This window comes from Lysobacter sp. N42, from assembly GCF_004344885.1.
On record NZ_SKFB01000023.1, the window covers coordinates 1 to 54,183 of the forward strand.

Consider the following 54,183-nt stretch of genomic DNA (forward strand, 5'->3'; position numbering starts at 1 on the left):
TGAAGCCCAGCGCCGCCAGGCGGGCGATGTCCTCGGGCTCGACGAAGCGCGGGTCCAGCTCGATGGAGATGTCGCGGCCCTCGTCCTCGGAGAACAGGAAATGCCGGCGCAGCGTGCGCACGCATTCGCCGAGCTGGCCGGGCGAGAGGAAATTCGGCGTGCCGCCGCCGAAATGCAGCTGGATGACCTCGCGATCGCGATCGAACAGCTCCGACACCAGCGCGATCTCGCGGTAGAGCCGCGCCAGGTACAGCTCGCCGCGCGTGGCATCGCGGGTGATGATGCGGTTGCAGCCACAGTAGAAGCAGGGGCTGGCACAGAACGGCACGTGCACGTACAGCGAGAGCCGCCGCGGGATCGGGTCCCCGTTGCTCGCCGCGACCGACGCGCGCAGCTGCGCCTGGCCGAAGTCGCTGCGGAACTGCGGCGCGGTGGGATAGGACGTGTAGCGCGGCCCGGGGCGGTCGTAACGCTCCAGGAGGCTGCGGTCGGGCAGGAGAGGGGTTGTCGCCATGACGACACCCTAGGCCCCGTGCGGTGCCGGTGCCTTGACCCGCGTCAACCGCGCCGGCACGCACCGCCTGCGTTCAGCCGCAGGCGGCGGCAGGCAGACCCGCGCGAAGCGGCGCTAGCGGCTGCCGTCGCAGTAGAGGTCGTGCAGCAGGTGGATGACGCGTCCGGCCGGACCTTCGGCCAACGAGTAGTAGATGGTCTGCGCGTCGCGCCGCGTGCAGACCAGGCCTTCGTTGCGCAGCACCGCCAGATGCTGCGACAGCGCCGACTGGCTGAGGTCGACTTCTCCGTTGAGCTGGCCGACCGAGCGCTCCCCGTCGGCCAGCAGGCACAGGATCATCAGCCGGTTCTCGTTGGCGAGTGCGCGCAACAGGCGGCTCGCGTCGCCGGCGTGCCGGCGCATGGCGTCCGGGTCCATCGCGGCCTTTCGGGATGTCGTTCGCGGCATGTCCACCTCGTCCTCGCCCCTGCATGACGGGCCGGGCACGGGCCGGATTCTAGAGGCCGCCCGTCGCCGGCTCGAATATGAGTTGACGCTAATATTCGGAGCGTCTAATGTAAAGCCCCGTGCACGGATCCGTCCGTGCGGTGGACTCCCTTGGAACGCGAGGTGACGACGATGCGTATCGACCGTGCGGTACTGGCCTTCGCCGGCGTGATGGTGCTCGCCAGCGTGGCGCTCACGCAGCTGGTTTCGCCGTGGTGGTGGCTGCTCACGGCCTTCGTGGGCCTGAACCTGCTGCAGTCGGCCTTCACCGGCTTCTGCCCGGCGGCCATGCTGATGCGGCGGCTGGGCGTGGGCCGCGGCCAGCCCGACGGCTGCGGCTTCCGCTGACGGCCGCCCGCATGAAGCCGATCCGGACCGCCCTGCAGCTGGCCCTGCTGCTGCTTGCCGGCTGCGCCGCCGATGCCCCCGCGCCCCCCGCGACCACGCCGCCACGCCTGGACACGCTGCAGGTGCAGGCCGGGGTGGAGGCCGGCGGCCGCAGCTGGGATGGCGTGGTGGAGGCGGTCCGGCAGGCGGACCTCGCCGCGCAGACCGCCGGCCGCGTCACCGCGGTGGACGTGGACATCGACGATCGCGTGCGCAGCGGCCAGGTGCTGCTGCGGCTGACCGCGGTCGAGCAGCAGGCCGGTGCCGACACGGCACGTGCCCAGCTGCGCGCCGCGCAGGCCGCGGCCACGGAGGCCGAGGCCAGCTACCGGCGCATCGCCGCGCTGGCCGGCGGGCAGTACGTCTCGCGCGCGCAGCTCGACCAGGCCCGCGCCGCGCGCGACGCCGCGGTGGCCGCGCGCGAGGCCGCGCGTGCGCAGCTGGCGCAGGCGGCACAGCAGTCGGCCTATACCGTCGTGCGCGCGCCTTTCGATGGCGTGGTGAGCCGGCGCGTGGTCCACCCGGGCGAGTCGGTCGCACCGGGGCAGCCGTTGCTGTCCCTGCATGCGCCGGGCGCGCTGCGCGTGGAGGTGCAGGTGCCGCAGTCCGACGCCGAGGCGATCCGACGCGCGGGCCCGCCCACCCTGTTGCTGGCCGACGGCCGCCGCGTGGCGGCCGCGCAGGCGGTGGTATTCCCCGCTGCCGACCCGGCCACCCACAGCGTCGGCGTGCGCGTGCAGCTGCCCACGCTGGCCGATCCGCCGCGACCGGGCAGCACGGCCAAGGTGGTGTTTCCGATCGCAGGCACCGCGGGCAGGGCGCCGGTCGTCACCGTTCCGCGCGATGTGCTCGTGCAGCGCGGCGAGGTCAGTGGCGTGTACGTGGTCGACGATGCGCGCGTGGTCCTGCGCCAGGTCCGCCTCGGCCGCACGGCCGGGGATCGCGTCGAGGTGCTCTCGGGCCTGAAGCCGGGCGAGCGCGTGGCCCGCGACCCGGTCGCCGCCACCCGCGCACTGGCCGAGCGCCGCGAAGCCGCGGAGGCCGCGCATGACTGACCCCGGCCGCACGCCTGCGCGGCTCGGCCTGTCCGGGCGCCTTGCCGCCGCCTTCCAGGCCAATCCGCTCACGCCCATTCTCGCGCTCATGGGCCTGCTGCTGGGCCTGGTCGCGGTGCTGATCACCCCGCGCGAGGAAGAGCCGCAGATCGACGTCACCATGGCGAACGTGTTCGTGCCGTTCCCCGGCGCGGGCGCGCGCGACGTCGAGCAGCTGGTGAGCACGCCACTGGAGCAGAAGCTCGCCGAGATCGAGGGCGTCAAGCACGTCTACTCGGTGAGCCGCCCGGGCATGGCGGTGCTCACCGTCGAATACACCGTGGGCGTGGAACGCCAGCCGGCGATCGTGCGCCTGTACAACCAGGTCTATTCCAACCAGGACTGGATGCCGCCCGGCGTCGGCGTCGGCCAGCCGCTGATCAAGCCCAAGGGCATCGACGACGTGCCGGTGATGGCGGTGACGCTGTGGACCGACGATGCCGCGCGCGGCCCGGTGGACCTGGCGGCCGTCGCGCACACGCTGGAAACCGAGTTCAAGCGCATTCCCGGCACGCGCGACGTCTACACCGTCGGCGCGCCGGACCGCGTGGTGGCGGTCACCCTCGATCCGGCCCGCCTCGCCGGCTATGGCCTCACGGTGGACGAGCTGGCGCAGGCGCTGCGCGCGGCCAATGCCGTGCGCCACGTGGGCGAACGCGTCGGACCGCAGGGCGCCACGCCGGTCAGCGCCGGCACCTTCCTGGCGGACGAATCGGCCGTGCGCGACCTGGTCATCGGCCTCGCGCAGGGCCGCCCGCTGCGCCTGTCGGACGTGGCCGACGTGCGCGCCGGCGGCGACGTGCCCGCGCGTTACGCCTGGCACGGCGTGCCCGCCGGGCGCGAAGGCCCCGCCACCGGCATCGCGCCGGCGGTCACGCTCGCCATCGCCAAGAAGCCCGGCAGCAATGCCGCCGACATCACCACCGCCGTGCGCGAGCGCCTGGCGCAGCTCGACGGCGTGCTGATTCCCGAGGGCGTGCGGGCCGAGGTCACCCGCGACTACGGCGCCACCGCCACCGACAAGGCGCAGAAGCTGATCCAGAAGCTGGTGTTCGCCACCGGCTCGGTGGTGCTGCTGGTGCTGTTCGCGCTGGGCTGGCGCGAGGCCGTCGTGGTCGGCACCGCGGTGATCCTGACGCTCGCGCTCACCCTGTTCGCATCGTGGGCGATGGGCTTCACGCTCAACCGCGTCTCGCTGTTCGCGCTGATCTTCTCGATCGGCATCCTGGTCGACGACGCGATCGTGGTGGTCGAGAACATCCACCGCCACATGGCCCGCGGCGGCCGCAGCCTGCGCGAGGCCATCCCGCCGGCGGTGGACGAGGTCGGCGGGCCGACCATCCTGGCCACGTTCACCGTCATCGCGGCGCTGATGCCGATGGCGTTCGTGTCCGGGCTGATGGGCCCGTACATGCGGCCGATCCCGATCAACGCCTCGGCCGGCATGCTGATTTCGCTGGCGATCGCGCTCATCGTCACGCCCTGGCTGTCGCTCAAGCTGCTCTCGCGCCACGTCGTGCACGCGCCGGACGCGCATGCGCAGGCCGGCACGCCCGACCGCCTGCATCGGCTGTTCGAGCGTGTGATGCGGCCCTTCCTCGACGCCGCGCGCGGCGCCCGCCGTCGTCGCCTGCTCTTTGCCGGCATGGCCGGCGCGGTGGTCCTGGCGGCCTCGTTCGCCGCCTTCGGCTGGGTGGTGCTGAAGATGCTGCCCTTCGACAACAAGTCCGAACTGCAGGTAGTCGTCGACCTGCCCGAGGGCCGCACGCTGGAGGACACCGACGCGCTGCTGCGCGAGCTGGCCACCGCGGTGGACGCGGTGCCGGAGGTGCTCGACTACCAGGGCTATGCCGGTACCGCCGCGCCGATCAACTTCAACGGGCTGGTGCGGCAGTACTTCCTGCGCAGCGGGCCGAACGTCGGCGACCTGCAGGTCAACCTGGTCGACAAGCACGAGCGCGACCGCCAGAGCCACGAGATCGCACGCGCGCTGCGGCCTGCGCTCACGGAGATCGGCCGCCGCCACGGCGCGTCGGTCAAGGTCGTGGAAGTGCCGCCCGGCCCGCCGGTGCTGGCGCCGCTGGTGGCCGAGGTGTACGGGCCCGACTACGCACGCAGCCGGCAGGTGGCGAAGGCGCTGGAGCAGCGCTTCCTCGCCACCGCGGGCATCGTCGACGTCGACAGCAGCGTCGAGGGCGACGCCCCGCGCGAGGTGCTGGTGGTCGACCGCGTGCGCGCCGCGCGCCTGGGCGTGCCGCAGGCGGCGATCGCCGACGCCCTCGCCGCCGCGGTGTCCGGCCTGGACGCCACCTACCTGCAGGACGCCGCGTCGAAGTATCCGCGCGCGGTGCGCCTGCGCCTGCCCGCGTCCGAACAGGCCACGCTGGACCGCCTGCTCGCGCTGCGCGTCCGCGGCGGCCAGGGCCAGCTGGTGCCGTTGTCGGAGCTGGTGGAAGTGCGCCGCGCCGCCTGGGATGGCGCCATCCACCACAAGGACCTGCTGCCGGTGGTGTACGTGACCGGCGACGAGGCCGGCGAGCACGACAGCCCGCTGTACGGCATGTTCGACCTGGTCGGCCAGTTGCGCGGGCAGGCCGTCGGCGGCCAGCCGATCGCGCAGGCCTTCATCGCCCAGCCGGAGGACACCAGCGGCTTCGCGGTGAAGTGGGACGGCGAGTGGCAGATCACCTACGAGACGTTCCGCGACATGGGCATCGCCTACGCGGCCGGCATGGTGCTGATCTACCTGCTGGTGGTGGCGCAGTTCCGCAGCTATCGGGTGCCGCTGGTGATCATGGCGCCGATTCCGCTCACCGTGATCGGCGTCATGCCCGGCCACGCGCTGCTGGGCGCGCAGTTCACCGCCACCTCGATGATCGGCATGATCGCGCTGGCCGGCATCATCGTGCGCAACTCGATCCTGCTGGTGGACTTCATCAACCAGGCGGTGGCCGAAGGGCGCGATCCGGGCGACGCGGTGATCGAGGCCTGCGCCGTGCGCGCCAAGCCGATCGCGCTGACCGCGCTGGCGGCGATGATGGGCGCGTTCTTCATCCTCGACGACCCGATCTTCAACGGCCTGGCGGTCTCGCTGATCTTCGGCATCTTCGTCAGCACGGTGCTCACGCTCGTGGTCATCCCGCTGCTGTACTTCGGGCTGCTGCAGCGCGGCCGGGGCAGGGAGGCCGCGGCCTGACCGGCGTCGTGGCCCGGCTGGTGGTCGCCCGTCGTCATCGCACCGATTGACAGCCGGCAGCCGACCCGGAAGAATTCGCGGTTCACCGCGTGGCTATGTAGCTCAGCCGGTTAGAGCACAGCACTCATAATGCTGGGGTCGGTGGTTCGAGTCCACCCATAGCCACCATGCGGTTCTTCGTAAACCCCGCGAAATCGCGGGGTTTTTTCGTATCCGCCACGCGTGCGGCGGAGTGGCGCCGGCGGTCGGCGCCCGCGCCCGGCATGGGTCCGGCATGGGTCCGGCGGGCGCCGTATGGCCATGGGCCTTCACACCGTGCTCGCTTGTTGTGCACGGGACCCCGTGGCACAGTCGGTCGCAGTGGCCTTGGGCCAAAGTGATCGGGGTCGGCGACGTGATCGATCCGGATGGTTACCGCCCCAACGTGGGCATCGTGATCATGAACACCGCGGGCCAGGTGTTCTGGGCGCGGCGCGTGCATCGCGACGGCTGGCAGTTCCCGCAGGGCGGGATGAACACCGACGAGACGCCGCTGGAGGCCATGTACCGCGAGCTGCGGGAGGAAACCGGCCTGCTGCCCCAGCACGTCGACGTGCTCGACGCCACGCCCGGCTGGCTGCGTTACCGGCTGCCCCAGCGCGCCATCCGCCGGCACGACCGGCTGGTCTGCATCGGCCAGAAGCAGGTGTGGTTCCTGCTGCAGCTCAAGGGTAGCGAGGCGGACGTGCGCCTGGACCTGTGCGACAAGCCCGAGTTCGACCACTGGCGCTGGGTGGACTTCTGGTATCCGCTGGAGCACGTGGTCACGTTCAAGCGCGGCGTGTACTCGCGGGCACTCAGGCACCTGGCGCCGGCCGCCCGGCGGGTCGCCGGGGTCCATGCCGTGCCGCTGCCGGCGCCGGATCCGCGCCAGGCCCGCGACCCCGGGCGCACCCGCCTCAGGCCGCGCTCGGCTGGCCCGCTGCTGAACCCGCGCCTGGGCGAGTCGCCGGCTAATTGACAATCATTCGCATCCGTGGCGCAATGGCTCCGCGGCCACCCGGCCGCATGAGCCGACCCCGCCATGTACGTCTGCATCTGCAACGGAGTGACCGACCGCCAGATCCGCCAGGCCGCGGAGGCCGGCTGCCGGTCGGTGGCCGAGCTGACCATGCGCACCGGCGCCGGCGCCAACTGCGGCAGCTGCATCGACATGGCCATGGCGCTGCTGGACGAAGTCCACGCCGGCGCGATGCCGCTTCCGCTGCCGGTGTTCCAGCGCGCCGCCTGACCGCCGCCGCGCGGCGTCAGATGCACTCGATTCGCGTTACGTCACGCAGCGCGCGCCATCGCTAGAGTGGGCCTCCCCGCGTCATCGGAAGCCGGCTCATGAAGGGCGATCCCAAGGTCATCGAATTCCTCAACCGCGCGCTCTACAACGAGCTCACGGCGATCAACCAGTACTTCCTGCACGCCAAGATGCTGAAGAACTGGGGCCTGAAGGAGCTGGCCGAGCACGAGTACCACGAGTCCATCGACGAGATGAAGCACGCGGACAAGCTGTCCGAGCGCATCCTGTTCCTCGACGGCCTGCCGAACTTCCAGGCGCTGGGCAAGCTGCGCATCGGCGAGGACCCGCGCGAGGTGCTCAATGCCGACCTCGCGCTCGAGTACGAAGCGCTGCCGCTGCTGCGCGAGGCGATCGCCTACTGCGAGCAGGTCAACGACTACGTCAGCCGCAAGCTGTTCGCCGACATCCTCGAGTCCGAGGAAGAGCACATCGACTGGATCGAGACCCAGCTCGCGCTGATGGACCGGCTGGGCGATCCGCTGTACCTGCAGAGCAAGATCGGCGACAGCGGGGACTGATCGCATCGGCCGGTTCGCGTCGCCCGGGCGAGCGGCGCGCACCCGCACGCCATCGCCCGACTCCCTTGGGCGCACAGAGGCGCCGCGGCTGCAGCACCGGGACCACGCCAACGGCCGTGCCGGACGCGACGCCGCGAGGCCGCGTGTCGTTCGCCGTGCCTGGCCCGGGTGCGCTCCGCTGCCGGGCTAGGGGCCTAGCGCGCCTGGCTGCCGCGCCGCGCGCGATTCGCGCCAGCCGCGCCGCAGCCGCCGCCAGATCCACCACACCGGCAGCGCGATCGCCAGGCTCAGGGCGACCACCAGCGCGAGCGCCAGCCAGGGATGGTTGAAGACCAGCGCCAGCCCGCCCACCACGGCCACGTCCTCCGTTGCGGAAGCCGCCCAGTTGCTCACCGGTTCGGGCGAGGTGTTCACCAGCACGCGGGTGCCCGCCTTCAGTGCGTGGCTGGCCAGCGCCACGCCCGCGCCGGTGGCGAGCGCGCCGGCGCCGAGTTCCCCGTCGGGCGACAGCGCCGCCGCGGCCAGGAACGCGCCCGCGGGAATGCGCAGCAGCGTGTGCAGCAGGTCCCAGCCCGAGTCGACGCCCGGGATCTTGTCGGCGAAGAATTCCGCCAGCGCCAGCACCGCGGCCACGCCCAGGACCCAGGGCGACTGGGTGACCTGCAATGCCGACGGCAGCTCCATCCAGCCCATCGCGCCGGCCAGGCCGACGCCGAAGACCGTGAGGTAGACGCGTACGCCGGCGAGCCAGGCGAGCACGAGGCCGAGCGCGAACACGTGGGCTTCGGACATGGCGGTTCTCCGGGCGATGCCGCCCGAGTATAGGGACGCCTCCGGCATGGTCCCGTCGCGGGCCGGGCGGTAGGCTCGCGGGACCATCGCGCCGGAACCGGTATGTCTCCCACCCCGTCGTCTCCCCATGCCGCGCGTGCCGGCCTCGGGCTGGTCGTCGCCCTGCTGGTCTTCCTCGCCGCCCTGCTCTTCGGTGCCTGGGGCGTCTGGCAGGTCTCGCGCGGCGTGGCCCCGCCGCCCTGCGATCCGGCCACCACCGAGGAACTCGCCCGCCAGGTGGCCATGCTCACGCGCTCGGACCAGGTCAGCCGCGAGGCCAACACCCGCCTGCAGTCGACGCTCGCCGAACGCGAGGAGGAGATCGCGGGTCTGAAGGCCGACGTCGACTTCTACGAACGCCTCGTCGGCGCCACCAGCCAGCGCCGCGGCCTGTCGGTGCATGCCCTGCGGATGCGGGCGCAGACCGGCGGCGCCTGGCATTTCAATGCCGTGCTGACCCAGAACCTCAGCCGCGGCAGCGTCAGCGCCGGGCGGCTGACGCTGTCCATCGAGGGCAGCCAGGACGGCCGGCTGCGCCGGCTGGACTGGGCCGCGCTGCGCCAGTCCCCGAACGCGCCCGGCGTGGACTACTCCTTCCGCTACTTCCAGGAAGTGGAAGGCGACGTCTTCCTGCCGCCGGGCTTCACGCCCGTACGCGTGACCGCCCGCCTGCAACCGCAACGCGGCGCCGCGGTGGAGCACTCGGTGACGTGGGCGGAGGCGACCGCGGCCCCGCCCGGTGCGTGAAAGCCGCAACGCAGCGCGCCGCGCGCGGCGCTTGATGGGCCGCGCCGCGGCCCTATGCTGACGGGATGGAAACGATCGACCTGCCCACCGCCCCGGGCTACCAGTCGCTGGGCAACGCGCTCACCTTCACCGCCTCCGCCGCCGCCAAGGTGCGCGAGCTGATCGCGGAGGAGGGCAACGACGCGCTCAAGCTGCGCGTATACATCCAGGGCGGCGGCTGCTCGGGCTTCCAGTACGGCTTCGAGTTCGACGAGACCCAGGCCGAGGACGATCTCGCGGTGGTCACCGACGGCGTCACCCTCGTGGTCGACCCGCTGAGCCTGCAGTACCTCATGGGGGCTACGGTGGACTACACCGAGAGCCTGCACGGCGCGCAGTTCGTGATCCGCAATCCGAACGCCAAGACCACCTGCGGCTGCGGTTCCTCGTTCTCGGCATGAGCCCCGCGCGCGGCGAGGGACCCTTCGCGTACGTGGAGGCCGATCCCGTCGCCGCCGCGCTCGATCGTGCCGACCACCTGCGCGGCGACATGCGCGCGCTGGCCGACGCCTGGGCCGGCGCGCGGCTGATCGCGGTGGATGCGGAGGGCCTGGCGCTGGCCGGCGCGGACGGCCGCCTGTTCGATCTCGATCCCGGGCGGGTGGACTTCGACCCCGAGCGTGCGCTCTTCCTCGGCCTGGACGCTGCCGGGCGTGCCTGGTTCGCGCTCGATGCGGGCGTGGCCGACGTCGACGCCCCGCAGCGCCGTGACCTGCGCGCGGCCGCCGCCAACTGGCCCGCGCCCGAGGCCGCCGCCTTCGCCCAGGCGCGCGCGCTGCTGCACTGGCGCCGCCGCCATCGCCACTGCGGCGCCTGCGGCGGCGCGCTCGCGTTCTCGCGCGGCGGCTGGCTGGGTCGCTGCGCGGCCTGCGCGCTGGACCATTACCCGCGCACCGACCCGGCGGTGATCGTGGCGGTGGGCGACGGCGACCGCCTGCTGCTCGGCCGGCAGGCCGCCTGGCCGGCGCGTCGCTGGTCGGTGATCGCCGGGTTCGTCGAGCCGGGCGAATCCCTGGAGCAGACGGTCGCGCGCGAGGTGCACGAGGAAACCGGCGTGCGCGTGCGGGCCTGCCGCTACCTCGCGTCGCAGCCGTGGCCGTTCCCGTCGGCGCTGATGCTGGGCTTCATCGCCGAAGCCGAGCCCGGCTGCCAGGCGCGCGCCTCCGACGAGCTCGAGGACGCGCGCTGGTTCGAACGCACGGAGATCGAGGCCGCGCTGGCGGCGGAAGCGCGTGGCACGCCGGACGAAGGGCCGTTCCTGCTGCCTTCGCGCATTTCCATCGCGCACTGGCTGGTGCGGCAGTGGCTGGCCGCGCGCGTCGACTGAGCGTGGATCAGGCCGGCGCGAGCGAGGTGAACGGCGCCCAGGGCAGGTTGCGCAGCACGCCGAAGGCCACCGTGACCACGAGCCAGCCCCACGGGTTGTAGAGCCATCGCGCGGCCGCGCCGCGCAGAAACCGGCGCGGGCCGAATTCGTTCGCCGCCATCAGGGCCAGCGCCGGCAGCATCGCCATCAGCATCGCGTTCATGCGCACCGCGCGCTGCAGGTCGCCGTGGGCGAGCGCGTGCAGCATGCGGGTCAGGCCGCAGCCGGGGCAGAGCAGGCCGGTGATCGAACGGAAGATGCAGGGCGGGAACAGGCTGCCCGGTGCATTGGGGTCGAACAGGCGCAGCAGCACGAAGCCGGCGACCGCCGCGAGGGCGGTCGCCGTGATCACGACCGGGCGGGCGGCCGCGGTGATCACACGCCCTGCATGGCCTGCATGGCCTCGAACTGCTCCATCATGTCGCCCCACTGGCCGGTGGCGACGACGTAGCTGACCCACAGCAGGCCGAGGATGTTCAGGGCGGTCGTGATCCAGCACCAGAGCCTGGCGTTGGACGAGGCGCGCTGGGCGGCCACGTAGTCGCCGCGGTTGAGCGCCGAGTTGACCTGCGTGGAGAACACGATCGCGACGATGCCGGGGATGGTGCCGATGATGCAGCACAGGCACAGCGAGAGCACGGTGCCGATGATCGACCATGCGAGGTACGTCGGTACCGGGCGGCGCGGCTCCTCGACGGGTGCGTTCGGGGCGCTGTAGATGGGCGGCGGCGTGCTCATGGCGATCCTCGGGCAGTGGAAGGGAGCGGGCCGCGCGGCGCGTGCCCTGTCGCGATGCTAGCGCAGCGATCGAGCCGCCTGTCGCCCGGCCGCCTCACGCCGCATCCCCGCGCAGCGCCCGCACCTGCGCCTCCAGCGACGCCGCGCTGGCCGTCGCCCCGTCGACCGGCGCATCGGCCACCACCTCCACGTGCGCGCGAAAGCGCCGCGGCACGCGCATGCGGCCCAGGCGGGTGTCGCGCCGGCTCCACATGCTGGCCCACATGCCGCGAAGCGCCATCGGCACCACCGGCACGGGGCGGCGGGCGAGGATCTTCTCCACCCCCGACTTGAACGGCGCGATCGCCCCGTCCTTCGTCAGCGCGCCCTCGGGGAAGATGCCCACGAGCTCGCCGGCCGCCAGCGCGGCATCGATCTCGTCGAACGCGCGCTGTATCAGCGCCGGGTCCTCCTTCGCGCCGGCGATGGGAATGGCGCGCGCCGTGCGGAAGATCCAGCGCATCACCGGGATGTTGAAGATGCGGTAGTACATGACGAAGCGCACCGGGCGCGGAATGCTGCCGGCCAGGATCAGCGCGTCCATGTAGCTCACGTGGTTGCAGACGATCAGCGCCGCGCCCTCGTCGGGCACGTGCCGCTCGACGCCGTGCACGCGCAGGCGGTACAGGCTGCGCACCAGCAGCCAGCTGACGAAGCGCATCGCGAACTCGGGCACGATGCCGAAGATCCACAGCGACACCAGCGTGTTGACCACCGCGAGCGCGAGGAACAGTTGCGGCAGCGTCCAGCCCAGCAGCTGCTGCGCGCCGATGCTCAGGCCGGTGGCGAGCACGATCAGCAGCGCGTTCTGGATGTTCATGCCGGCGATCACGCGCGCCAGCTCGTCCTTCGGCGTGCGCGACTGGATCAGCGCGAAAAGCGGCACCACGAACACGCCGGCCGAGAGGCCGATGCCGACGAGGTCGATGCACAGGCGCGTGCTGCCCGGCTGCGCGAGGAAGCCCGCCACCGTCAGGTTCGATGCCGTCGCCGCGGCCTGCCGCGCGAAGGCGAGGTCGAACAGGAAGACGCTCATGCCCAGCGCGCCCAGCGGCACCAGGCCGATCTCGACCGTGCGCGCCGACAGCTTCTCGCAGCCCAGCGACCCGATGCCCACGCCGACCGAGAACAGCGCCAGCGCGAACACGTATAGCGTGGCGGTGCCGCCCATGAATTCCTCGGCGTACACCGGCAGGTTGCCGGTGAGCACCGTGCCCACGAACCAGAACCAGGACACGCCCAGCACGCTGTTGCGCACCGCCGGCTGCCTGCGCGTGAGCCTCCAGATGCGGACCGACTCGGGGATCGGGTTCCACTGGATGCGAAGGTCCGGGGCGCCGGCGCCGGCTTCCGGGATCGCACGGCTCGCCAGGTGCCCCGCCACGGCCAGCGCGATCACCGCCGTACCCGCCACCCACGGCCCGTCCGCGCCCGCGAGCGCGAACACCAGGCCGCCCGCGATCATGCCCAGGAGGATGGACAGCGAAGTGCCCATCTCCACCAGCCCGTTGCCGCCGGTGAGCTCCTCCGGCTTGAGCACCGAAGGCAGGATTGAATACTTCACCGGCCCGAACAGCGTGGACTGCACGCCGGTGAGGAACAGCGCGGCCAGCAGCACCGGCATCGACTGCAGCACGAAGCCCATGGCCGCCACCGACATGATCGCGATCTCCATCAGCGTCACGATGCGGATCAGCCGCGCCTTCTCCAGCTTCTCCGCGATCTGCCCGGCGGTGGCGGAGAACAGGAAGTAGGGCAGGATGAAGATCGCCGGCGCCAGCTGCGTGTAGGTGGCGCGCTCGTCGCCCGTCATCGCGCCGGCCAGCACCATCACCCCGATCAGGCCGATGATGGCCTGGCGGAACACGTTGTCGTTGAAGGCGCCGAGCAGCTGGACGACGAAGTACGGCAGGAATCGACGCTGCGCGAGCAGCTCGAACTGGTTGTGCGCCATGCGCGGCCTCCCCGGGACGCGGCGAGCCTAGCAGAGCAGGGCGACCGAACCGCGGCGAACCCCGCAACCGGATGCGCCCGCGGTTGCGATGCGCAGGCGCCGGTTGATCCGCATCAAGCCCGCACCGCGCGCCTGCTGCACAGTAGGCCGCACCCGCACGAGGAAGGCCACCGATGCCCGTCGATGCCACGCCGTCGCCCCTGCCGTCCGCGCCCGGTGCCATGCCGGGCCTGACCGGCGACGAGGCCCGGCGCCGCCTCGCGCAGTACGGCCCCAACCAGCTGCCACGGGCGCGCCGCGGCGGCCTGCCACGCCTGCTGCTGCGCACGCTGCGCGAGCCGATGCTGCTGCTCCTGCTCTCGGCGGTCGCGCTGTACGCGGCCATGGGCGAGCCGGCCGACGCCGCCGTGCTGGCCGTGTCGGTCGTGCTGGTCGTCGCGCTCACGCTGTACCAGGAGCGGCGCTCGCAGCGGGCCATCGATGCGCTGCGCGACCTCGCCGCCCCGCGCGGGCGCGTGTGGCGCGACGGTCGCCTGGTCTCGCTGCCGGCGCCGCAGATCGTGCCCGGCGACGTGCTGTTGCTGGAGGAGGGCGACCGCGTGCCCGCCGACGCGCGCCTGCTCGAAGGCGCCGGGCTGGCGGTGGACGAATCCATGCTCACCGGCGAATCGCAGGCGGTGGACAAGACGCCGGGCGGCACGGGCGAGCCCGGCCTGCTGCGCTCGGCCTCGCTGGTGGTGCGCGGGCGCGGCGTGGCGGAGGTGCTGGCCACCGGCGCGTCCACCGAGATCGGCCGGCTGGGCCATGCCATCCGCGACATCGAACCCGCGCCCAGCCCGCTGCGCCGGCAGGTGCGCCGGCTGGTGGTCGTGTTCGCCTGGCTGGCGGCCATCGCCTCGTCCACGCTGGCGTTGCTGCACTACGCGCGCACGGGCCAGACGGTGGAGTCGCTGCTGGCGGGGCTGACCCTGGCCATCGCCAACATCCCCGAGGAATTTCCCGTGGTGCTCAGCGTGTTCCTCGCGCTGGGCGGCTGGCGCATGGCGCGGCATCGCGCGCTGGTGCGCAAGCCCGACGCGATCGAGACGCTGGGCACCATCTCCGTGCTCTGCACCGACAAGACCGGCACGCTCACGCTCAACCGCATGCGCGTGGCCGAGTGCGTGCCCGCCGCGGGCGTGGACGCCGGCGCGCTGCTCGACACCGCCGCGCTCGCGCGCCCGGTGCACGTCACCGATCCCATGGACGCCGCCCTGGGCGAGGCCGTGGCCGCGCATCCCACACTCGCGCGCGAGCGCCTGGCCGAGTACCCCTTCGGGCAGGGTGCGCTGGCCACCACGCACGTCTGGACCGGCGACGACGCGCGCCATGCCCGCGTGGCCTGCAAGGGCGCGCCCGAGGCGGTGATGGCGCTCTGCGGGCTCGACGCCTCCGCCCATGCGCAGGTGGCCGACGCGACCGCCGCGCTGGCCGCGCGTGGCCTGCGCGTACTCGGCATCGCCGCCGCCGACTGGCCGCGCGACCGCCCCCTGCCCGACGCGCAGACCGGCTTCCGCCTGCGCTGGCAGGGCCTGGTCGCCTTCGTCGACCCGCTGCGCGACGGCGCGCGCGAGGCGGTGGAGGAAGCGCGCGGCGCCGGCGTGCGCGTGCTCATGCTCACCGGCGACCACGCGGCCACGGCGCTCGCCATCGCGCGCGAGGCGGGCATCGACGCCGATGGCGGCGCGCTCACCGGCGCCGAGCTCGAAACGCTCGACGACGCCACCCTGGCCGGACGCCTGGCCGACACCCGCGTGTTCGCACGCGTGCGCCCCGAGCACAAGCTGCGCATCATCCGCGCGCTGCAGGCCCGCGGCGACGTGGTGGCCATGACCGGCGACGGCGTCAACGACGCGCCCGCGCTCGCCGCCGCCGACGTCGGCGTGGCCATGGGCGGGCGCGGCACCGACGTGGCGCGCGAGGCCGCCGCGGTGGTGCTCACCGACGACCACTTCGCCACCATCGTGCGCGCCATCCGCGCCGGCCGCGCCATCTACGACAACCTGCGCCGCGCCTCGCGCTACATCGTCGCGGTGCACGTGCCCATCACCGGGCTGGCGCTGCTGCCCGTGCTGCTGGGCATGCCGCTGCTGGTGCTGCCGCTGCACGTGGTGCTGCTCGAACTCATCATCGACCCCGCCTCGTCGCTGGTGCTCGAGCGCATCGCGCCGGCGCCGGACGTGATGCGCCGCCGCCCGCGCCCCCCGGCCCAGCCGCTGATCGCACTGCGCGACGCCGGCGTCTGCGTGCTGCTGGGCGGCGCGGCCTTCGCGGGCGTGGCGATGGCCTGGGCCTGGGCCTACCGGGCCGGCCTCGCGCTGCCGCAGCAGGCCGCCGCGGCCTTCATCGCGCTGGTCGCGGGCAACGTCGCGGTGCTGGCCGCGAGCGGGCGCGACGCGGCCGGCTCGCGCGCAGTGCTCGCCTCGCCGGCCTTCCGCGTGCTGCTGCTGGCGGTGTCGGCTGCGCTGGCGGCGCTGCTGCTGTTGCCGCCGGTGGCGCAGGCGCTGCGCTTCGACGCCCCGCCCTGGCCGGTGGTGGCGCTGGCGCTGGCGCTGCCCGCGCTCTGCGTACCGCCCGCCGCGCTTCTGGGCTGGCGCGTGCTCGCCGCGCGGCGGGGCTGAGCCCGGCTTCCATGCCCGCGACCCGTGCGCGGGGAAGGGCCGGGGCGGGCGACATGCCGCGCCCGGCACGCCGACGTTGCCGCATCGCCCCGGTGCGCCTGCACCCGCGCGCACGCAGCGCGCGTTCCGCGATGCCGGCCGCGCCTGCCGGGCTGTCAAGCGGCAATAACGGCCACTGCCCTAGACTGCACGCATGAGCGAATACTTCTCCGCGGCCCTGGCCGGCATCGTCCAGCGCGTCGAGCAGGTCGCCGCGTCCGTCATCGGGCCGGAAGCCGAACAGGTCGACCGCGACGGCACCTGGCCCGAGCGCGGCCTGCGCGCGCTCGCCGCCGAGGGCCTCGGGGGGCTCACGGTGCCCGTGCACCTGGGCGGGCTGGGGCAGGGCCTGCTGGGCATGGCGGCGGTGACCGAGGCACTGGGCCGCGCCTGCGCCTCCACCGCCATGTGCTACGGCATGCACTGCGTGGGCAGCGCGGTGATCGCCGCCAAGGCCACGCCCGAGCAGGAGGAACGCTACCTGCGGCCCATCGCGCGTGGCGAGCACCTCACCACGCTCGCGCTGTCGGAAACCGGCACCGGCGCGCATTTCTTCCTGCCGCGCGTGCGCATGCAGCGCGAGGAAGGCGGCTTCGTGGTCAGCGGCCGCAAGCAGTTCGTCACCAACGGCGGCCATGCCGACTCCTACGTCGTCTCCACCTCCGTCGAGGACCGGCCCGACGAGGACGCCGCCTATGGCGAGTTCAGCTGCCTGGTCGTGGAAGCGGGCGACGCCGGCATCGAATGGGGCGCGCCCTGGCGCGGCTTCGGCATGCGCGGCAATTCCTCGCGGCCCATGCAGCTCGACGACGTGCGCGTGCCCGCCATGCGCCTGCTCGGCCGCGAGGGCGACCAGACCTGGTACGTCTTCGAGGTGGTCGCGCCGTACTTCCTCACCGCGATGGCCGGCACCTACCTCGGCGTGGCGCAGGCCGCGCTGGAGCTCACCCTGCAGCACCTTCGCGAGCGCCGCTACGAGCACAGCGGGCAGTCGCTGGCCAACGTCGAGGTGCTGCAGCACCGCGTCGGCCAGATGTGGACGCAGGTGGAGAAGAGCCGGCTGCTGCTGTTCCACGCCGCGCGCACGGGTGACCTCGGCCAGTCCGATGCGCTCACCGCCATCCTCGCGTCCAAGGCCGATGCGGCCACCACCGCGGTCAACGTGGTCAACGAGGCGATGACCCTCGGCGGCGGCATGGCCTACCGCGAGAACGGCCTGCTCACGCGCCTTCTGCGCGACGCCCGGGCCTCGCACGTCATGTCCCCCACCACGGACATGCTCACCCTCTGGACCGGGCGCAGCGCGCTGGGTCTGCCCCTTCTCTGAGCCGATGCCCGCGCGCCTGCTGACGCTCGACCCGCCGGGCGGGATCGACGGGGCCGACGGCCCCGCGCTCGAGGCCGCGCTGGCCGCCGCGGGGCCGCCGCCCTCGCGCCATGCCAATACCGCCGAACTGCTGCGCGCGGCCACCGACGGCCCGGCCGTGCCCACCCTGGTGGTGATCGCCCCCGGCGTGGACGACCCGCTGCTGCAGGCGCGCCGCATCGCCCGCGATCTGCCGGAGGCGCGCTTCGTCTGCGTCGTGCATCCCGGCGAGGAATCGGCCCTGCGGCGCCGCGGGGCCTATGCCGCCCCCGCCGGCGGGCGCTGGTCGCTGGCCCGCATCGACGACCCCGCGCTCGGCGGCCACATCCGCGGCGAGCTCGACATCGCCCGCCAGCAGCGCCGCCTGCACACCACGCTCGACCGCATGCGCCTGCAGGTGCGCCCCGCGCCGCTGGCCGACCCCGGCGAGTACCGGCGCCTGGTCGCCTCCGACCGCTACCTGGCCAGCGTGCTGCGCCACGCACACGACGCGATCGTCTCGCTCGATCCCGAAGGCCGCGTGGTCTCCTGGAACACCGGCGCCGAACTCCGGTTCGGCCTCTCCGCCGAGCAGGCCCGGCGCCGGCCCTTCGCCACGCTCTTCCGCGACGCCGATGCCGCGGGCGATGCGATCGCCTCGGCGCTGGCCGGCTCGCACCGCATGATCGGGCTGGAAGTCGAGCGCGGCGGGCAGGTACGCCACGTCGACGCCAACTTCGGCGAGCTGCGCGACGACGCCGCCACCGTGGTGGGCGTGGTCGCCATCCTGCGCGACATCACCGAGCGCCACCGCGCCGAGGAGGAGCTGCGCGCCAGCTCGCGGCAGAAGGACGAGTTCCTGGCCATGCTCGCGCACGAGCTGCGCAACCCGCTGGCGCCGATCCGCGCCGCCACGCAGGTGCTGGGCATGATCGGGCATTCCGACCCGCGCGCGGCCGGCGCGGTGGCGGTACTGGAGCGCCAGACCGCGCACATGGCCGGGCTGATCGACGACCTGCTGGACGTCGCACGCGTCACGCGCGGCGCCGTGGCCCTGGAGCTGGAAAGCCTCGCGCTCGCCGACGTGCTGCGCGATGCCGTGGAGCAGGCGCGCGCGCTCATCGACTCGCGCGGCCACCGCCTGCACGCCGACGCCGCCGATCCCGGCCTGCGCGTGCGCGGCGACCGCAAGCGCCTGACGCAGGTCTTCGCCAACCTGCTCGTCAACGCCGCCAAGTACACCCCGCGTGGCGGCGACATCCACCTGCGCCTGTCGGGCGATGCGCGCAACGTGCGCGTCTGCGTGGCCGACACCGGCATCGGCATGGACGCGGACCTGCAGGCGCGCGTGTTCGACCTGTTCGTGCAGGGCGCGCGCACCCCCGACCGCTCCGCAGGCGGCCTTGGCGTGGGCCTGGCGCTGGTGCGCTCGCTGGTGGCCATGCATGGTGGCCATGTCAGCGCGCACAGCGAGGGCCCGGGCCGTGGCAGCCGCTTCGACGTGCTGCTGCCGCGCCTGCAGGAGGCCCCCGCCGAAAACGCCCCCGGTGTGCCCGACACCCGCCCGGCGCGTGCCGGCCAGCGCCTGCGCCTGATGGTGGTGGACGACAACGAGGACGCCGCGCGCACCCTGGGCGTGCTGCTGCAGGCGCTGGGCCACCGCGTGGACGTCGAGATCGACCCGCGCGCCGCCCTGGCCCGCGCCAGCCGCGAGATGCCCGACGCGCTGATCCTCGACATCGGCATGCCGCACCTGGACGGCTACGAGCTCGCCCGCCGCATCCGCGGCCTGCACGCCCCGCACCGCCCCGTGCTGATCGCCCTCACCGGCTACGGCCACCAGGCCGACCGCGACCGCGCCGCGCAGGCCGGCTTCGACCACCACCTGGTCAAGCCGCTGGATCCGCCCCAGCTGGTGCGAGTGCTGGACGGGGTGCAGCCGGGGGAGCCGGCCTGAGGCTCAGCCCACCACGTTGAAATCGATCACGATCGCCCCTGGCTCGCGCTGGCGGTAGACGATCTCCACGCGATCACCGAAGCGATCGCGCAGCTGGTCGAGCAGCGGCAGCGGGTCGTGGTCGTTGACGAAGCGCATCGCCTCGCCCGGCTGCAGCGCCGAGAGCGCGCCGAAGATCGCCGAATGGCGGAAGCGCCGCGCGATGCCGCGGGCGTCGAACGGGTGGGCGGTGAAGGCGGGCGCCTGGCGGGCTGGGGTGTCCATGGAAGCTCCGGGTCGGGGAGCGCAGGGTGCCGCGGCCGGGCTGCGGCGCCCTTGACCCAGGTCAGCCATCGGTCCGATCCATCCGGCGTGGCGTCAGGTCCGCATGCAACGAAAAGCCCCGGCCGGAGCCGGGGCTGTGAACGCCCTCCGTGGGCGCGGCCTCAGGCCGGAGCGGCCGCCTCGCGCGGTGCCTGCTCGAAGCGCCGTCCCAGCTGCCGGCGCAGCGCCTGCACGCCTTCGCCCTTGCCCACCGCCTTGAGCACGGCATAGCCCTCCAGCGCGGCCACCATGGCATCGCTGCCGATCGCGATCTCGGTGTCGCGCACCTGCTCGACCAGCTTCACGAGCTTCACCAGCCGCGTGTTGAGCGCATCGTGCATGTCCAGGTCGCGGCGCATCTCGGCGATGTCGAGGCTGCGCGGCATGAGCTCGAGGTTCTCTTCCATCACGTCCGCCGCCTGCCGGCAGAACGCCGTCGACCCGTCGCCCATCTTCACCAGCGCGCGCTTCTCGGCGGGCGTCACCGCCACCACCACCGGCGCCAGCAGCGCCTGCACCCGCGCGATGGCCTCGTCGATCTCCTTCCACTGCTCGGCCGTCAGGTGCCGTGCCACGAGGTTCTGACCCATATCCCTTCTCCTTCGGTCTTCCAGTCCTTGGCCGGCCACCATGGCCGGCGGGGCGAGGGTAGTGGATCGGGGCGGTGGGTGCAGCGGGCGCGGTGCGGCACCCGGCGGCCACGCCCGTCGAGCTCCGGGAACCGTGGCCCGGTCGGTCGAATGCGCGCAAGGGTTCGCGGAGGTGCGCCGCCGGGCTCCGGGAACCCGTCACCGGGTCTCCGGCATACGCGCGCGGGTGTCCGGAATGCGTGGCCGGGTCTTGGACGCATCGTTGCCGGATGTCCTGGCTGCGTGCGCGGGTGTCCGCAGCGCGTTCGCGGGTAGTGGAGATGCGCTCGCGGGCTTCCGCATCGCGTTGCCGGGTCTTGCGGACCCGCCCACGCGTGTCTGCAACCCGGCCCCGGCGTGGCCCCGGACGGTGCCGTGCGGGGCCACGCCCGGGAGGCGCCCGCGCCCGTCCGGGGCCGGTCGCCACGCCTATCATTCCCGTGGGGATCCCGTGCCGACCGGTCCGACCGGCCGCCTTCGCAAGCGCGTTCGGCGGCGCGTACCGGCCGCGCCCCCCCGAACCGTCCATGACAAGGCGAACACCGGCATGCCCCTCACCCGACCGCTCTTTTCCGTCGCCGCGCTGGCGACCCTCGTCGCGTGCAGCCCCGCGGCCGCGCCTCCGGCGCCTAGCGTGGCCGCGCCCTTGCTGCAGTGCGCGAAGGACACCGATTGCAAAGGCGATCGCATCTGCGAAGACGGCCGCTGCACCGATCCGGGCACCCCGGCCCTGGCCCGGGCGGCGACCGCGAGCGCCGCGGATGCCACCGCCGCCGACACCCGCGGGGCTGCCCATGCCGCGCTCGAGCACGTGCTGCTGAAGGCCCTGCGGATGAAGCCCGGCACGCAGGAACGCGGTATCGAGCCCGGTGAGGCGGTGAAGGCCTTCATCGATGCCGGCCTCGTCGCCCGTGCGCCCGACTACCGCGCCGACTACAGCGACTACCGCCGGCTGCGGTCCCCCATCCCGTTCCTCGGCCATGAACTGCTCGCGCTCGACGAGGAGTACATGGCCGAGTACGTGGGCTGCTGCGTGTCCCCGGGCATGGCGGTCGCGCTGCGGCTGCGGCCCGGTGGCGCCGATCTCGATGCCTTCGCCCGCGAGGCCGGCTGCTCGGTGGACCGCGACACCGACGGGCTCAGCCTGATCGACGCATTCGACCTGCCGGCGGCGCCGAAGGGCACCTATGCCGCGATCAAGTGCAAGGAGCGCGACCTGCCCGTGGAGGAATAGCCTCCCGCTCAGACGCGCGGCCTGCCCTCCGTGAACTATCCGGGCCGCAGCGGTCCACCCGAGAACGACGAGAGCCCCACCCCTGTGTTCGAACAGACCTTCAAGAACATCGACGACATCCTGCACAAGGATGCCGGCTGCACCAGCGAGCTCGACTACACCGAGCAGTCGTCCTGGCTGCTCTTCCTCAAGTACCTCGACGCGCTGGAGCGCGAGAAGGCGATGGAAGCCGAGCTGGAGGGGCGGAAGTACGAGTTCCTTCTCGACGCGCCCTACCGCTGGGAAGCCTGGGCCGCGCCGAAGGATGCCAATGGCCGCATCGACCACAACCGCGCGCTCACCGGGGACGACCTGCGCGACTTCGTCAACGGAAAACTCTTCCCCTACCTCCACGGCTTCAAGCAGAAGGCCAGCAGCCCGCGGACGCTGGAGTACAAGATCGGCGAGATCTTCGGCGAGCTGAAGAACCGCATCCAGTCCGGCTACAACCTGCGCGACGTGATCGACCGTGTGGACGAGCTGAGCTTTGGCAGCAGCCGCGACCGCCACGAGCTCTCGCACCTGTACGAGGCCAAGATCCGCAACATGGGCAATGCCGGGCGCAACGGCGGCGAGTACTACACGCCGCGCCCGCTGATCCGCGCCATGATCCAGGTGGTTGACCCGAAGATCGGCGAGCGCATCTACGACGGCGCCTGCGGCAGCGCGGGCTTTCTCTGCGAGGCCTTCGACCACCTGAATGCGAAGGCGAAGTCCACCGGCGACGCGCGCGTGCTGCAGGAGCGCACCTTCTACGGCAAGGAGAAGAAGAGCCTGGCCTACGTGATCGGGATCATGAACATGATCCTGCACGGCATCGAAGCGCCGAACATCGTCCACACCAACACGCTGGCCGAGGACCAGTCCAACATCCAGGAGAAGGATCGCTACGACATCGTGCTCGCCAATCCGCCCTTCGGCGGCAAGGAGCGCAAGGAAGTCCAGCAGAACTTCAACATCCGCACCGGCGAAACGGCCTTCCTGTTCCTGCAGCACTTCATCAAGAGCCTGCGTGCCGGCGGCCGCGCGGCCATCGTCATCAAGAACACGTTCCTGTCCAACACCGACAACGCCTCGGTGGCGCTGCGCAAGCTACTGCTGGAGAGCTGCAACCTGCACACCGTACTGGACTGCCCCAGCGGCACCTTCCTCGGCGCGGGCGTCAAGACTGTGGTGCTGTTCTTCGAGAAGGGCGCGCCCACACGGAACATCTGGTACTACCGGCTCGACCCCGGCCGCAGCCTGGGCAAGACCAACCCGCTCAACGACGCGGACCTGGCCGAGTTCGTGGAACTGCAGAAGACGTTCGCCGATTCGGCCAAGAGCTGGAGCGTGGATGCGGCGGGCATCGACCCGGTCAGCTTTGATCTGTCGGTGAAGAATCCGAACGGCGGCGGCGAGGTGGTGCATCGCAGTCCGCTGGAAATTCTTGATGAGATCGCGGCGCTGGATGCGAAAAGTGCTGACGTCCTGTCGCAGATACGAGGCCTCATTGCGTGAGCAGCTGGACCTTCGTCCCGATGGGACAACTTTGTTCAATTCAGAGCGGTAAGTCGGACACGAAGGACGCAGTGCCAGATGGCCCGTACGCGTTCTTCGATAGGTCGAAGACAATCAAGCGCAGCAGCCGCTTCATCCATGATTGCGAGGCGCTCATCATCCCCGGAGAAGGAGCCGAATTTCTTCCGCGTCACTTTATAGGCAAATTCGATCTCCACCAGCGCGCCTACGCATTGTTCAATTTCGCTCCGGAGATCGACGTCAAATTTCTGTTCCACTATCTCCATTACGTCGCCGACTACTTTCCTCGCGTTGCCGTAGGTGCGACGGTGAAGTCGCTACGCCTTCGGCACTTTCAGGAGTTGCCGGTTGCAGTTACGGAACGCGAGGAACAGCAGCGCATCGTCGCTATCCTCGACGAAGCGTTTGCGGGTATCGCCACCGCCAAGGCCAACGCGGAAGCGAATCTTCAGGACGCGGAAGCCACCCGCGTCGCATTTCTCCGCTCGGTTTTCGATCATCGCGGCAGCGCGCTCGCGACCGGCGCGTCGGCCAGCATGTCTTCCGGTGTTGCGGCAGCGGAGCGCGACAGCGACTTGGCCGCGGGCGTCACGCGAACCGGCGGCCGCGCGGCCGCGCTTCGCCACATTCCCGGCGATTTCTCGTTGTCGGTCGGAATGCCGGCGCGAGGCGCGCGCCCCGGTTGGCGCTGGGTGGAACTGGCGCAGCTCGCGCGGCTGGAATCCGGGCACACGCCAAGCCGCCGCCACCCCGAGTACTGGGGTGGCGACATTCCGTGGCTGAGCATCCGCGATGCCCGCGAGCACCACGGCGGCTACGTGGCGGACACGGAGGAGAAGACGAACGCGCTGGGTATCGCCAATTCGTCGGCGCGCGTGTTGCCGGCGGGCACCGTCTGCCTGTCGCGCACCGCGTCGATCGGCTACGTGACGGTCACCCGCAACGCGATGGCGACGAGCCAGGACTTCGTGAACTGGGTCTGCTCGCCGGACCTGAGTCCCGAGTTCCTCAAGTACGTGTTCCTCGCGGAAGGCCGCGATGGGCTTCTGCGATTCGCCAGCGGCGCGGTCCACCAGACCATCTACTTCCCCGAGGCCAAGGCGTTCCACATCTGCTGTCCCGACCGGTCGGAACAGGACAGGGTCGTCGCCCGATGCGACGCCGTAACTGCCGAGGCCAGGCGCCTTGCGGGTGTATACCAGCGCAAGCTCGCCGCCCTCGACGAACTCAAGCAGTCCCTCCTGCACCGCGCCTTCTCCGGTCAACTCTGACCCGCCATCATGTCCAAGTCTTCCACCCGTGGTCCGACATCAGCGCTGGTCCCCGATGCCGACGGTCAGTACCCGTTGTTCGGTGAAGTGCCCCAGCACGCGCAAGGCGCGGTGGCACCTCAAACGGAAGCCGGTAGCCAGTTCAGCAGCTATGTCGTGTACGTCGACGAGAGCGGTGACCACGGGCTGGAAACGGTAGACCCCAATTACCCGGTATTCGTGCTGGCGTTCTGCGTATTCCATAAGCGGCACTACGCGCAGGCGGTCGTGCCGGCGGTCGAAGCATTCAAGTTCCGGCATTTCGGCCATGACGTGGTGGTGCTCCACGAGACGGACATCCGCAAGGAGAAGGGTGCGTTCCGGTTCGGCAACCGGGAACACAAGGAAGCGTTTCTCGACGAGCTCACCGGCATCATCGAGGCCAGCAACTTCATCCTGATTGCGTGCGTCATCGACAAGCGCCGGCTGCGCGAACGCGGTTCCAATCCGTATCACCTGGCGCTCGGCTTCTGTCTGGAGACGCTCTACGAATTCATGCAGGAGAAGCGCCAGGACACGCTGGTCACGCACGTGGTCGTCGAGTGCCGCGGCAACAAGGAAGACCGGGATCTCGAACTGGAGTTCAGGCGGATCTGCGATGGTGTCAACCGGCTCGACAAGCCGCTGCCGTTCGAGGCGGTGTTTGCGGACAAGAAGACGAATTCGTCGGGACTGCAGCTGGCCGATCTGGTGGCTCGGCCAATCGGTCGTGCCACCTTGCTCCCGGAGCAACCGAATCGGGCATTCGAGGTGCTTAAGCGGAAGTTCTTCTGCAGCGGTGGACGCAAGAACGTCGGCGATGGCTACGAAGGCTGGGGCCTGAGGATTTACCCGGCCCCAGAAAGCGAAAAGCCCCGGTGAACTCACCGAGGCTAGACGCCGACCGGGAACCCCCAGTCCACTTGGCCGAATCTTACGGGCCGCTTCCGGCGGGGCGCAAGCAGGAAAATGTGAAATTGCAGGTGGCGTGACCCATGAACGAAGCCGAGACAGGTCCCTGCTGGAGCGCGGAAGAACTCAGCCGCAGCAGCAGGTGCCGAAAATGCGACAACTGCCGAGGAACCCCCGGTAGTTCCGGAAGGGACGGTGCGGCCGTTGCGAGCGGCGAAACAGTGACGGCCTGTCGGCAGCCGGCCAAGAGGGTCCGTGACCTGATCCCATCGGAGGTCGCTCTGGCGCACCTGGAGGCGCGGCTGGCCGCCGCGAGGGCCGGGAGCACGCTCGAATGATCCGGGACGAGTGGCACAGGGAGGCATGACATGAACGAAGCCGAGACCCGTGCCGAGCACATCGACCCGGCCCTGAAGGCCGCCGGCTGGGGAGTGGTGGAGGGCAGCCGGGTGCTGCGCGAGGCGCAGTGCGTGATCGCGCCGGGGCGGCTGCAGGGTGGCGGCCAGCGGGCCAAGGCCGAGATCGCCGACTATGTGCTGGTGCACCGCGGCCGCAAGCTGGCGGTGGTGGAGGCCAAGGCCTGGGACAAGCCGTACAACGAGGGCGTGGGGCAGGCCAAGCAGTACGCCGCCAAGCTCGACGTGCGCTTCGCCTATGCCACCAACGGGCAGGCGATCTACGGCATCGACATGGCCACGGGCGCCGAGGGCGACGTGGTCGCCTTCCCGGCGCCGGACGAGCTCTGGGCGCGCACCTTCGGGGTGGAGAACGCCTGGCGCGATCGTTTCGCCGCCGTGCCCTTCGAGGACCGGGGCGGCAGTTGGCAGGGCCGCTACTACCAGGACATCGCGATCCAACGAGTGCTCGATGCGATCAGCGACGGGCGCGAGCGCATCCTGCTGACGCTGGCCACCGGGACCGGCAAGACCTTCATCGCCTTCCAGCTGGCCTGGAAGCTGTTCCAGAGCCGCTGGAACCTGCAGGACTGGAAGAGCGGGGCCGAGCCGACGCGCCGGCCCGCATCCTGTTCCTGGCCGACCGCAACATCCTGGCCGACCAGGCCCACAACGCGTTCTCGGCGTTCCCGGAAGACGCGCTGGTGCGCATCGAGCCGGACGAGATCCGCAAGAAGGGGCGCGTGCCGAAGAACGGCAGCATCTTCTTCACCATCTTCCAGACCTTCATGAGCGGGCCGGGCGAAGCGCCGTACTTCGGTGATTATCCGCCGGACTTCTTCGACTTCATCGTCATCGACGAATGCCACCGCGGCGGCGCGAACGACGAAGGCAGCTGGCGCGCGATCCTCGAGTACTTCAGTCCGGCCGTGCAGCTGGGCCTGACCGCGACGCCCAAGCGGAAAGCGAACGCGGATACCTATGCCTACTTCGGGGAGCCGGTCTACAGCTACTCGCTGAAGGAAGGCATCAACGACGGCTTCCTGACCCCGTTCAAAGTCAAGCAGATCGCCACCACTATCGACGACTACCTGTACACGCCGGACGACGCGGTGGTGGAAGGCGAGGTGGTGGCAGGGAAGCGCTACACCGAGGCCGAGTTCAATCGGGTGATCGTCATCCCCGAGCGCGAGGCCTACCGCGTGCGCCTCTTCATGGAGATGATCGACCCGCGCGAGAAGACGCTGGTGTTCTGCGCCACGCAGGAGCACGCGGCGATGGTGCGCGACCTCGTGAACCAGTCGAAGACGAACTCCGACCCGTTCTACTGCGTCCGCGTGACTGCCGAGGACGGCGCGCGGGGTGACCAGTGGCTGCGCGACTTCCAGGACAACGAGAAGACGATCCCGACCATCCTCACGACCTCGCAGAAGCTCTCGACCGGTGTGGACGCGCGCAACGTCCGCAACATCGTGCTGATGCGGCCTGTGGGCTCGATGATCGAGTTCAAGCAGATCGTGGGCCGTGGTACCCGCCTGTTCGATGGGAAGGATTACTTCACGATCTACGACTTCGTGCGGGCGCACGAGCATTTCAGCGACCCCGAATGGGATGGCGAGCCGATCGAGCCGGAAGGCGGCGCGACGAAGGCGAAGGTCGAGCGCGAACCCGGCGAGGACGTGGGCAGGGAAGCCGTCAGCGAGCCACCGCGGGGGCGCATCAAGGTGAAGCTCGCCGACGGCAAGGCGCGGCAGATCCGCAGCATGGTGGCCACGTCGTTCTGGAGCGCCGACGGGCGTCCGATGTCGGCGGCGCAGTTTCTCGAAAGCCTGTTCGGCGTGCTGCCGGAATTCTTCGCGGACGAAAGCCAATTGCGCGAGCTCTGGAGTGATCCCGCCACGCGCAAGGCGCTACTGGCCGGGCTGGCGGACCGCGGCTTCAGCCGCGACGCACTGACGGAGATGCAGAAGGCGATCGAGGCGGAGAACAGCGACCTGTACGACGTACTGGCCTACGTTGCCTACGCCCGCGCGCCCATGACGCGAGAGGCGCGTGCGGTGCAGGCGAAGGCGGGCATTCATTCGTCGTATCCCGACAACCGACAGCTCGATTTCCTGGAGTTCGTGCTGGGCCACTACGTAGAGCAGGGCGTCGACGAGCTCGACCTCGAGAAACTGCCGCCGTTGGTCAAGCTGCGCTATCGCGCCGTGTCGGACGCCGCCGCGGACCTGGGCGGGCCCGAGCAGATGCGCGCGCTGTTCGTCGGCTTCCAGAAACACCTTTACGCCTGATCGCCATGACCAGCCACCCCCAGACCATCCAGATCTTCCTGCCCGCCGGCGATCCGCAGGGTCTTCGCGTCGCGGAGATCACCACGCGCATCGTGCGGATGATCGAGGTGCCGAGGACGCTCCTGCGCGACTTTTTCGCCATGCCGGAGTCCGAGCAGGTCGGCATCTATTTCCTGTTCGGCGAGGACGAAAGCGGCCGGGACATGGCCTACATCGGGCAGACCGGCTCGCTCAGGCAGCGCCTGGAGAGCCACGACCGAAACAAGGAATTCTGGGGGCGCGTGGTCGTGGCCGTCTCGCTCACCAAGAGCCTGACCGCTACCCACGCCAGCTACCTGGAATGGCAGTCCATCCAGACCGCGCAGCGGGCGGGACGCTATCTCCTTCAGAACGGAAACGGTGGGGCATGCCCGCATGCGCCCGCGCCGATGGAAGCCGATTGCCGCGAGATACACGAGACCATCGCAACGCTCCTGGCGACGCTGGGCTTCAAGATATTCGAGCCGGTGCGGCGCCAGCCTGCGAGCCCGGCGACGAGCACCGCGACGTACTTCTGCCGTGCATCGGGCGCCGATGCGCGCGCCGTCGAAACGGAAGAGGGATTCGTGGTACTCGAAGGCTCCACCGGGCGCGTGGAGGTGGTGCCGTCGTTCGAACTGCACGGCTACTACTCGCTCAGGCGCCGCCTCATCGACCAGGGCGTTCTTGCCGAGGAAGGCGAGCGCATCCGGTTCACGCGCGACTATCCCTTCAAGTCGCCCAGCGCCGCGGCGGCCTGCGTGATGGGGCGCACGGCGAATGGCCTGGTCGATTGGCGCGACGCTACGGGTCGCTCGCTGTGGGATCTCAAGCAGGCCACGAGCGACAGCTCCGCCGAGCCCCCGCCCGTGGGGCCGGAATGAGGCCGACACGCGGCCATGACGGAGGAGAAGGCACGAAGCAGGTTGGCGAGACCGGTGCCTGGCCTTCTGCAGCCGCGTGGTTTTCATGACGAGTCCGGGTAAGGTCTGCTGCATGTGCGGCGTCTGGCATAGCCAGGCGGAGTTCAGCTACGGCGGACGGGACGGCCGGTCCTACTGCCGGGCCTGCGACCGCGAGGACAGGCGGCTGCGACGCGAGGGAGGTCGCGACGCGGTCGCACGCTGGCGTGAAACCATGCGTCGGCGCTGGGCGCCCGGCACGCGACGGGCGACGCCGTGAACTGGCTGGAGCAACTCGTCGCCGAGTGGTACGAGTACCAGGGCTACTTCGTGCGCCGCAACGTGCTGGTCGGCCGCAGGGCCAATGGCGGTTGGGAATGCGAGCTCGACGTGGTGGCCTTCCATCCTGGCCTGCGGCCTCTGGTGCACATCGAGCCTTCGATGGACTCGAATTCGTGGGAAGTGCGCGCGCAACGCTACGCACGCAGGTTCGAGGCCGGTCGTCGACACATCCCCAAGCTGTTCGAGGCGTCGAGATTCCGGAGCGTATCGAGCAGATCGCGCTTTTCGGGCTGGGCAGCAAGGTCAACAACCCCGTCCTGGCAGGCGGCGAGGTCTGGTTGATCCAGGATCTTCTGACGCGCATCACCCCGGTGCTCAAGCAGCGCCGCGTGGAAAAGGAGGCGGTATCGGAGCAGTTTCCCCTGCTCCGCACCATCAGTTCATCTGCCAGCACCAGCGTGCGCTGTTTCCCTGAGTCGGCCGCCGCTGTGACGTGCCTGATGGACGCGATGCACGCATCCCCTGACCCGCGCCCCAGCCACCTCCAACTCCCACCCGGCCCCTGGCCCACGCTGCTCGACGGCCTCTGCGCGCGTTTCCCGGCGATCGACCGCGCGACGTGGCTGGACCGCTTCGCGCGTGGCCGGGTGCAGGACGCGGGGTCGGGGGCAGCACTTGCGCCCGAGGCGCCGTGGCGCGTCGGCACGGAGATCCGCTACTTCCGCGAGGTGTTCGACGAGGCGGCGATTCCGTTCGAGGAGCGGGTACTGCACGTCGACGAACACCTCGTGGTGGTCGACAAGCCGCACTTCCTGCCGGTGGTGCCGGCGGGGCGGTTCGTGCGGGAGACGCTGCTGGCGCGGCTGGTGGCGCGGTTGGGCAATCCGGACCTGGCGCCGCTGCACCGCATCGACCGGGAGACGGCGGGGCTGGTGCTGTTCTCGGCCAACCCGGCCACGCGGGCCGCCTACCAGGCGCTCTTCCGTGAAAGGCGCATCGACAAGGAATACCGCGCGCTGGCACCGCCCATGCCGCAGCGCGCGTTTCCGTTCGTGCACGCTTCGCGCATCGAGCGCGGCGAGCCGTTCTTCCGCATGCGCGAGGTGGAGGGCGAGGCCAACAGCGAGACGCGCGTGGACGTCGTCGAGCGTGGCGAGGCGGCATGGACGTACGTGCTGTCACCGCTGACGGGTCGCAAGCACCAGTTGCGGGTGCACATGGCCGCGCTGGGGGCGCCGATCCTGGGCGACTCGCTCTATCCGGCCCCGGTCGCGACGACGGGCGATCCGTACGCCCGGCCGCTGCGGCTGCTCGCATGGCGCCTGGCCTTCGCGGATCCGCTGACGGCAACGGCGCGCGAGTTCCTGAGCGCGCGGTCCCTCCGCCCGGCCGACGACGACGCGCCCGCGGACCAGGGCACCTGAGGCGCCGCGTCAGCGCCCGACGATCGGCAGCCCCACCGGACGGCGCGCCGGATCCAGCCCCAGGCCGTACATCAGGCTGCGCCCGATGCGGCGGGCGTGGTCGAGGAGCACCTCGGCGTGCTCGGCCGGCAGCTCGGCGCGCACGGTCTGCTCCCAGAGCGCGAGCCAGTCGCCGAAGTGGCCGGCATGGATCGGGTGCGGGCGGTGCACGGCCATGGGCTGGCCGCGGTAGCTGGCGGTCTTGAGCGCCACCGACGACCAGAAGCGCACCAGCGTGGCCTTGTGCCCGGGCCAGTCGTGCACGGCCCCGGCGAACACGGGGCCGAGGCCGGGATGGGCCTGCACGGCGTCGTAGAAGCGGTCGACGACGCGGGCGATGTCGGCTTCGGTCAGGGGCGGCGGGGTCATGGCGACAGGGCGGAGGGGGGACGACAGTGTCGCCGCTGCGGGGCGCGCCGGGATTGACGGCGGTCAACCGGGGGCGGGCGTGTGCGACAGGGCAAGGGCACGAGCCCGCCGGCATGGCGCCGACAGGACGAATGCCGCGAAGGGCCACGGACCGGGGCGTGGCCGGCCTCGCATCCGCCGGGCGCATCGCACGCTCGGCGCCGCCTGCGGCCCGCCCGGCCCGCGCCCTCGTCCGGACACGCGGGCGCCGTCGGTCAGCCGTGATGCCGGCATTGTCCGGCGCCCCGGCATACTGTGCGGCCTCGACAGAGGGAGCTTTCGTGACCGTTCCGTTCGACGCGCTGTTCCAGCACTCGCCCAATGCCTACATGGTGCTGGACCGCGACCTGCGCTACGTCGAAGTCAACCACGCCTACGAGCTGCTCACGGGCCACGGGCGCCAGGCGCTCATCGGGCGCGGGCTGTTCGAGCTGTTTCCGGGTACCGTCAACGAGGACGGCACGTCGCAGGCGGCGATCCTGCGTGCCTCCATCGAGCGCACCTTCGCCACCGGCGAGCGCGACGTGCTGGCGCTGATTCCCTATGCCATCGAATCGCGCACGCCGGCCGGGCCGGTGGTGGACATGCGCTACTGGAGCGCCACCCACACGCCCATCCGCGACGCGCAGGGCAACGTGGTGGCGGTGCTGCAGCACACCACCGACGTCACCGAAGTCGAGCGCCTGCGCGAGGAGGTGCGGCGCGCGCGCGAGGCGACCGGCCTCACGCCGCAGCAGATCGACGGCGGGGTGCTCTCGCGCGCGGCGGCGGTGCAGCGTGACAACGCGCGCCTGGTGGCGCGGCAGGAATTCCTGATGGACCTGTTCGCGCAGGCGCCGGGCTTCATGGCTGTGCTGCGCGGCCCCGAGCACGTCTTCGAGCTGGCGAACGAGGCCTACGAACGCGCCATCGGCCGCACCGGCCTGGTGGGCCGCAGCGTGCGCGAGGTGCTGCCCGAGCTCGCCGGGCAGGGCTTCTTCGAGCTGCTCGACCAGGTGCGCGAAACCGGCAACCCGTTCGTGGGCCGCGGCCTGCCGGTGGTGCTCAAGGAGGAGGGAGGTACGCGCACCCTGTACGCCGACTTCATCTACCAGCCCATCCGCGACGCGCAGGGCCAGGTGGAGGCGATCTTCGTGCAGGGCGCGGACGTGACCGACCGCGAGAGCGCGCTGGCTGCACTGCGCGAGAGCGAGAACCGCTTCCGCACCATCGCCGAGCTGGTGCCGCAGATGGTGTGGTCGACGCTGCCCGACGGCTATCACGACTACTACAACCGCCGCTGGTACGACTTCACGGGCGTGTCGCCAGGTGCCACCGACGGCGAGGCCTGGAGCGAGGTCTTCCATCCCGACGACCGCGAGCGCGCGTGGTCGCGCTGGCGCCACAGCCTGGCGACCGGGGGCCCCTACGAGGTCGAGTACCGCCTGCGCCACGTCTCCGGCGAGTACCGCTGGGTGCTGGGCCGCGCGCTGCCGGTGCGCGATGCCGATGGGCAGATCGTGCGCTGGATGGGCACCTGCACCGAGATCCACGAGCAGAAGCGCGTGCAGGAGGCGCTGGAGCGCAGCGAGGCCGCGCTGCGCCTGGCCGATCGCCAGAAGGACCAGTTCCTCGCCATGCTCGCGCACGAACTGCGCAACCCGCTGGCGCCGATCTCGACCGCGGCGCAGCTGCTGAAGATGGCCCCCGACCGCGTGGACAGCGTGCGCCAGGCGGCGGCCATCATCGACCGCCAGGCCGCGCACATGCGCCACCTGGTGGAAGACCTCGTCGACGTGTCGCGGGTGACGCGCGGGCTGGTGTCGTTGCAGACGCGCCGCGTCCGCCTGGCCGACATGGTGGCCGCAGCCGTGGAGCAGACCACGCCGCTGCTGCAGCGGCGCCAGCACCGGCTGGACGTGGCCGACCATGCCCCCGGCCTGGAGCTCACCGGCGATCCCACGCGGCTCACCCAGGTGCTGAGCAACCTGCTCAACAACGCCGCCAAGTACACGCCGCCGCACGGCTTCATCGGCATCGAGATCGACCGCGACGGCGGGCAGGCCGTGGTGCGCGTGCGCGATACCGGCGTCGGCATGGACCAGACGCTGATCGCGCGCGTGTTCGAATTGTTCGTGCAGGCCGAAAGCACGCCGGAGCGGCGCGAGGGCGGCCTGGGCATCGGGCTGGCGCTGGCGCGCAGCCTCGTCCAGCTGCACGGCGGCAGCCTGACGGCCAGCAGCCCGGGGCCGGGGCAGGGCTCGATGTTCGAGTTGCGCCTGCCGCTGGAGCGGCGGGACTGAGGCGCGCGCCGGGTCAGAACAGCCCGCGCAGCACGCCCGCGGGCGTGGCCGCGGCGTCGCGCGCGGCGGCCTCGGCCTGCAGCCGCGCGAGCGAGTCGTGCAGCCCGTCCAGTTCGTAGCGCAGGCGGATCGGCGGGCTCCCGTCGCGCGGCCGGAGCACGAACGTGGCCACGCGCCCACCGCGCATGCGCTCCGCGGTCGAGCGGGGCAGTTCGGTCCAGGTGGCGAGCACGTCGGCGCGGACCGGCGCAGCCGCCCCGCCATCTACCGACAGCCACACCGGCGCATTCGCGAACGGCGCGCTGCCCAGGAGCGCATTGCCGACGGGCAGCCGGAGCGTCCCGGAAGGCCGCGCGTCCACCTTCAGCGTCGGGTGCCAGGGTGGGCTGCCGGGGCGCATGCCCGGCATGGCGTCCAGCGAATCGCGCTCCAGGTACAGGCCCCCGGAACGGGTGAGGCTGCCCGCCGAGTCCACCACCCGCCAGCCGCCGGTGGCCTGCACCGGGCGCGGATCGCGGCAGCCCGCCAGCACCAGGGCCAGCAGGAGGATGCCGTGACGTGGCTTCATCGGCGCGGGGCGTCCGGCGCGTGCGCTCGCGACGCTCAGCCGCGCGCGGCGCGCTCGCGCTCGATCGCGCGCCAGCCGATGTCGTGGCGGTGGAACTCGCCGTCCCAGCTGATGCCGGCGACCAGCGCGTAGGCGCGCTGCTGGGCCTGCTCGACCGTGTCGCCCAGCGCGCAGGCGCAGAGCACGCGGCCGCCCGCGGTTTCCACGTGGCCGCCCACGAGGCGGGTGCCGGCGTGGAAGACCTTGGTGCCCGGCTCCTCCGGCACGTCCCACTCGCTGATCACGTCGCCGGTGCGCGGCGTGTCGGGGTAGTTCGCCGCGGCCATCACCACGCCCAGCGAGGCGCGCGCGTCCCAGTCGGCCTGCACGCCCGCCAGGCGGCGGTCGACCGCGGCCTCCACCAGGTCCACCAGGTCGCTCGCAAGGCGCAGCATCACCGGCTGCGTTTCCGGGTCGCCGAAGCGCACGTTGAACTCGATGACCTTCGGCGCGCCGCTGGCGTCGATCATCAGGCCCGCGTAGAGGAAGCCGGTGAAGGGCACGCCGTCGGCCGCCATGCCGCGCACGGTGGGCTCCACCACCTCGCGCATGATCCGCTCGTGCACTTCGGGCGTGACCACTGGCGCGGGCGAGTAGGCGCCCATGCCGCCGGTGTTGGGGCCGGTGTCGCCGTCGCCCACGCGCTTGTGGTCCTGGCTGGTGGCCATGGGCAGCGCGGTGCGGCCGTCCACCATCGAGATGAAGCTGGCCTCCTCGCCTTCGAGGAACTCCTCGATCACCACGCGCGAGCCCGCTTCGCCGAACGCGTTGCCGGCGAGCATGTCGCGCACGGCGGCCTCGGCCTCCTCGAGCGTCATGGCGACGATCACGCCCTTACCGGCGGCCAGGCCGTCGGCCTTGATGACGATGGGCGCGCCCTTGTCGCGCACGTGCGCCAGCGCGGCGTCGACATCGGTATGCACGGCGTAGTGCGCGGTGGGAATGCCGTGGCGGGCGAGGAAGTCCTTGGCGAAGGCCTTGCTGCCCTCCAGCTGCGCGGCCTCGGCGGTGGGGCCGAAGATGCGCTGGCCGGCCTCGCGGAAGCGGTCGACGATGCCCGCGACCAGCGGCGCCTCGGGGCCGACCACAGTGAGGTCGACGCCTTCGAGCTCCACCAGGTTGAGCAGCGCGTCGATGTCGGTGGCGCGGATGTCGACGTTGCGGCAGCCGGCCTCGCGCGCGGTGCCGGCGTTGCCGGGGGCGACCAGCACCTCGTCCACGCGCGGGGACTGCGCGAGCTTCCAGGCCAGCGCGTGCTCGCGGCCGCCGGAGCCGATGACGAGGATCTTCATGCCGGAATTCCATGCCGAAAGAAGCATGGAATCTTACGGGACCGCCTCGCCGTGATCGACCGGCTGCTAGCATCGCCGCCCCCTTCGACCGCGAGACGGGCATGGCCCTGCCGATCATCGACGCCGTGCTGGGGCCGCCCGTCGGCCTCGTCAATTCGGTGCTGTGGAACTACGTGCTCACCTACGGCCTGCTGGCGGTGGGCCTGTGGTTCACCCTGCGCCTGCGCGGCATCCAGCTGCGGCGCTTCCCGCACATGCTGGGGCTGGTGACGCGCGGCACGCATGGCGACAGCAGCGGCATCTCGCCCTTCCAGGCGCTGGCCACCAGCCTGGCGGCACGCGTGGGCACCGGCAACCTCGCCGGCGTGGCGATCGCGCTGTCCGTGGGCGGCGCCGGCGCGCTGTTCTGGATGTGGTGCACCGCCGTGCTGGGCATGGCGACGGCCTATGCCGAGAGCTCGCTGGCCCAGCTGTACAAGGTGCGCGACGACGCGGGGCAGTACCGCGGCGGGCCGGCCTACTACATCGAGCGCGGCCTGCGCATGCGCTGGCTGGGCATCGCCTTCGCGCTGTCGCTGCTGCTCAGCTACGGCGCGATCTTCTCCAGCGTGCACGCCAACGCGATCGCGCAGTCGGCCGGTGCGGCCTTCGGCCTGGGGCAGGGCACCATCGCGGTGGCGCTGGTGGTGCTGACGGCCGCGATCATCTTCGGCGGCCTGCGCTCGGTCGCCCGCTTCTCCGAATGGGTGGTGCCGGTGATGGCGCTGGGCTACCTCGCGCTCGCCGCCTGGGTGGTGCTCACGAACCTCGACCGCGTTCCGGGCGTGCTGGCGCTGGTGCTGCGCGGTGCGTTCGGGCTGGACGCCGCGGCCGGCGGCGCGCTGGGCGCGCTGACGGCGGCGATGCTGCAGGGCGTCAAGCGCGGCCTCTACTCCAACGAGGCGGGCATGGGCAGCGCGCCCAACATCGCCGCGGCGGCCACGCCGGTGCCGCACCATCCGGCCAGCCAGGGGCTGGTGCAGTCGCTGGGCGTGTTCATCGACACCCTGCTGGTCTGCAGCGCGACCGGCTTCGTCATCCTGCTGGCCGGCGTGCCGCTGGACGCGGCCGACGGCGTGCTGCTCACCCAGCGCGCCATGACCGTGTTCTTCGGCGATGCCGGCAGCGTGTTCGTGGCCATCGCGCTGTTCTTCTTCGCCTTCACCACCATCCTCGGCAACTATTCCTACGCCGAGAACAACCTGCTCTACCTCGGCGGCGGTCGCCGCGGCCTGCTGGTGCTGCGGCTGGTCACGCTGGCGGTGGTGGCCTGGGGCGTGTACTCGAAGGTGCAGGTGGTCTGGGACGCGGCGGATGCCTCGATGGCCATCATGTCGACCATCAACCTCGTGGCCATCCTGCTGCTGTCGGGCGTGGTCGTGCGGCTCACGCGCGACTACGACGCACAGCTGCGCGCCGGCCGCAGGCCGGAGTTCCGCATCGCCGAGCATGCGGAGATCGCGGATGGCGTCGACGCGGAGATCTGGCTGGAGCGGCGCGGCTGACACGCACCGTCGCTCCAATGCGAAACGCCACCGTCTCCGGTGGCGTTTTCGCGGGCGGCGGTGCTCAGTGCCGGAAGTGACGAATGCCGGTGAACACCATCGCGATGCCGTGCTCGTCGGCGGCGGCGATCACTTCGCTGTCGCGCATTGAGCCACCGGGCTGGATCACGGCCTTGATGCCGGCTTCGGCCGCGGCGTCGATGCCGTCGCGGAAGGGGAAGAAGGCGTCGCTGGCCATCACCGAGCCGGGGACCACGAGGCCCGCGTCGGTGGCCTTGATGCCGGCGATGCGCGCCGAGTACACGCGGCTCATCTGCCCGGCGCCCACGCCGATCGTGCGCGAGTCTTTCGCGTAGACGATCGCGTTGGACTTCACGAACTTGGCCACGCGCCAGGCGAACAGCAGGTCGGCCAGCTGCGTCTCGGTCGGGGCGAGCTTCGTGACCACCTTCAGCTCGTCGCGGCCGACCTCGCGGTTGTCCGCGGTCTGCATCAGCAGCCCGGAGCCCACGCGCTTGACGTCGATGATGTTGCGACCGTCGCCCGGCGGGATGCGCAGCACGCGCACGTTGGCCTTCTTCCTGGCATAGGCCAGCGCGTCGTCTTCGTAGTCCGGCGCGATCAGCACCTCGACGAACTGGCGGTCGAGGATGGTCTTCATCGTCGCGGCGTCGACCGCGCGGTTGAAGGCGATGATGCCGCCGAAGGCGGAGGTCGGATCGGTGGCGTAGGCGAGCTCGTAGGCCGTGGCCACGTCCGCCGCTTCGGCCACGCCGCAGGGATTGGCGTGCTTGACGATCACGCACGCGGTGGCGTCGAACTGGCGCACGCATTCCCAGGCCGCATCGGCGTCAGCGAGGTTGTTGTAGCTGAGCTCCTTGCCCTGCAGCTGGGTGAACGTGGCCAGCGTGCCGGGCACCGGATACAGGTCGCGGTAGAACGCGCCCTGCTGGTGCGGGTTCTCGCCGTAGCGCAGGTCCATCACCTTGACGAAGCTGCCGTTGGCCTGCCGCGGGAACAGCGTGCGCGAGGCGACGTCGTCGTCGCCGACCTCGAGGATCGACGAGAGGTAATCGCTGATGCAGGCGTCGTACTGTGCGACGCGGTTGAACGCGGCAACCGCCAGCGAAAAGCGCGTCGCGCCCGACAGCGCGCCGTCGTTCGCGTCGAGCTCGGCGACGATCGCGTCGTACTGCGCGGGCTCGGTGGCCACCGCCACGCGCGCGAAGTTCTTCGCGGCCGAACGCAGCATGGCCGGGCCGCCGATGTCGATGTTCTCGACGATCTCGGCCATCGGGGCGCGCGGGTCGGCGGAAACCTTCTCGAACGGATAGAGATTGAGCACGAGCAGGTCGATGGCGCCGATGCCGTGGTCGGCCATGACCGCATCGTCCACGCCCGCGCGGCCCAGCAGCCCGCCGTGCACGACCGGGTGCAGCGTCTTGACCCGGCCGTCCATCATTTCCGGGAAGCCGGTGAGCTCGCTGACGTCGCGCACCGCCAGCCCCGCCTCGCGCAGCGCCTTCGCGGTGCCGCCGGTGGACACCAGCTCCACGCCATGGCGCACGAGCGCCTGCGCCAGCGGCACCAGGCCGGTCTTGTCGGAGACGGACAGCAGGGCGCGGCGAAGCTTCACCGACGGGCCGTTGGGGGCAGCAGTCATGGCGGGAGGGATGCGGGGAGGAAGCCGCGAATTATAGCGGCGGGCCTTCGCCGGCCCGACCGGATGCATCGCGCGCCGACACGCGTGGCACGCGACGCGCGCCGGCTGCGCAGCGGCCGGTTCCCGCCGGCCATTCCGCACGGCGGGCTACGCCAGGCCGTACTCGCGCAGCTTCTTGCGCAGCGTGGCGCGGTGGATGCCGAGCATCTGCGCCGCACGGCTCTGGTTGCCGTCGCAGTGGCGCAGGACCTCGACGAACAGCGGGATCTCCAGCTCGCGCAGGGCGATCTCGTACAGGCCTTCGGCATCGCAGCCGTCCAGGTCGCCCAGGAACCTCCGGATCGACACGGCCACGTGCTCACGCAGCGGCGTGCGGGTGGACGGGTCGGCTTCCTCGTGGGGCAGGACGGCGGCGTTCACGGGCGGTGCGGACGTACTGCGGGGGATGGAGTCTAGACGGCGGTCGTCGCGGGGGCGGCCGCGACGCTCAGCGCAGCTGGAAATCGAACGAGACCACCCGCGGCGAGGGCTCGCGTACGTCGAAGGCGACATCGACGCTGTCTCCGGGTTCGACGAGTGCATCCGAGCGGCTACCGTAGTCAGGCGGCGACACGGCGCGCGCGGCGAGCACGCGGCCGTCGATGTCCGACAGGCTCAGCACCAGCACCGGCAGCGGCTGCGGCCAGCGCGCGCCGTTGCGCAGGCTCGCGGTGACGTGCAGCACACCGGGGCGGCCGGGATGCGGGCGGACGTTGCGCGCGAGCATCACGTAGGCGCGTGGCTCGCGCCAGGCCGGTACGTCGCAGCCGAGCGCACCGCAGGTGGCGATCAGCAGCGGGCGCCAGCGCGCATCCTGCGCCAGTTCCACACGCTGCGAGAGCAGCAGCTGGAGGGCGAGCAGCAGCGCCAGCAGCGGCAGGGCGAGCGCCCAGGGCCAGCGGCGGCCACGCGGCGGCGCGGCGCGTGGGCGGCCTGCGACGAAGCTCGGCGTGGGCTCTGCGACCTGCGCATCGGTCGTGTCGGTCGCGGCGTCGGGCTGCGCGGCGGATGCCCGCGTCGCCGGGGTGGCCTGCGCCTGTGCACCCGCCCCGCGCGGCAACGGAGCGTGCGCGGCCGCCGCAGGCATCGGCGTCGGCGGCTGCATGGCATTCGCATCGGCATCGTGACCGGCAGCGCGCCGCTCCGCGTCCTGCACCGGCACGTCCGCGGCAGGCGGGGCGACGCATTCGACCTGCATCGCGCTGCCACAGCGCGGGCAACGCTGGCTGGCCTCGCGCCCGGCGATGAGCGCCACCAGGAAACCGCAGTTCGGGCAGGGCTTGAACATGGCGCTATTCAAGCACGCGGCCCGCCGCGGGCCGGGCGATGGCATGCATACCGCAGCACGACGCTGCGCGCGGAAATGTTCGGAACATGCGGCCCATGGCGCCCCCTCGCCGTCGACCGGAAGATGCGAATGCTAACGGCGTCGGCCGCTCACGCGCACCCAGTCGTCCTGCCGCGCGACCTCGATCGCGTCCAGTGCATCGGCATACGCGGCGATGACCTCGTCCTCCTGGCCCGCCAGGATGCCCGACATGGCCAGGCGCGCGCCCGGCGCGCAGCGCGCGAGGATGGTGTCGCGCAACTCGACCAGCGCGGAGGCGAGGATGTTGGCGACCACGACGGGATAGGTCGCCGCCGGCTCGTCCTGCGGGAGATACACCGAGAGGCGCTCGCCGACGCCGTTGCGCTGTGCGTTGTCGAGCGTGGCGGTCACGGCCTGCGGGTCGTTGTCGACGCCCACCGCCCGCGCCGCACCCAGCCTGAGCGCGGCCAGCGCGAGGATGCCGGAGCCGCAGCCGAAGTCGAGCACGGTGGCATCGTGCAGCGCGCCTTCGGCGGCGAGCGTGTCGAGCCATTCCAGGCACAGCGCGGTCGTGGGATGCGTGCCGCTGCCGAAGGCCAGGCCGGGGTCGAGCCGCACGACCGCCGCGTCGGGCGCATCGGCGCCTTCGGGCAGCTCGTGGTTCCAGGGCACGATCCAGGTGCGCGCGCCGAAGCGCAGCGGCGCGTACTGGTCCATCCAGGCGCGCTCCCAGTCCTGGTCCTCGACCTCGCGGAATTCCGCGCGCGACCAGTCGAGCCCTTCGTCCGCGGCGGCGAGGGCATGCAGCCGGGCCTCGCGCGGGGTGCCGGCCTCGAACAGCGCGGTCAGCACCATCTCGTTCCACAACGGGGTCTCGCCGACGCCGGGCTCGAAGATGGCCTGCTCGTCGGGCGCGTCGGCATGCGCGTCCACCAGGGTGACGGCCAGCGCGCCGACGTCCTCCAGCGCGCGCTCGTAGCGCGGCTGCAGGGCCTCGGTGCAGGGGAGGGTGAGTTCGAGGAAAGGCATGGCCTGCGCGATGCGATCAACCGATCGCGATCGCCTTCTCCTTCTGTTCCTTCAGGCGCTTTTCCAGGTAGTGGATGTTCTGGCCGCCCTGCTGGAAGCCGGCGTCGGACAGGATGCGCTGCTGCAGCGGGATGTTGGTCTTGATGCCGTCGACGACCATCTCGTTGAGCGCCACGCGCATGCGCGCGATCGCGATCTCGCGGGTGGGGCCGTGCACGATGAGCTTGCCGATCATCGAGTCGTAGTTCGGCGGGACCTTGTAGCCTTCGTAGATGTGGCTGTCGACGCGCACGCCGGGCCCGCCCGGCGCGTGGAAGTGCTGGATCAGGCCGGGGCAGGGCATGAACGTGTCCGGATCCTCGGCATTGATGCGGCACTCGATGGCGTGGCCGGTCAGCATCACGTCCTCCTGCCGGATGCGCAGCTTCTCGCCGGCGGCGATGCGCAGCTGTTCGGTGACCAGGTCGAACCCGGTCACCATCTCGGTCACCGGATGCTCCACCTGGATGCGGGTGTTCATCTCGATGAAGTAGAAGCGCCCGTTCTCGAACAGGAACTCGAACGTGCCGGCGCCGCGGTAGCCGATGCGGATGCAGGCCTCGACGCAGACCTTGCCGATCTCCGCGCGCAGCTCGGGCGTGATGCCCGGCGCCGGCGCTTCCTCGACCACCTTCTGGTGGCGGCGTTGCATCGAGCAGTCGCGCTCGCCCAGGTGGATGGCATTGCCCTGGCCGTCGGCCAGCACCTGGATCTCCACGTGGCGCGGGTTCTCCAGGAACTTCTCCATGTAGACCATGTCGTTGCCGAACGCGGCCTTGGCTTCCTGCTTGGTGGTCTGGATCGCCGCGACCAGCGCGGCCTCGGTGTGCACCACGCGCATGCCGCGGCCACCGCCGCCGCCGGCTGCTTTCACGATGACCGGATAGCCGATATCGCGGGCGATCTTCACGTTCTCGGCCGGGTCGTCGCCCAGCGGGCCACCGCTGCCGGGCACGCAGGGCACGCCCGCGGCCTTCATCGCGCGGATGGCTTCCACCTTGTCGCCCATCAGGCGGATGGTGTCGGCCTTCGGGCCGATGAAGACGAAGCCCGACTGCTCCACGCGCTCGGCGAAGTCGGCGTTCTCGGAAAGGAAACCGTAGCCGGGGTGGATGGCCTGCGCATCGGTCACCTCAGCGGCGGCGATGATCTGCGCCATGTTGAGGTAGCTCTGCGCGCTCGGCGCCGGGCCGATGCAGACGGACTCGTCCGCCATCGCGACGTGCTTGAGGTTGCGGTCGACGGTGGAGTGCACCGCCACCGTGCGGATGCCGAGCGCATGGCAGGCGCGCAGGATGCGCAGCGCGATTTCGCCGCGGTTGGCGATCACCACTTTGTCCAGCATGGCGACCTCAGCCGATGACGAAGAGGGGCTGATCGAACTCGATCGGCTGGCCGTTCTCGACCAGCACCTTGAGCACGGTGCCGGAGACGTCGGCTTCGATCGGGTTGAACATCTTCATGGCCTCGATGATGGCCAGGGTGTCGCCGGCCTTGACCTGCTGGCCAACGGTGACGAACGCGGGCTTGTCCGGGCTGGGCGAGGCGTAGAAGGTGCCGACCATCGGGGCGCGGACGACGTGGCCGTCGGGCAGGTCGCCGCCGGCCTTCGCACTGCCGCCGGTGGCGGCCTCGGTCGGGCCCTGCATCGGCATCGCGCGGGGTGCCTGCGGGGCGGCGTGCTGCATGGGCTGCGGCGCGTAGGCGATCTCCACCGGGCGGGAGGTGGTCCGCGCCAGGCGCACGGTTTCCTCGCCTTCCTTGATCTCGATCTCCGAGAGGTTGCTCGCCTCGAGCAGGTCGATCAGCTTCTTGATTTTCCGCAGGTCCATGTCGGGCCTCGTGTGTGGATTTCGTCGGGATCGCCACGCATCGCGCGGCGAAGGTGTCAGGAACGGTTCGCCTGCGCGGCGGCGCGCTTGTCCAGCCAGACCAGCGCGGCCTCCATCGCGAAGCGGTAGCTGTCGGCGCCGAAGCCTGCGATCACGCCCATGGCCAGGTCGCTGAAGTAGCTGTGCTTGCGGAAGGGCTCGCGGGCGTGCGGGTTCGACAGGTGCACCTCGATGAAGGGCAGGTCGACCGCGGCGATGGCGTCGCGCAGGGCCACGCTGGTATGCGTGAAGCCGGCGGGGTTGATGAGGATGAACGCGGTGCCGTCGCTGCGCGCGGCGTGCAGGCGCTCGATCAGCTCGTGCTCGGCATTGGACTGCAGCGACTCCAGCGTGTGGCCATGCGATTCGGCATCGAGCCGGAGGGCCCGGTCGATCGCCGCCAGCGTGGTGCGCCCGTAGATGTCGGGCTCCCGCTCGCCCAGGAGGTTGAGGTTGGGGCCGTGCAGGACCAGCAGTTTCGCCATGGCAGCCTCACCCCTGGAACGTCGGAGGCGGGAGTCTGCGCCCATGCGTGAAGGGTGTCCAGACGTTCGCTGCCGTATCGCCGACGTTGGACGAAATTCAATCGCCCGTTGGGTGGGCTGCCGCGCGTGCCGCCCAGGCGTCGAGGTCGCCCTGCTCCAGCGGGCCCACCCACTGCTCGAGGATGCGCCCGTCCGCGCCCACCAGCAGGCTGAAGGGCAGCACGCCGCGCGGATTTCCCAGGCGCACGCCGGCATCGGCCTTGCCGGGCACGTCGACCAGGCTGGTGTAGCCGATCCCGTGGCGCGACATGAAGTCGCGCACGGCCGCGGCATCGTCGAGCGCGATGCCGACCACTTGCACGCCGTTGGGCGCCTGGGCGCGGTGGAAGGCGTCCAGCATCGGCATTTCCTTGACGCAGGGCCCGCACCAGGTCGCCCAGACGTTCACCAGTGCCGGGCGGCCGGCGGTGAGGCGGGTGAGCTCGACGCGCCGCCCGGCCGCGTCCGGCAGGGTGAGCGCCGGCAGCGCCTCGCCCTCGCGTGCCACCGCCACCGGCGGCACGACGCCGTCCTTGGGCTGCTTGAGGGCGTGCTGCACCGGCGCGGTGCGGGCCAGCCAGCTCCGGTCCACGCGCAGGCTCGCCGCCACGCCCAGCGCACCGGCGGCGACGGCGGCAAGAAGGATCCAGCGCGTCTTCATCGCGCCGCCTCGCGCAGCGCATCGCGCACCAGCGCGGGCGTGAGCACCGTGGGCAGCACGCGCGGCCTGCCGCCATCGCGCGGGTAGACGACGTAGAGCGGGACGCCCACGGCGCCGTGTTCCTGCAGGAAGGCGGTGATCGCCGGATCGACGTCGGTCCAGTCGCCCTTCATGTAGACCGCGTCCGCGTCGGCGAGCATGCGGCGGAACTCGTCGCCGCCCAGCACCGTCTTCTCGTTGGCCTTGCAGGTCACGCACCAGTCGGCCGTCATGTTGACGAACACCACGCGCCCGGCGGCGCGGAGGTCGCGCAGGCGCTCGGCGGAATAGACGACGTGCGAGGCCTCCGCCGACGCGGTGCGCGCTTGCGGCGCCTGCGGTCGCGGCAGCCGGTGGATGGCCTGCGCGGAGAAGGCCAGCGCCGCGCCGGCGACCAGCAATGCCGGAAGCGTCCACAGGCGCCGGCGCTCCTGCGCACGGCGCCCGGCCCAGGCCGCGAAGGCCACGGCGACCAGCGCCACCAGCGCCCAGGCGATGGCATCGGCGCCGCGCTGGCGGCCGAGCACCCACAGCAGCCAGGCGGCGGTGAGATACAGCGGGAAGGCCAGCGCCTGCTTGAGCGTCTCCATCCAGGCGCCCGGCCGGGGCAGGCGCTGCGCCAGTGCCGGCACGAGGCCGATGAGCACGAAGGGCAGGGCCAGGCCCAGGCCGAGCATCGCGAACACCGCCAGCGCCAGGGGGGCGGGCGCGAGGAAGGCCCAGGCCAGGGCCGCGCCCATGAAGGGCGCGGTGCAGGGCGTGGCCCCGACCACGGCCAGCACCCCGGTGAAGAAGTCGCCCGCCAGGCCGTCGCGCTGGGTCAGCGAGTGCCCCATGCCGATCCAGCGCCCGCCCAGCTGCCATAGGCCCGAGAGGTTCAGGCCCAGCGCGAACATCACCAGCGCCAGCGCCGTGACCACCAGCGGCTGCTGGAGCTGGAAGCCCCAGCCCAGCGCGAGCCCGGTTTCCCGCAGCCCCAGCGCGGCCGCGCCTAGGGCGAGGAAGCTCACCAGCACGCCGGCGGTGTAACCCAGGGCATGGCGACGCGCCGCGCCGGGCGTGCCGCTCTCGGCCAGCGACAGCGCCTTCAGCGAGAGTACGGGCAGCACGCAGGGCATGAGGTTGAGCACCAGGCCGCCCAGCAGGGCCAGCAGCAGCGCCGAGCCGATGCCGGCTGCGCCGGGGACCCGCGACGGCGCGGTGGCCGGCAGGTCCGATGCCGTGACGCCCTGTGCCGACGTGGCCAACGTGGCCAACGTGGCCGACGTGGCCGGCGACGGCGCCGCCGTCGCGCCCGCGGGTGCGTCGCCGTCCGGCGTGGTGGCGGGCACGGGCAGTGCGGCCGGCGGCGCGTCAGGCACCGCGCGGGTCTCGACCGGCGCCTGCACGGACACGGTGCCGGCGGGCAGGGCGACCTCGACGGTGCGGGTCATGGGGGGATAGCAGATGCCGCCGGTCTGGCAGCCCTGCAGCGTGGCGGTCAGGCGCAGCGTGGCCGGGCCGGCTTCGCGGCGGATCACCGGCAGCGGCACGTCGACCGGGTCGAAGTACACGCGCACGTTGCCGAAGTGCTCGTCGCGATATGCGCGCGCCGGCGGCCAGCGTGGCGCGCCCAGCGCGAAGCCGCGGGCGCGGGCGCCGGCGTCCAGGCGCACGGAAGTGCGGTCGCGATAGAGGTAGTAGCCCTTGGCCGGGGTGAAGCGCAGCAGGATGGTGTTGCCGTCGCGGGCGATGGCCTCGAAGCCGAAGGCGCGTTCCGGCGGCAGCGGCAAGGCCTGGCCGCCGGGCGCGGCGTCGAAGATCCCGCCACCGCCGACACCCGCGGCGGCGCGTGCGAAGGGGTCGGGCGATGCCGGCGCCGCCGAGGGCAGTGCCACCGTCAGCTTGCGGGTCTGCGGCGGGTAGCAGATGCCCACGTCCGCGCAGCCCTGGTACTTCACGGTGAGCACCGTGCGCGCCGCGCGCGGCGTGCCGGGCAGCATCGCCACCAGTTCGCCGCGGTAGGTTTCCACCGGGCCGAAGAACTCGTCCGTATGCGCCTTGCCCTTGGGCAGGCGCAGGGCGCCCGCATCGAAGCCGGCGTCGGCCTGCGCCGAGGTGCGGTGCCGGTAGAGGTAATAGCCATCGGCGATGGCCCAGCGCAGCTCGATGCCTTCGGCGGTGGCGCGCGTGCTCAGCGCGAAGGCCTCGTCGACCGGCAGCAGGTCATCCACGCCCGCGGCCGCGGCGGGCAGGGCGGTGAAGGCGAGCGCGAGGGTGGCGAGCGCGGCACGCGCGCGGCGCAGGAAACGCGGGAAGTCAGGCATCGGCACGGCTCTGGGCATGGATCCAGTCGAGGTAGGCGGGCAGCCCGCCGCGGGCTTCGACCGCGATCAGCTCCGGCAGTTCATACGGATGCAGGGCGCGTACGGCGTCGATCACCTCGTCCAGGCGATCGTCGGCGGTCTTGATGAGCAGCAGCACTTCCTGCGCGTGCTCGACGCGGCCTTCCCAGGCATAGGTCGAGCGCACGCCCGGAAGCTGCTGCACGCAGGCGGCCAGCCGCGCCTCGACCAGCGCGATGGCGATGTGCGAAGCGACGCCCGCGTCGGGGCAGGTGCAATGGACGATGAGCGCGGACATCGGCCGATTCTACCGGGGCGCCCACGCCGGCAGCTTTCGTGGTGGCGGCGCCGGCGCCGGCGGGCGTCACGGGGCCCGTCCGTCACCGTCACTCGGGAGGGCGCGGATCGGTGGGCGTTGCCCTCGCCCTTTGCCGCCCCGCCAGGACCTGCGCGTAGCGCAGCGTCCATGGGCTCGCGCAGCTGCCGCGATGGCCTGCTGCGTGGTGGTTGCAAGGGCGACACCGTCCCCGGTGGGCTGCGTCATCCCCGCGAACGCGGGGATGCATGGGCTCGCCGTCGCCCGCCGGTGCTCCCGGGATTTCGCCCGCAGGTCCGTGGAAAGGCGCCTGCGCGGGAGCGAGGCGCCTTCCCGGCCTGGCGGCATCAGTTGAGCTGGCAGGTTGCCGGCCTGGCCGAGGTGAACAGCGCCGCGGTCGCCCATTCCGGGTGGTCGACGAAGGGGTTGCGGTTGCCCTGGAACTGCGCCACGACCTCGTGGCGATCGCGTTCCAGCGCGTCCGGCGGGTCGGCCTGGTGCCAGGCGAGCAGCGTCGACAGCAGGCCCATGTAGGCCGGCGAGGCGGAGGTGATGACGATCTTCGAGCGGTCGTCGGTCATCTCCAGATCCGGCTCGCTCTGGCCGCGGGCGTCCTTGCCGCCCTCGTAGCGGATCGCCATGTACAGCACGGCGCGTGCGATGTCGCCGCGGCGGCGTCCCCATACCTGGAAGGAGCCGGCGTTGCCGTCCGGTCCCTTCACCCAGTTCGAGTTGCCCGGGTACAGGCCGCTGCCGCCGCCCGCGCCGGCATTGGCCTCGGTGGCGCGCTCGCCGCAACCGCCCGACAGCGTGCAGTCGGCATAGGGCTTGTTGCCGCGGTCGGCGTTGTAGGTGGTGTCGGACAGGTACAGCATGTGCAGGTCGGTATAGGGCGCGTTCGGGTAGCCCAGATCGCCCGTGGCCGAGCCGAAGCCCAGCGAGTTGGGCCAGGTGTGCTCGCGGTTGTAGGTCAGGCCCGTGCCGGTGCCCGCGCGCTCGCTGCCCTTGAGGTAGCTGCGGTTGCGGTAGACGTCGAGGATGCGCGTGCCGGAGGCCGGATCCTCGTCGGCGATCTCCAGGACGTCCCACGTGTCCGTGGTGCTGGCGCTGTAGGGATACACGGTGTGGTTGCGGATCGTGGCGTGCAGCGAGCAGCGCAGCTGGCTGGCGCTGGAGGTGTTGACCTTCGACCAGTAGCCGCTGGTGGCGCTGGCGACGGTGAAGCTCGCCGTCGTGTTCGACACCGGCCGCGCACCGCCCGCGTCGGTGATGCCGGCGGCGTTGACCGTCAGCGTGCAGGTCTCGCCGCCGCGCAGCACGGTGGTCTTGGTCAGCGCGAAGCTGGTGCCGCTGGACGCATGCGAGAGGGCGACCGCGCCGGACTGGCTGCACTGCAGCGCGAACGCGCCGGCGCTGGCGGTCACGGCCTCGCTGAAGCTCACGGCGAGGTCGCTGGCGCCCGGCACGTTGGTCGCGCCGTTCGCCGGGGTGGTGGAGGTCACCTGCGGCGGCGTGTTCGGTGCGCCGAAGGTCTGCCCCCGGTTGCAGGTGCCGAAGGTTTGCGTCGCCGACGCGTTCCAGGTGAAGTTCGCGTACCCCGTGCCGGTGCCGCCGAGCTGCAGCGAGGTGCCGGCGGGGGTGGTGCCCGACTCGGCCACCGGCAGGTTCTGGCTGGTGCGCCCCGACGCCGGGCCGCCGGAACCGGTGATCGCGCCCTCGTAGCTGACGAACTGCACCAGCTGGCCGCTGGCATTGACCAGCGCGATGCCGTCGGAGGGGCCGTTCTGGATGCCGTTGCTCGGGTAACTGACTACCGCGATGCGCACCTGCGCGCCGCAGGTCACCAGCGAGCCGGTGGGCACGGGGTCGTTGTCGTAGGCCACGGCGGCCGACGGCGTCGAGCCGTTGTACAGGTACACCCGGTAGCCGCTGAGGCTTTCGCCCGCCGTGGCGACGATCTCGATGCGCTCGCCGACATCCCCGGTGGAGGTGTCGTCGTCGTAGTGGATCTCGTTGATGAAGACCGCGGCCGGCGCGACCGCCGGGAGGGCAAGCAGTGCGGCGAGGACGAGGGGACGACGGGTACGCGGGTGCATCGGCAGTTCCGGCCGTGGGGACCGCGGGATGCTAGCGCCGCTTGATGACGTTTCCAGGTCGGGCCGACGGGCGGTGGCCGGTATCGATGCCTTTCCCCGTTTGACGCCTAACGGACGACTCAGCCCAGTGCCCGCCGACCGCGCGAGCGCCCGAGCCGGAGTTCGGCCATCTGCTCCATCAGTTCGACCAGCGGTGCGCGGCTGCGGGCCGGCAGCGTCCGGAAGGCGGTGAGCAGGCGCATCTCGAAGGCGTCGTCCACCAGGGTGGCGTCGGCGGCGGCCACGGTGTCGAGGGCGTCCTCGGGCGAGAGCGCCATGCGCCCGCGGCCGGTCGCCAGCCACTCGAACTGCACGCCGGTGAAGGTGGCGACGCGGCGCAGGTTGGCCATGCTCGGGGACTTGCCCTCGATCGCCTCCCAGTGGCTGACGGCGCTGCGCTGTACGCCCACCGCGGCGGCCAGGGCGGACTGCGAGAGCCCGGCATGACGGCGGGCCAGGCGGATACGCTGCTGTGCAGTCATGTCGGAAAGTGACGCATCGTGTCAGGTTGAGGCTCGGGGTTACGGGAAGTATCCACGTTACCGATAACTACGTCACCTTGTCCGAAACCGGTAGCGCCGCCGCCATTGAATACGTAGTCATTCCGGGATTTCGTGACGGAATGGCCGATACGCTACCGTCAGTCACCGGCAGGGGCCTGCCCGGTGTCTAGGCAGGGTGACGTTCAGTGCCCACAATCGCCCCACGTCGACAGGAAGTCGATCGGACATGGGGTCAGGTTCCAGGAGAGGCGCGCTGGACGGCGCGAGCTCGGATAGCCATCTCCGCAACCAGGGGGCGTGCTTCTTCGGGGCACGCCCTTTTTTTCGTGTCCGGTCCGGCGAAATTTTTTGTTGAACGCCCCTTGAAAGCCCGTGCGGGCATCCCATATCCCGCCCCGTCCGCGATGCGGGCCCGTCGCGCCCCGGGTTTGGCACTCGGACCAAGCGACTGCTAAAAGTTCCCGTCTTTCGCTTCAATTTCAACCACTTACAACCCTGCTCGGAGGCTCGTGCATGAACATCAAGCCGCTCTACGACCGCGTGGTCATCAAGCGCATGGAAGAAGAAAAGGTCTCGGCCGGTGGCATCGTGATCCCGGACTCCGCGACCGAGAAGCCGATCAAGGGCGAGGTCATCGCGGTCGGCGAGGGCAAGCACCTCGACAACGGTTCCGTGCGCGCCCCCAAGGTCAAGGTCGGCGACAAGGTGCTCTTCGGCAAGTACAGCGGCACGGAAGTGAAGCTGGACGGCACCGAGTACCTGGTGGTGAAGGAAGACGACATCTTCGCGGTCCTCGCTTAAGCGAGAACCGCGCGGGATTCGTGATTCGGGATTCGGGATTCGTGGAAGCCATGCGCTCTCGTCCCGCCCGCACGAACCCCGCCTTTGATCTGACGAATCCCTAATCCCGAATCCCTAATCCCGAGGTTTCAACAATGGCTGCCAAGGAAATCCGCTTCGGCGAAGACGCGCGCACCAAGATGCTGCGCGGCGTGAACGTGCTCGCTAACGCCGTCAAGGCCACGCTCGGCCCGAAGGGCCGCAACGTCGTGCTCGAGAAGAGCTTCGGCGCCCCGACGATCACCAAGGACGGCGTGTCCGTCGCCAAGGAGATCGAGCTCGCCGACAAGTTCGAGAACATGGGCGCGCAGATGGTCAAGGAAGTCGCGTCCAAGACTTCCGACAACGCCGGTGACGGCACCACCACCGCCACCGTGCTCGCGCAGGCGCTGATCCGCGAGGGCATGAAGGCGGTCGCCGCCGGCATGAACCCGATGGACCTCAAGCGCGGCATCGACAAGGCGGTCACCGCCGCCGTCGAGGAGCTGAAGAAGATCTCCAAGCCGTCGTCCACGAGCAAGGAAATCGCCCAGGTCGGCGCGATCTCGGCCAACTCCGACACCAACATCGGCGACCTCATCGCGCAGGCGATGGACAAGGTCGGCAAGGAAGGCGTGATCACCGTCGAGGACGGCTCGGGCCTGGAGAACGAGCTCGACGTGGTCGAGGGCATGCAGTTCGACCGCGGCTACCTCTCGCCGTACTTCATCAACAACCAGCAGTCCATGCAGGCCGAACTGGACGACCCGTTCATCCTGCTCCACGACAAGAAGATCTCGAACGTGCGCGACCTGCTGCCCGTGCTCGAGGGCGTGGCCAAGGCCGGCAAGCCGCTGCTGATCATCGCCGAGGAAGTCGAGGGCGAGGCGCTCGCGACGCTCGTCGTCAACACGCTGCGCGGCATCGTCAAGGTCTGCGCGGTCAAGGCGCCGGGCTTCGGTGACCGTCGCAAGGCGATGCTGGAAGACATGGCCATCCTCACGGGCGGCACCGTGATCTCCGAGGAAGTCGGCCTGCAGCTCGAGAAGGCCACGATCAAGGACCTCGGCCGCGCCAAGAAGGTGCAGGTCTCGAAGGAGAACACCACGATCATCGACGGCGCCGGCGACACCGCCGCCATCGAGGGTCGCATCAAGCAGATCAAGGCGCAGATCGAGGAGACCAGCTCCGACTACGACCGCGAGAAGCTGCAGGAGCGCGTCGCCAAGCTCGCCGGCGGCGTGGCGGTGATCAAGGTCGGCGCCGCGACGGAAGTCGAGATGAAGGAGAAGAAGGCGCGCGTGGAAGATGCGCTGCACGCGACCCGCGCTGCGGTCGAGGAAGGCATCGTGCCGGGCGGCGGCGTCGCCCTGCTGCGCGCCAAGGCCGCGATCCGCGACCTCAAGGGTGCGAACGAGGACCAGAACCACGGCATCGCCATCGCCCTGCGTGCGATGGAGGCCCCGCTGCGCGAGATCGTGACCAATGCCGGCGAGGAGCCGTCGGTCATCCTCAACCGCGTCATGGAAGGCCAGGGCGCGTTCGGCTACAACGCCGCCACCGGCGAGTACGTCGACATGCTCGAGGCCGGCATCCTCGACCCGACCAAGGTCACGCGTACCGCGCTGCAGAACGCCGCGTCGATCGCCGGCCTGATGATCACGACCGAGGCGATGGTCGGCGAGCTGCCGAAGAAGGAAGAGGCGGCCGGTGCCCCGGCGGGCATGGGCGGCATGGGCGGCATGGATTTCTAAGCCCCGCGATCCATCAAGCAAGACCACAAAGCCCGGCCTCGTGCCGGGCTTTGTACGTTCTGGCGTCCGAGGCGGGAGACTTCCTACCCGCCCCGCGGCAATGTCTGACGCGAAGATCAGAAAACGCCGATATGAACGCGTGCTCGCGGGCGCAACCCTGAGCAGCCGTCCCTGCAACGGAGCGCTGCGTGCCGCGCCTGACCGCACCCCGGCGGCAGGCCGAGGTGTGCGCGCCACTGCCGGCCGCCCACGCCGCTGCGCGTTACGCGCGCCACCTGCCCGAGCGCACGCTGCTGTACGCGCTAGGGCCTGTTAACACTATCGCAACGATTCGACGATCAGTGCGAAGTGGATGAAGGCCGCGAACATGACGTCGAGCTTGTCGAAGCGGCTGAAGATGCGGCGGAACCCTTTCAGACGGCGGAACAGGCGCTCGATTTCGTTGCGGCGCGTGTAGATCTCGGTGTTGTACGCCCATGGCTGGGCCCGCAGCGGATGCGGGGGCACGACCGGATCCAGGCCCAGATCCAGCGCGAGCTGCCGGGTTTCATTGCCCTCGTAGGCGCGATCCATGACCAGATGGCGCCACGCGCTGGCCGGGATGTCGCGCGCCGCCTGAGCCACCCGCTGACCGCGGACAGGCGGCCGGCTATGCTCCGCGGATGAAAACCAACCTCGACCTCGGCAGCCCGGCCGCATGGCTGCGCTGGGCCCGGCAATGGCGCCAGAACCAACTTGTCGCCACCTGCGACCGCGTCGCGGTGCTGGACCATGTCCACGAAGGCGGCGAACTCGCGCCGCGCTACGCCTTCATGATCGTGATGTCCTGCGGCATCGCCACCCTCGGCCTGCTGCAGAATTCCGCCGCCGTGATCATCGGCGCGATGCTCATCTCGCCGCTGATGGGCCCGATCATCGGCCTGGGCATGGGCCTGGCCACCTTCGACCTGCGCAGCATCCGCGAGGCGTTGACGACCCTGCTGGCCGGCGTCGGCCTGGCGCTGGCCATCTCGGTCCTGATCGTGTGGATGTCGCCGCTCAAGGCCGCCACCAGTGAAATCCTGGCGCGCACCGAGCCGACCTTCTTCGACCTGCTGGTGGCGGTGTTTTCCGGCCTGGCCGGCGCCTATGCCACGGTGACCCGCAAGGGCGAGACGATCGTCGGCGTGGCCATTGCCACTGCCTTGATGCCGCCGCTGGCGGTGGTCGGCTACGGCATCGCGGTGGCGAACTGGAACGTCGCCGGCGGTGCCGCCTTCCTGTTCATGACCAACCTGGTGGCGATCGCGTTGTCGGTCACCATCGTCGCCAGGCTGTACGGCTTCGGCGGCTCGGACAGCCCCAAGCAAACCGCGTGGCAGGCGGGCCTGATCATCGCCAGCTTCCTGTTGCTGTCGGTCCCGCTGGGCCTGGCGCTGAAGCGCATCGCCCTGCAGTCGCAGACCGAGCTGATCGTGCGGTCCACCCTGGACGCGAAGGCGCAGGAATTCTCCGGGCGCATCACCGGGCTGCGGGTGGATTCCAGCGGCGAGGGCGTCGCGGTGGAAGCGGTGGTGCTGATGCCCAAGCATGTCGCCGCCATGGATGCGCAGCTGCAGCAGGCGCTCGCCGAGAAGCTCGGGCGGCCGGTCACGGTGCGCATGCAGGAAGTGCTGACCGCCGACGATGCGAGTTTCGCCCAGCAGCAGGGCACGCTGGCCGAACTGCGGCGCAGCGTGAGCGCGCTGCAGGATGCGGAAAGCGTGCGCGCGCAGAAGCAGCAGGCAGCGCAGGCGCAGCAGGCGCGGGTCACCGCGGCCTTGTTGCCCTACCTCGGCCGCCTGCAGCGCGCGACCAGTGGACCCGGGTGGGAACTGTGGCTGGCGGCCGACGCGCGGGTGCCGCTGGCCCGGGCGCAGCGGATCGAGCGCGAGATCGAGGCCGCGCGCCAGGAAGGCGACGACCCGCTGCGGGTGGTGCCGGCCCTGCAGGGCCTGCCGTCGATCGCACTCGGCCCCGCGACCGACGACGCCATCGGCCCCGATCCCGCGCAGCAGGCGGCGCTGGAGGCCCAGGCCTGGGCGCTGCAGCGCTGGCGGGCGACGCGCGTGGACGTCGTCCTCGCCGGCGTCGACGACGCCCGCGCGGATGCGTGGGAACAGGCGCTGCGCAGCGTCCTCTCGGCGCGCGGCATCGCCATCGGCGAAGTGGAACGCCGCCGCGGCGGCGAACCCATGGTCGAGCTGCGCCTGCCGGCGCCTTGAGGGATCAGACGGCGGGCGCGCCGGCGGGCGGCTGGGCGGCACCGGCGGTGAGGTCGATGCCCGCCAGTGCCTCGCCGGGCGCCAGTGACAGTAAGCGGAGGGCCGCCCGCTGCCCGAGTATGTGCGCGAGGAGTTCGAGACCTACCTGCGCTGCGGCGTGCTCGAGCACGGCTTCCTGCGCGTGGTCTGCGAGCACTGTCGTGCCGAGAGGCTGGTGGCGTATTCCTGCAAGAAGCGCGGGCTGTGCCCGAGCTGCGGCGCGCG

General features: G+C 71.2%; 48 protein-coding genes, 1 tRNA gene and 2 pseudogenes. 27 read left to right on the forward strand and 24 right to left on the reverse strand.

The window, feature by feature from the left end; translation table 11 throughout:
- Both EYQ95_RS19355 and EYQ95_RS19360 read right to left on the reverse strand, forming a co-directional pair.
- Nucleotides 1–514: radical SAM protein (locus EYQ95_RS19355; RefSeq protein WP_343142670.1), on the reverse strand; the 514-nt coding region annotated here is incomplete at its 3' end.
- A gap of 114 nt (nt 515–628) precedes the next feature.
- Nucleotides 629–961 (reverse strand): helix-turn-helix transcriptional regulator, encoded by a 333-nt coding sequence (locus EYQ95_RS19360; RefSeq protein WP_132329499.1) that lies wholly within the window; start codon nt 959–961, stop codon nt 629–631.
- A 171-nt stretch (nt 962–1,132) separates the two neighbouring features.
- On the opposite strand from EYQ95_RS19360, the gene EYQ95_RS19365 reads away from it, so the two are divergent.
- The 7 genes from EYQ95_RS19365 to bfr all read left to right on the forward strand — a co-directional run bounded on the left by EYQ95_RS19365 (nt 1,133) and on the right by bfr (nt 7,525).
- Nucleotides 1,133–1,348, forward strand: coding sequence for a DUF2892 domain-containing protein (locus EYQ95_RS19365; protein ID WP_132329502.1), 216 nt, complete (start codon nt 1,133–1,135; stop codon nt 1,346–1,348).
- A gap of 11 nt (nt 1,349–1,359) precedes the next feature.
- Nucleotides 1,360–2,442 carry an efflux RND transporter periplasmic adaptor subunit gene (locus EYQ95_RS19370; protein WP_132329505.1) on the forward strand — a complete coding sequence of 361 codons (1,083 nt, stop codon included), beginning with the start codon at nt 1,360–1,362 and terminating at the stop codon, nt 2,440–2,442.
- Entirely contained in the window at nt 2,435–5,677 is a 3,243-nt protein-coding gene (locus EYQ95_RS19375; protein WP_132329508.1) for an efflux RND transporter permease subunit, read from the forward strand. Before EYQ95_RS19370 ends, EYQ95_RS19375 begins: the two co-directional genes overlap by 8 nt.
- Nucleotides 5,678–5,768: 91 nt before the next feature.
- Nucleotides 5,769–5,845, forward strand: a tRNA-Met gene (locus EYQ95_RS19380).
- A gap of 226 nt (nt 5,846–6,071) precedes the next feature.
- The gene (locus EYQ95_RS19385) at nt 6,072–6,677 is read left to right on the forward strand and encodes an RNA pyrophosphohydrolase (protein ID WP_132329511.1); all 606 of its coding nucleotides are present in this window, start codon (nt 6,072–6,074) and stop codon (nt 6,675–6,677) included.
- A gap of 63 nt (nt 6,678–6,740) precedes the next feature.
- The gene (locus EYQ95_RS19390) at nt 6,741–6,947 is read left to right on the forward strand and encodes a bacterioferritin-associated ferredoxin (protein ID WP_132329514.1); all 207 of its coding nucleotides are present in this window, start codon (nt 6,741–6,743) and stop codon (nt 6,945–6,947) included.
- A gap of 98 nt (nt 6,948–7,045) precedes the next feature.
- Nucleotides 7,046–7,525: a bacterioferritin gene (gene bfr / locus EYQ95_RS19395; protein ID WP_132329517.1), complete on the forward strand. Its 480-nt coding sequence runs from the start codon at nt 7,046–7,048 to the stop codon at nt 7,523–7,525.
- A 186-nt stretch (nt 7,526–7,711) separates the two neighbouring features.
- On the opposite strand, the gene EYQ95_RS19400 is transcribed toward bfr, so the two are convergent.
- Nucleotides 7,712–8,317: a DUF4126 domain-containing protein gene (locus tag EYQ95_RS19400; protein ID WP_132329520.1), complete on the reverse strand. Its 606-nt coding sequence runs from the start codon at nt 8,315–8,317 to the stop codon at nt 7,712–7,714.
- 102 nt (nt 8,318–8,419) lie between these two features.
- Here EYQ95_RS19400 and EYQ95_RS19405 point away from each other — a divergent pair, with 102 nt between their 5' ends.
- The 3 genes from EYQ95_RS19405 (at nt 8,420) to nudC (ending at nt 10,469) form a co-directional block, all read left to right on the forward strand.
- Nucleotides 8,420–9,103, forward strand: coding sequence for a DUF6776 family protein (locus tag EYQ95_RS19405; RefSeq protein WP_132329523.1), 684 nt, complete (start codon nt 8,420–8,422; stop codon nt 9,101–9,103).
- A gap of 65 nt (nt 9,104–9,168) precedes the next feature.
- Nucleotides 9,169–9,543 carry an iron-sulfur cluster insertion protein ErpA gene (gene erpA / locus EYQ95_RS19410; RefSeq protein ID WP_132329526.1) on the forward strand — a complete coding sequence of 125 codons (375 nt, stop codon included), beginning with the start codon at nt 9,169–9,171 and terminating at the stop codon, nt 9,541–9,543.
- Nucleotides 9,540–10,469: an NAD(+) diphosphatase gene (nudC, locus tag EYQ95_RS19415; RefSeq protein WP_132329529.1), complete on the forward strand. Its 930-nt coding sequence runs from the start codon at nt 9,540–9,542 to the stop codon at nt 10,467–10,469. Before erpA ends, nudC begins: the two co-directional genes overlap by 4 nt.
- A gap of 7 nt (nt 10,470–10,476) precedes the next feature.
- Here nudC and EYQ95_RS19420 read toward each other — a convergent pair whose 3' ends face one another.
- The 3 genes from EYQ95_RS19420 to EYQ95_RS19430 form a co-directional block, all read right to left on the reverse strand.
- Nucleotides 10,477–10,887 carry a DUF2752 domain-containing protein gene (locus EYQ95_RS19420; protein ID WP_243699989.1) on the reverse strand — a complete coding sequence of 137 codons (411 nt, stop codon included), beginning with the start codon at nt 10,885–10,887 and terminating at the stop codon, nt 10,477–10,479.
- Nucleotides 10,884–11,246 (reverse strand): CD225/dispanin family protein, encoded by a 363-nt coding sequence (locus tag EYQ95_RS19425; RefSeq protein WP_132329532.1) that lies wholly within the window; start codon nt 11,244–11,246, stop codon nt 10,884–10,886. Before EYQ95_RS19425 ends, EYQ95_RS19420 begins: the two co-directional genes overlap by 4 nt.
- A 94-nt stretch (nt 11,247–11,340) precedes the next feature.
- Nucleotides 11,341–13,239 carry an MFS transporter gene (locus EYQ95_RS19430; RefSeq protein ID WP_132329535.1) on the reverse strand — a complete coding sequence of 633 codons (1,899 nt, stop codon included), beginning with the start codon at nt 13,237–13,239 and terminating at the stop codon, nt 11,341–11,343.
- Between the two features lie 173 nt (nt 13,240–13,412).
- On the opposite strand from EYQ95_RS19430, the gene EYQ95_RS19435 reads away from it, so the two are divergent.
- The 3 genes from EYQ95_RS19435 (at nt 13,413) to EYQ95_RS19445 (ending at nt 19,240) form a co-directional block, all read left to right on the forward strand.
- The gene (locus tag EYQ95_RS19435) at nt 13,413–15,899 is read left to right on the forward strand and encodes an HAD-IC family P-type ATPase (RefSeq protein WP_132329538.1); all 2,487 of its coding nucleotides are present in this window, start codon (nt 13,413–13,415) and stop codon (nt 15,897–15,899) included.
- 193 nt (nt 15,900–16,092) lie between these two features.
- Nucleotides 16,093–17,265 carry an acyl-CoA dehydrogenase family protein gene (locus tag EYQ95_RS19440; RefSeq protein ID WP_132329541.1) on the forward strand — a complete coding sequence of 391 codons (1,173 nt, stop codon included), beginning with the start codon at nt 16,093–16,095 and terminating at the stop codon, nt 17,263–17,265.
- 4 nt (nt 17,266–17,269) lie between these two features.
- Entirely contained in the window at nt 17,270–19,240 is a 1,971-nt protein-coding gene (locus EYQ95_RS19445) for an ATP-binding protein (RefSeq protein ID WP_132329544.1), read from the forward strand.
- Nucleotides 19,241–19,243: 3 nt separating this feature from the next.
- Here EYQ95_RS19445 and EYQ95_RS19450 read toward each other — a convergent pair whose 3' ends face one another.
- Both EYQ95_RS19450 and EYQ95_RS19455 read right to left on the reverse strand, forming a co-directional pair.
- Complete coding sequence (locus tag EYQ95_RS19450) at nt 19,244–19,504, reverse strand: DUF2249 domain-containing protein (RefSeq protein ID WP_132329547.1); 261 nt, start codon at nt 19,502–19,504, stop codon at nt 19,244–19,246.
- 161 nt (nt 19,505–19,665) lie between these two features.
- A complete protein-coding gene (locus EYQ95_RS19455; protein ID WP_132329550.1) occupies nt 19,666–20,133 on the reverse strand; it encodes a hypothetical protein in 468 nt (155 codons plus the stop codon).
- A 586-nt stretch (nt 20,134–20,719) separates the two neighbouring features.
- On the opposite strand from EYQ95_RS19455, the gene EYQ95_RS19460 reads away from it, so the two are divergent.
- The 8 genes and pseudogenes from EYQ95_RS19460 to EYQ95_RS19495 all read left to right on the forward strand — a co-directional run bounded on the left by EYQ95_RS19460 (nt 20,720) and on the right by EYQ95_RS19495 (nt 30,479).
- The gene (locus tag EYQ95_RS19460; RefSeq protein ID WP_132329553.1) at nt 20,720–21,406 is read left to right on the forward strand and encodes a hypothetical protein; all 687 of its coding nucleotides are present in this window, start codon (nt 20,720–20,722) and stop codon (nt 21,404–21,406) included.
- A gap of 30 nt (nt 21,407–21,436) precedes the next feature.
- On the forward strand, nt 21,437–22,945 hold the full coding sequence (locus EYQ95_RS19465; RefSeq protein WP_243699990.1) for an N-6 DNA methylase: 1,509 nt from the start codon (nt 21,437–21,439) through the stop codon (nt 22,943–22,945).
- Nucleotides 22,942–24,237, forward strand: a complete 1,296-nt coding sequence (locus EYQ95_RS19470; RefSeq protein WP_132329556.1) for a restriction endonuclease subunit S — start codon at nt 22,942–22,944, stop codon at nt 24,235–24,237. The genes EYQ95_RS19465 and EYQ95_RS19470 overlap by 4 nt, the downstream gene beginning before the upstream one ends.
- Nucleotides 24,238–24,246: 9 nt before the next feature.
- Nucleotides 24,247–25,137, forward strand: coding sequence for a DUF3800 domain-containing protein (locus EYQ95_RS19475; protein ID WP_132329559.1), 891 nt, complete (start codon nt 24,247–24,249; stop codon nt 25,135–25,137).
- Between the two features lie 398 nt (nt 25,138–25,535).
- Nucleotides 25,536–27,853, forward strand: a pseudogene (gene hsdR, locus EYQ95_RS27185) (EcoAI/FtnUII family type I restriction enzme subunit R).
- A gap of 5 nt (nt 27,854–27,858) precedes the next feature.
- Nucleotides 27,859–28,755 carry a GIY-YIG nuclease family protein gene (locus tag EYQ95_RS19485; protein ID WP_132329562.1) on the forward strand — a complete coding sequence of 299 codons (897 nt, stop codon included), beginning with the start codon at nt 27,859–27,861 and terminating at the stop codon, nt 28,753–28,755.
- A gap of 294 nt (nt 28,756–29,049) precedes the next feature.
- Nucleotides 29,050–29,397, forward strand: a complete 348-nt coding sequence (locus EYQ95_RS19490; RefSeq protein WP_132329565.1) for a hypothetical protein — start codon at nt 29,050–29,052, stop codon at nt 29,395–29,397.
- Nucleotides 29,398–29,555: 158 nt separating this feature from the next.
- Nucleotides 29,556–30,479: a pseudouridine synthase gene (locus tag EYQ95_RS19495; RefSeq protein ID WP_132329617.1), complete on the forward strand. Its 924-nt coding sequence runs from the start codon at nt 29,556–29,558 to the stop codon at nt 30,477–30,479.
- Between the two features lie 9 nt (nt 30,480–30,488).
- Here the strand turns inward: EYQ95_RS19495 and EYQ95_RS19500 are convergent, their stop codons facing one another.
- Entirely contained in the window at nt 30,489–30,887 is a 399-nt protein-coding gene (locus EYQ95_RS19500) for a group III truncated hemoglobin (RefSeq protein WP_132329569.1), read from the reverse strand.
- 320 nt (nt 30,888–31,207) lie between these two features.
- Between EYQ95_RS19500 and EYQ95_RS19505 the strand changes: the two genes are divergently transcribed.
- Nucleotides 31,208–33,208, forward strand: a complete 2,001-nt coding sequence (locus tag EYQ95_RS19505; protein WP_165924794.1) for a PAS domain-containing protein — start codon at nt 31,208–31,210, stop codon at nt 33,206–33,208.
- 13 nt (nt 33,209–33,221) lie between these two features.
- Here the strand turns inward: EYQ95_RS19505 and EYQ95_RS19510 are convergent, their stop codons facing one another.
- Together EYQ95_RS19510 and purD are read right to left on the reverse strand one after the other, a co-directional pair.
- The gene (locus tag EYQ95_RS19510; RefSeq protein ID WP_132329574.1) at nt 33,222–33,776 is read right to left on the reverse strand and encodes a hypothetical protein; all 555 of its coding nucleotides are present in this window, start codon (nt 33,774–33,776) and stop codon (nt 33,222–33,224) included.
- Nucleotides 33,777–33,811: 35 nt separating this feature from the next.
- Nucleotides 33,812–35,107 (reverse strand): phosphoribosylamine--glycine ligase, encoded by a 1,296-nt coding sequence (purD, locus tag EYQ95_RS19515; protein ID WP_132329577.1) that lies wholly within the window; start codon nt 35,105–35,107, stop codon nt 33,812–33,814.
- 101 nt (nt 35,108–35,208) lie between these two features.
- On the opposite strand from purD, the gene EYQ95_RS19520 reads away from it, so the two are divergent.
- Nucleotides 35,209–36,651 carry a sodium:alanine symporter family protein gene (locus EYQ95_RS19520; RefSeq protein WP_132329580.1) on the forward strand — a complete coding sequence of 481 codons (1,443 nt, stop codon included), beginning with the start codon at nt 35,209–35,211 and terminating at the stop codon, nt 36,649–36,651.
- A 64-nt stretch (nt 36,652–36,715) separates the two neighbouring features.
- Here EYQ95_RS19520 and purH read toward each other — a convergent pair whose 3' ends face one another.
- From purH to EYQ95_RS19580, 12 genes are all read right to left on the reverse strand, one after another.
- Complete coding sequence (gene purH, locus EYQ95_RS19525) at nt 36,716–38,314, reverse strand: bifunctional phosphoribosylaminoimidazolecarboxamide formyltransferase/IMP cyclohydrolase (RefSeq protein WP_132329582.1); 1,599 nt, start codon at nt 38,312–38,314, stop codon at nt 36,716–36,718.
- A 147-nt stretch (nt 38,315–38,461) separates the two neighbouring features.
- The gene (fis, locus tag EYQ95_RS19530) at nt 38,462–38,734 is read right to left on the reverse strand and encodes a DNA-binding transcriptional regulator Fis (RefSeq protein WP_165924795.1); all 273 of its coding nucleotides are present in this window, start codon (nt 38,732–38,734) and stop codon (nt 38,462–38,464) included.
- Between the two features lie 67 nt (nt 38,735–38,801).
- The gene (locus EYQ95_RS19535; RefSeq protein ID WP_243699991.1) at nt 38,802–39,641 is read right to left on the reverse strand and encodes a DUF3426 domain-containing protein; all 840 of its coding nucleotides are present in this window, start codon (nt 39,639–39,641) and stop codon (nt 38,802–38,804) included.
- A gap of 132 nt (nt 39,642–39,773) precedes the next feature.
- A complete protein-coding gene (gene prmA / locus EYQ95_RS19540; RefSeq protein ID WP_132329587.1) occupies nt 39,774–40,691 on the reverse strand; it encodes a 50S ribosomal protein L11 methyltransferase in 918 nt (305 codons plus the stop codon).
- Nucleotides 40,692–40,707: 16 nt separating this feature from the next.
- A complete protein-coding gene (accC, locus tag EYQ95_RS19545; RefSeq protein WP_132329589.1) occupies nt 40,708–42,075 on the reverse strand; it encodes an acetyl-CoA carboxylase biotin carboxylase subunit in 1,368 nt (455 codons plus the stop codon).
- A gap of 7 nt (nt 42,076–42,082) precedes the next feature.
- Nucleotides 42,083–42,562, reverse strand: coding sequence for an acetyl-CoA carboxylase biotin carboxyl carrier protein (accB, locus tag EYQ95_RS19550; RefSeq protein ID WP_132329591.1), 480 nt, complete (start codon nt 42,560–42,562; stop codon nt 42,083–42,085).
- A 56-nt stretch (nt 42,563–42,618) separates the two neighbouring features.
- Nucleotides 42,619–43,086 carry a type II 3-dehydroquinate dehydratase gene (aroQ, locus tag EYQ95_RS19555; RefSeq protein WP_132329593.1) on the reverse strand — a complete coding sequence of 156 codons (468 nt, stop codon included), beginning with the start codon at nt 43,084–43,086 and terminating at the stop codon, nt 42,619–42,621.
- Between the two features lie 97 nt (nt 43,087–43,183).
- Entirely contained in the window at nt 43,184–43,786 is a 603-nt protein-coding gene (locus EYQ95_RS19560; protein ID WP_132329595.1) for a TlpA disulfide reductase family protein, read from the reverse strand.
- Nucleotides 43,783–46,131 carry a protein-disulfide reductase DsbD gene (locus tag EYQ95_RS19565; RefSeq protein WP_132329598.1) on the reverse strand — a complete coding sequence of 783 codons (2,349 nt, stop codon included), beginning with the start codon at nt 46,129–46,131 and terminating at the stop codon, nt 43,783–43,785. Before EYQ95_RS19565 ends, EYQ95_RS19560 begins: the two co-directional genes overlap by 4 nt.
- Nucleotides 46,124–46,447: a divalent-cation tolerance protein CutA gene (gene cutA, locus EYQ95_RS19570; RefSeq protein WP_132329601.1), complete on the reverse strand. Its 324-nt coding sequence runs from the start codon at nt 46,445–46,447 to the stop codon at nt 46,124–46,126. The genes EYQ95_RS19565 and cutA overlap by 8 nt, the downstream gene beginning before the upstream one ends.
- A gap of 365 nt (nt 46,448–46,812) precedes the next feature.
- Nucleotides 46,813–48,561 carry an endonuclease gene (locus EYQ95_RS19575; protein ID WP_132329603.1) on the reverse strand — a complete coding sequence of 583 codons (1,749 nt, stop codon included), beginning with the start codon at nt 48,559–48,561 and terminating at the stop codon, nt 46,813–46,815.
- Between the two features lie 119 nt (nt 48,562–48,680).
- Nucleotides 48,681–49,082, reverse strand: a complete 402-nt coding sequence (locus EYQ95_RS19580) for a helix-turn-helix transcriptional regulator (protein ID WP_132329605.1) — start codon at nt 49,080–49,082, stop codon at nt 48,681–48,683.
- A gap of 534 nt (nt 49,083–49,616) precedes the next feature.
- Between EYQ95_RS19580 and groES the strand changes: the two genes are divergently transcribed.
- Complete coding sequence (gene groES, locus EYQ95_RS19585) at nt 49,617–49,904, forward strand: co-chaperone GroES (RefSeq protein WP_132329607.1); 288 nt, start codon at nt 49,617–49,619, stop codon at nt 49,902–49,904.
- Between the two features lie 134 nt (nt 49,905–50,038).
- Entirely contained in the window at nt 50,039–51,676 is a 1,638-nt protein-coding gene (gene groL, locus EYQ95_RS19590; RefSeq protein WP_132329609.1) for a chaperonin GroEL, read from the forward strand.
- Between the two features lie 318 nt (nt 51,677–51,994).
- Here the strand turns inward: groL and EYQ95_RS19595 are convergent, their stop codons facing one another.
- On the reverse strand, nt 51,995–52,375 hold the full coding sequence (locus tag EYQ95_RS19595) for a transposase (RefSeq protein WP_343142671.1): 381 nt from the start codon (nt 52,373–52,375) through the stop codon (nt 51,995–51,997).
- Between EYQ95_RS19595 and EYQ95_RS19600 the strand changes: the two genes are divergently transcribed.
- A complete protein-coding gene (locus EYQ95_RS19600) occupies nt 52,339–53,919 on the forward strand; it encodes a DUF389 domain-containing protein (protein WP_132329611.1) in 1,581 nt (526 codons plus the stop codon). The genes EYQ95_RS19595 and EYQ95_RS19600 overlap by 37 nt on opposite strands.
- Nucleotides 53,920–54,016: 97 nt before the next feature.
- Nucleotides 54,017–54,183: pseudogene (locus EYQ95_RS19605) on the forward strand (transposase zinc-binding domain-containing protein); the annotation flags it as partial.

Coding starts and splice junctions, on each gene's coding strand:
- EYQ95_RS19360 (WP_132329499.1), bottom strand. CDS start 961: ATGCCGCGAACGACATCCCGAAAGGCCGCGATGGACCCGGACGCCATG.
- EYQ95_RS19365 (WP_132329502.1), top strand. CDS start 1,133: ATGCGTATCGACCGTGCGGTACTGGCCTTCGCCGGCGTGATGGTGCTC.
- EYQ95_RS19370 (WP_132329505.1), top strand. CDS start 1,360: ATGAAGCCGATCCGGACCGCCCTGCAGCTGGCCCTGCTGCTGCTTGCC.
- EYQ95_RS19375 (WP_132329508.1), top strand. CDS start 2,435: ATGACTGACCCCGGCCGCACGCCTGCGCGGCTCGGCCTGTCCGGGCGC.
- EYQ95_RS19390 (WP_132329514.1), top strand. CDS start 6,741: ATGTACGTCTGCATCTGCAACGGAGTGACCGACCGCCAGATCCGCCAG.
- bfr (WP_132329517.1), top strand. CDS start 7,046: ATGAAGGGCGATCCCAAGGTCATCGAATTCCTCAACCGCGCGCTCTAC.
- EYQ95_RS19400 (WP_132329520.1), bottom strand. CDS start 8,317: ATGTCCGAAGCCCACGTGTTCGCGCTCGGCCTCGTGCTCGCCTGGCTC.
- EYQ95_RS19405 (WP_132329523.1), top strand. CDS start 8,420: ATGTCTCCCACCCCGTCGTCTCCCCATGCCGCGCGTGCCGGCCTCGGG.
- erpA (WP_132329526.1), top strand. CDS start 9,169: ATGGAAACGATCGACCTGCCCACCGCCCCGGGCTACCAGTCGCTGGGC.
- nudC (WP_132329529.1), top strand. CDS start 9,540: ATGAGCCCCGCGCGCGGCGAGGGACCCTTCGCGTACGTGGAGGCCGAT.
- EYQ95_RS19425 (WP_132329532.1), bottom strand. CDS start 11,246: ATGAGCACGCCGCCGCCCATCTACAGCGCCCCGAACGCACCCGTCGAG.
- EYQ95_RS19430 (WP_132329535.1), bottom strand. CDS start 13,239: ATGGCGCACAACCAGTTCGAGCTGCTCGCGCAGCGTCGATTCCTGCCG.
- EYQ95_RS19435 (WP_132329538.1), top strand. CDS start 13,413: ATGCCCGTCGATGCCACGCCGTCGCCCCTGCCGTCCGCGCCCGGTGCC.
- EYQ95_RS19440 (WP_132329541.1), top strand. CDS start 16,093: ATGAGCGAATACTTCTCCGCGGCCCTGGCCGGCATCGTCCAGCGCGTC.
- EYQ95_RS19445 (WP_132329544.1), top strand. CDS start 17,270: ATGCCCGCGCGCCTGCTGACGCTCGACCCGCCGGGCGGGATCGACGGG.
- EYQ95_RS19450 (WP_132329547.1), bottom strand. CDS start 19,504: ATGGACACCCCAGCCCGCCAGGCGCCCGCCTTCACCGCCCACCCGTTC.
- EYQ95_RS19455 (WP_132329550.1), bottom strand. CDS start 20,133: ATGGGTCAGAACCTCGTGGCACGGCACCTGACGGCCGAGCAGTGGAAG.
- EYQ95_RS19460 (WP_132329553.1), top strand. CDS start 20,720: ATGCCCCTCACCCGACCGCTCTTTTCCGTCGCCGCGCTGGCGACCCTC.
- EYQ95_RS19475 (WP_132329559.1), top strand. CDS start 24,247: ATGTCCAAGTCTTCCACCCGTGGTCCGACATCAGCGCTGGTCCCCGAT.
- EYQ95_RS19485 (WP_132329562.1), top strand. CDS start 27,859: ATGACCAGCCACCCCCAGACCATCCAGATCTTCCTGCCCGCCGGCGAT.
- EYQ95_RS19495 (WP_132329617.1), top strand. CDS start 29,556: ATGGACGCGATGCACGCATCCCCTGACCCGCGCCCCAGCCACCTCCAA.
- EYQ95_RS19500 (WP_132329569.1), bottom strand. CDS start 30,887: ATGACCCCGCCGCCCCTGACCGAAGCCGACATCGCCCGCGTCGTCGAC.
- EYQ95_RS19510 (WP_132329574.1), bottom strand. CDS start 33,776: ATGAAGCCACGTCACGGCATCCTCCTGCTGGCCCTGGTGCTGGCGGGC.
- purD (WP_132329577.1), bottom strand. CDS start 35,107: ATGAAGATCCTCGTCATCGGCTCCGGCGGCCGCGAGCACGCGCTGGCC.
- EYQ95_RS19520 (WP_132329580.1), top strand. CDS start 35,209: ATGGCCCTGCCGATCATCGACGCCGTGCTGGGGCCGCCCGTCGGCCTC.
- purH (WP_132329582.1), bottom strand. CDS start 38,314: ATGACTGCTGCCCCCAACGGCCCGTCGGTGAAGCTTCGCCGCGCCCTG.
- EYQ95_RS19535 (WP_243699991.1), bottom strand. CDS start 39,641: ATGTTCAAGCCCTGCCCGAACTGCGGTTTCCTGGTGGCGCTCATCGCC.
- prmA (WP_132329587.1), bottom strand. CDS start 40,691: ATGCCTTTCCTCGAACTCACCCTCCCCTGCACCGAGGCCCTGCAGCCG.
- accC (WP_132329589.1), bottom strand. CDS start 42,075: ATGCTGGACAAAGTGGTGATCGCCAACCGCGGCGAAATCGCGCTGCGC.
- accB (WP_132329591.1), bottom strand. CDS start 42,562: ATGGACCTGCGGAAAATCAAGAAGCTGATCGACCTGCTCGAGGCGAGC.
- aroQ (WP_132329593.1), bottom strand. CDS start 43,086: ATGGCGAAACTGCTGGTCCTGCACGGCCCCAACCTCAACCTCCTGGGC.
- EYQ95_RS19560 (WP_132329595.1), bottom strand. CDS start 43,786: ATGAAGACGCGCTGGATCCTTCTTGCCGCCGTCGCCGCCGGTGCGCTG.
- EYQ95_RS19565 (WP_132329598.1), bottom strand. CDS start 46,131: ATGCCTGACTTCCCGCGTTTCCTGCGCCGCGCGCGTGCCGCGCTCGCC.
- cutA (WP_132329601.1), bottom strand. CDS start 46,447: ATGTCCGCGCTCATCGTCCATTGCACCTGCCCCGACGCGGGCGTCGCT.
- EYQ95_RS19575 (WP_132329603.1), bottom strand. CDS start 48,561: ATGCACCCGCGTACCCGTCGTCCCCTCGTCCTCGCCGCACTGCTTGCC.
- EYQ95_RS19580 (WP_132329605.1), bottom strand. CDS start 49,082: ATGACTGCACAGCAGCGTATCCGCCTGGCCCGCCGTCATGCCGGGCTC.
- groES (WP_132329607.1), top strand. CDS start 49,617: ATGAACATCAAGCCGCTCTACGACCGCGTGGTCATCAAGCGCATGGAA.
- groL (WP_132329609.1), top strand. CDS start 50,039: ATGGCTGCCAAGGAAATCCGCTTCGGCGAAGACGCGCGCACCAAGATG.
- EYQ95_RS19600 (WP_132329611.1), top strand. CDS start 52,339: ATGAAAACCAACCTCGACCTCGGCAGCCCGGCCGCATGGCTGCGCTGG.
- EYQ95_RS19595 (WP_343142671.1), bottom strand. CDS start 52,375: ATGCGGCCGGGCTGCCGAGGTCGAGGTTGGTTTTCATCCGCGGAGCAT.